Annotated in this window: 58 protein-coding genes and 1 tRNA gene (1 of these 59 only partly in view); 38 read left to right on the forward strand and 21 right to left on the reverse strand. The window is 49.2% G+C overall.

The annotated features are described in order from the left end of the window. Window positions 1–225: 225 nt before the first annotated feature. Window positions 226–966: a TerC family protein gene (locus CWE22_RS10110; RefSeq protein ID WP_169931370.1), complete on the reverse strand. Its 741-nt coding sequence runs from the start codon at window positions 964–966 to the stop codon at window positions 226–228. A gap of 154 nt (window positions 967–1,120) precedes the next feature. Between CWE22_RS10110 and CWE22_RS10115 the strand changes: the two genes are divergently transcribed. From CWE22_RS10115 to tgt, 7 genes are all read left to right on the forward strand, one after another. After that, entirely contained in the window at window positions 1,121–1,801 is a 681-nt protein-coding gene (locus CWE22_RS10115) for a TIGR00153 family protein (protein ID WP_169931371.1), read from the forward strand. Window positions 1,802–1,814: 13 nt separating this feature from the next. Beyond that, window positions 1,815–3,086 (forward strand): inorganic phosphate transporter, encoded by a 1,272-nt coding sequence (locus tag CWE22_RS10120; RefSeq protein WP_169931372.1) that lies wholly within the window; start codon window positions 1,815–1,817, stop codon window positions 3,084–3,086. 141 nt (window positions 3,087–3,227) lie between these two features. After that, window positions 3,228–3,770: an RNA polymerase sigma factor gene (locus CWE22_RS10125; protein WP_169931373.1), complete on the forward strand. Its 543-nt coding sequence runs from the start codon at window positions 3,228–3,230 to the stop codon at window positions 3,768–3,770. Next, entirely contained in the window at window positions 3,767–4,354 is a 588-nt protein-coding gene (locus CWE22_RS10130; protein WP_169931374.1) for a hypothetical protein, read from the forward strand. Before CWE22_RS10125 ends, CWE22_RS10130 begins: the two co-directional genes overlap by 4 nt. 5 nt (window positions 4,355–4,359) lie before the next feature. Continuing rightward, window positions 4,360–5,385: a hypothetical protein gene (locus CWE22_RS10135; protein WP_169931375.1), complete on the forward strand. Its 1,026-nt coding sequence runs from the start codon at window positions 4,360–4,362 to the stop codon at window positions 5,383–5,385. Between the two features lie 116 nt (window positions 5,386–5,501). Continuing rightward, on the forward strand, window positions 5,502–6,557 hold the full coding sequence (gene queA / locus CWE22_RS10140) for a tRNA preQ1(34) S-adenosylmethionine ribosyltransferase-isomerase QueA (protein ID WP_169931520.1): 1,056 nt from the start codon (window positions 5,502–5,504) through the stop codon (window positions 6,555–6,557). Window positions 6,558–6,608: 51 nt separating this feature from the next. Next, window positions 6,609–7,724 (forward strand): tRNA guanosine(34) transglycosylase Tgt, encoded by a 1,116-nt coding sequence (gene tgt / locus CWE22_RS10145; RefSeq protein ID WP_169931376.1) that lies wholly within the window; start codon window positions 6,609–6,611, stop codon window positions 7,722–7,724. On the opposite strand, the gene CWE22_RS10150 is transcribed toward tgt, so the two are convergent. After that, window positions 7,717–8,346: a MarC family protein gene (locus CWE22_RS10150; protein ID WP_169931377.1), complete on the reverse strand. Its 630-nt coding sequence runs from the start codon at window positions 8,344–8,346 to the stop codon at window positions 7,717–7,719. The two genes, tgt and CWE22_RS10150, sit on opposite strands and share 8 nt — an antisense overlap. Window positions 8,347–8,602: 256 nt before the next feature. Between CWE22_RS10150 and rpsU the strand changes: the two genes are divergently transcribed. From rpsU to CWE22_RS10215, 14 genes are all read left to right on the forward strand, one after another. Next, entirely contained in the window at window positions 8,603–8,818 is a 216-nt protein-coding gene (gene rpsU / locus CWE22_RS10155; RefSeq protein WP_034733010.1) for a 30S ribosomal protein S21, read from the forward strand. 157 nt (window positions 8,819–8,975) lie between these two features. Next, window positions 8,976–10,721, forward strand: a complete 1,746-nt coding sequence (gene dnaG / locus CWE22_RS10160) for a DNA primase (protein WP_169931378.1) — start codon at window positions 8,976–8,978, stop codon at window positions 10,719–10,721. Between the two features lie 186 nt (window positions 10,722–10,907). Then, a complete protein-coding gene (locus CWE22_RS10165) occupies window positions 10,908–11,294 on the forward strand; it encodes a DUF3192 domain-containing protein (protein ID WP_169931379.1) in 387 nt (128 codons plus the stop codon). 140 nt (window positions 11,295–11,434) lie between these two features. Further along, entirely contained in the window at window positions 11,435–13,273 is a 1,839-nt protein-coding gene (gene rpoD, locus CWE22_RS10170; RefSeq protein ID WP_169931380.1) for an RNA polymerase sigma factor RpoD, read from the forward strand. Window positions 13,274–13,439: 166 nt separating this feature from the next. Further along, window positions 13,440–14,207 (forward strand): amidohydrolase family protein, encoded by a 768-nt coding sequence (locus tag CWE22_RS10175; protein WP_169931381.1) that lies wholly within the window; start codon window positions 13,440–13,442, stop codon window positions 14,205–14,207. A gap of 86 nt (window positions 14,208–14,293) precedes the next feature. Beyond that, window positions 14,294–14,369: transfer RNA gene (locus tag CWE22_RS10180), tRNA-Ile, on the forward strand. A 106-nt stretch (window positions 14,370–14,475) separates the two neighbouring features. Beyond that, window positions 14,476–15,429, forward strand: a complete 954-nt coding sequence (locus CWE22_RS10185) for a sensor domain-containing diguanylate cyclase (RefSeq protein WP_169931382.1) — start codon at window positions 14,476–14,478, stop codon at window positions 15,427–15,429. 222 nt (window positions 15,430–15,651) lie between these two features. After that, window positions 15,652–17,127 carry a S10 family peptidase gene (locus CWE22_RS10190; RefSeq protein ID WP_211618693.1) on the forward strand — a complete coding sequence of 492 codons (1,476 nt, stop codon included), beginning with the start codon at window positions 15,652–15,654 and terminating at the stop codon, window positions 17,125–17,127. A gap of 107 nt (window positions 17,128–17,234) precedes the next feature. Beyond that, window positions 17,235–19,310 (forward strand): S8 family peptidase, encoded by a 2,076-nt coding sequence (locus CWE22_RS10195; protein WP_169931383.1) that lies wholly within the window; start codon window positions 17,235–17,237, stop codon window positions 19,308–19,310. 141 nt (window positions 19,311–19,451) lie between these two features. After that, window positions 19,452–19,823: a VOC family protein gene (locus tag CWE22_RS10200; RefSeq protein WP_169931384.1), complete on the forward strand. Its 372-nt coding sequence runs from the start codon at window positions 19,452–19,454 to the stop codon at window positions 19,821–19,823. A 29-nt stretch (window positions 19,824–19,852) separates the two neighbouring features. After that, complete coding sequence (locus CWE22_RS10205) at window positions 19,853–20,356, forward strand: rod shape-determining protein (RefSeq protein WP_169931385.1); 504 nt, start codon at window positions 19,853–19,855, stop codon at window positions 20,354–20,356. Between the two features lie 10 nt (window positions 20,357–20,366). Further along, the gene (locus tag CWE22_RS12170) at window positions 20,367–20,489 is read left to right on the forward strand and encodes a hypothetical protein (RefSeq protein WP_275069068.1); all 123 of its coding nucleotides are present in this window, start codon (window positions 20,367–20,369) and stop codon (window positions 20,487–20,489) included. 50 nt (window positions 20,490–20,539) lie between these two features. Beyond that, window positions 20,540–20,917, forward strand: coding sequence for a hypothetical protein (locus CWE22_RS10210; protein WP_169931386.1), 378 nt, complete (start codon window positions 20,540–20,542; stop codon window positions 20,915–20,917). Between the two features lies 1 nt (window position 20,918). Next, window positions 20,919–21,095, forward strand: a complete 177-nt coding sequence (locus CWE22_RS10215; protein WP_169931387.1) for a hypothetical protein — start codon at window positions 20,919–20,921, stop codon at window positions 21,093–21,095. Between the two features lie 15 nt (window positions 21,096–21,110). On the opposite strand, the gene CWE22_RS10220 is transcribed toward CWE22_RS10215, so the two are convergent. After that, complete coding sequence (locus CWE22_RS10220) at window positions 21,111–21,428, reverse strand: CcdB family protein (RefSeq protein ID WP_169931388.1); 318 nt, start codon at window positions 21,426–21,428, stop codon at window positions 21,111–21,113. Beyond that, a complete protein-coding gene (locus CWE22_RS10225) occupies window positions 21,428–21,673 on the reverse strand; it encodes a type II toxin-antitoxin system CcdA family antitoxin (RefSeq protein ID WP_169931389.1) in 246 nt (81 codons plus the stop codon). The genes CWE22_RS10220 and CWE22_RS10225 overlap by 1 nt, the downstream gene beginning before the upstream one ends. 142 nt (window positions 21,674–21,815) lie before the next feature. Here CWE22_RS10225 and CWE22_RS10230 point away from each other — a divergent pair, with 142 nt between their 5' ends. The 3 genes from CWE22_RS10230 (at window position 21,816) to CWE22_RS10240 (ending at window position 23,366) form a co-directional block, all read left to right on the forward strand. Continuing rightward, window positions 21,816–22,163, forward strand: a complete 348-nt coding sequence (locus CWE22_RS10230) for a VOC family protein (protein WP_169931390.1) — start codon at window positions 21,816–21,818, stop codon at window positions 22,161–22,163. Window positions 22,164–22,205: 42 nt separating this feature from the next. Next, window positions 22,206–22,406 carry a hypothetical protein gene (locus tag CWE22_RS10235; RefSeq protein WP_244596053.1) on the forward strand — a complete coding sequence of 67 codons (201 nt, stop codon included), beginning with the start codon at window positions 22,206–22,208 and terminating at the stop codon, window positions 22,404–22,406. 123 nt (window positions 22,407–22,529) lie between these two features. Further along, the gene (locus CWE22_RS10240; protein ID WP_169931392.1) at window positions 22,530–23,366 is read left to right on the forward strand and encodes a glycosyltransferase family 2 protein; all 837 of its coding nucleotides are present in this window, start codon (window positions 22,530–22,532) and stop codon (window positions 23,364–23,366) included. Window positions 23,367–23,399: 33 nt separating this feature from the next. On the opposite strand, the gene CWE22_RS10245 is transcribed toward CWE22_RS10240, so the two are convergent. Both CWE22_RS10245 and CWE22_RS10250 read right to left on the reverse strand, forming a co-directional pair. Next, window positions 23,400–25,586: an OsmC domain/YcaO domain-containing protein gene (locus CWE22_RS10245; RefSeq protein ID WP_169931393.1), complete on the reverse strand. Its 2,187-nt coding sequence runs from the start codon at window positions 25,584–25,586 to the stop codon at window positions 23,400–23,402. An 81-nt stretch (window positions 25,587–25,667) separates the two neighbouring features. Continuing rightward, entirely contained in the window at window positions 25,668–26,228 is a 561-nt protein-coding gene (locus tag CWE22_RS10250; RefSeq protein WP_169931394.1) for a DUF3750 domain-containing protein, read from the reverse strand. Window positions 26,229–26,346: 118 nt separating this feature from the next. Between CWE22_RS10250 and CWE22_RS10255 the strand changes: the two genes are divergently transcribed. The 3 genes from CWE22_RS10255 to CWE22_RS10265 all read left to right on the forward strand — a co-directional run bounded on the left by CWE22_RS10255 (window position 26,347) and on the right by CWE22_RS10265 (window position 29,567). Then, window positions 26,347–26,643: a YciI-like protein gene (locus tag CWE22_RS10255; protein ID WP_169931395.1), complete on the forward strand. Its 297-nt coding sequence runs from the start codon at window positions 26,347–26,349 to the stop codon at window positions 26,641–26,643. 92 nt (window positions 26,644–26,735) lie between these two features. Beyond that, complete coding sequence (locus tag CWE22_RS10260; RefSeq protein WP_169931396.1) at window positions 26,736–28,106, forward strand: diguanylate cyclase domain-containing protein; 1,371 nt, start codon at window positions 26,736–26,738, stop codon at window positions 28,104–28,106. A gap of 114 nt (window positions 28,107–28,220) precedes the next feature. After that, a complete protein-coding gene (locus CWE22_RS10265; protein WP_169931397.1) occupies window positions 28,221–29,567 on the forward strand; it encodes a sodium-dependent transporter in 1,347 nt (448 codons plus the stop codon). Between the two features lie 74 nt (window positions 29,568–29,641). Here the strand turns inward: CWE22_RS10265 and CWE22_RS10270 are convergent, their stop codons facing one another. The 3 genes from CWE22_RS10270 to CWE22_RS10280 form a co-directional block, all read right to left on the reverse strand. Beyond that, entirely contained in the window at window positions 29,642–30,547 is a 906-nt protein-coding gene (locus CWE22_RS10270; protein ID WP_211618695.1) for a tetratricopeptide repeat protein, read from the reverse strand. Between the two features lie 137 nt (window positions 30,548–30,684). Continuing rightward, window positions 30,685–31,935, reverse strand: a complete 1,251-nt coding sequence (kynU, locus tag CWE22_RS10275; protein WP_211618697.1) for a kynureninase — start codon at window positions 31,933–31,935, stop codon at window positions 30,685–30,687. Then, entirely contained in the window at window positions 31,928–32,797 is an 870-nt protein-coding gene (locus CWE22_RS10280; RefSeq protein WP_169931399.1) for an alpha/beta hydrolase family protein, read from the reverse strand. Before CWE22_RS10280 ends, kynU begins: the two co-directional genes overlap by 8 nt. Window positions 32,798–32,962: 165 nt before the next feature. Between CWE22_RS10280 and CWE22_RS10285 the strand changes: the two genes are divergently transcribed. Continuing rightward, window positions 32,963–34,258 (forward strand): NAD(P)/FAD-dependent oxidoreductase, encoded by a 1,296-nt coding sequence (locus CWE22_RS10285; protein ID WP_169931400.1) that lies wholly within the window; start codon window positions 32,963–32,965, stop codon window positions 34,256–34,258. On the opposite strand, the gene CWE22_RS10290 is transcribed toward CWE22_RS10285, so the two are convergent. Both CWE22_RS10290 and CWE22_RS10295 read right to left on the reverse strand, forming a co-directional pair. Then, window positions 34,255–34,899, reverse strand: coding sequence for a response regulator (locus tag CWE22_RS10290; RefSeq protein WP_169931401.1), 645 nt, complete (start codon window positions 34,897–34,899; stop codon window positions 34,255–34,257). The genes CWE22_RS10285 and CWE22_RS10290 overlap by 4 nt on opposite strands. Continuing rightward, window positions 34,896–36,038: a sensor histidine kinase gene (locus tag CWE22_RS10295; RefSeq protein WP_169931402.1), complete on the reverse strand. Its 1,143-nt coding sequence runs from the start codon at window positions 36,036–36,038 to the stop codon at window positions 34,896–34,898. Before CWE22_RS10295 ends, CWE22_RS10290 begins: the two co-directional genes overlap by 4 nt. 136 nt (window positions 36,039–36,174) lie before the next feature. Here CWE22_RS10295 and CWE22_RS10300 point away from each other — a divergent pair, with 136 nt between their 5' ends. Next, window positions 36,175–36,927 carry a hypothetical protein gene (locus tag CWE22_RS10300; protein WP_169931403.1) on the forward strand — a complete coding sequence of 251 codons (753 nt, stop codon included), beginning with the start codon at window positions 36,175–36,177 and terminating at the stop codon, window positions 36,925–36,927. Window positions 36,928–37,004: 77 nt separating this feature from the next. Continuing rightward, window positions 37,005–37,211: a hypothetical protein gene (locus CWE22_RS10305; RefSeq protein WP_169931404.1), complete on the forward strand. Its 207-nt coding sequence runs from the start codon at window positions 37,005–37,007 to the stop codon at window positions 37,209–37,211. Between the two features lie 30 nt (window positions 37,212–37,241). Here the strand turns inward: CWE22_RS10305 and CWE22_RS10310 are convergent, their stop codons facing one another. Then, window positions 37,242–37,739 carry an Mpo1 family 2-hydroxy fatty acid dioxygenase gene (locus CWE22_RS10310; RefSeq protein ID WP_169931405.1) on the reverse strand — a complete coding sequence of 166 codons (498 nt, stop codon included), beginning with the start codon at window positions 37,737–37,739 and terminating at the stop codon, window positions 37,242–37,244. Between the two features lie 66 nt (window positions 37,740–37,805). On the opposite strand from CWE22_RS10310, the gene CWE22_RS10315 reads away from it, so the two are divergent. Next, a complete protein-coding gene (locus tag CWE22_RS10315; protein ID WP_169931406.1) occupies window positions 37,806–38,849 on the forward strand; it encodes an AI-2E family transporter in 1,044 nt (347 codons plus the stop codon). A gap of 11 nt (window positions 38,850–38,860) precedes the next feature. On the opposite strand, the gene cfa is transcribed toward CWE22_RS10315, so the two are convergent. The 3 genes from cfa to CWE22_RS10330 all read right to left on the reverse strand — a co-directional run bounded on the left by cfa (window position 38,861) and on the right by CWE22_RS10330 (window position 41,609). Next, window positions 38,861–40,006 (reverse strand): cyclopropane fatty acyl phospholipid synthase, encoded by a 1,146-nt coding sequence (cfa, locus tag CWE22_RS10320; RefSeq protein ID WP_169931407.1) that lies wholly within the window; start codon window positions 40,004–40,006, stop codon window positions 38,861–38,863. An 80-nt stretch (window positions 40,007–40,086) separates the two neighbouring features. Continuing rightward, window positions 40,087–41,259, reverse strand: coding sequence for an ammonium transporter family protein (locus tag CWE22_RS10325; RefSeq protein ID WP_169931408.1), 1,173 nt, complete (start codon window positions 41,257–41,259; stop codon window positions 40,087–40,089). An 11-nt stretch (window positions 41,260–41,270) separates the two neighbouring features. Next, on the reverse strand, window positions 41,271–41,609 hold the full coding sequence (locus CWE22_RS10330; protein ID WP_169931409.1) for a P-II family nitrogen regulator: 339 nt from the start codon (window positions 41,607–41,609) through the stop codon (window positions 41,271–41,273). 259 nt (window positions 41,610–41,868) lie between these two features. Between CWE22_RS10330 and rcsF the strand changes: the two genes are divergently transcribed. The 3 genes from rcsF to glpQ are packed head-to-tail and all read left to right on the forward strand — an operon-like array spanning window position 41,869 to window position 44,367. Further along, window positions 41,869–42,243: an Rcs stress response system protein RcsF gene (rcsF, locus tag CWE22_RS10335; protein WP_169931410.1), complete on the forward strand. Its 375-nt coding sequence runs from the start codon at window positions 41,869–41,871 to the stop codon at window positions 42,241–42,243. A 26-nt stretch (window positions 42,244–42,269) separates the two neighbouring features. Beyond that, window positions 42,270–43,313 carry a cysteine synthase A gene (locus tag CWE22_RS10340; RefSeq protein WP_169931411.1) on the forward strand — a complete coding sequence of 348 codons (1,044 nt, stop codon included), beginning with the start codon at window positions 42,270–42,272 and terminating at the stop codon, window positions 43,311–43,313. Beyond that, on the forward strand, window positions 43,306–44,367 hold the full coding sequence (gene glpQ, locus CWE22_RS10345; RefSeq protein ID WP_169931412.1) for a glycerophosphodiester phosphodiesterase: 1,062 nt from the start codon (window positions 43,306–43,308) through the stop codon (window positions 44,365–44,367). The genes CWE22_RS10340 and glpQ overlap by 8 nt, the downstream gene beginning before the upstream one ends. Here glpQ and CWE22_RS10350 read toward each other — a convergent pair. Together CWE22_RS10350 and CWE22_RS10355 are read right to left on the reverse strand one after the other, a co-directional pair. After that, complete coding sequence (locus tag CWE22_RS10350; RefSeq protein WP_169931413.1) at window positions 44,276–44,767, reverse strand: GNAT family N-acetyltransferase; 492 nt, start codon at window positions 44,765–44,767, stop codon at window positions 44,276–44,278. The two genes, glpQ and CWE22_RS10350, sit on opposite strands and share 92 nt — an antisense overlap. Continuing rightward, complete coding sequence (locus CWE22_RS10355) at window positions 44,757–46,223, reverse strand: RimK family protein (protein WP_169931414.1); 1,467 nt, start codon at window positions 46,221–46,223, stop codon at window positions 44,757–44,759. The genes CWE22_RS10350 and CWE22_RS10355 overlap by 11 nt, the downstream gene beginning before the upstream one ends. Window positions 46,224–46,381: 158 nt before the next feature. Here CWE22_RS10355 and CWE22_RS10360 point away from each other — a divergent pair, with 158 nt between their 5' ends. Together CWE22_RS10360 and CWE22_RS10365 are read left to right on the forward strand one after the other, a co-directional pair. Then, window positions 46,382–46,888 (forward strand): TIGR03546 family protein, encoded by a 507-nt coding sequence (locus CWE22_RS10360; RefSeq protein WP_169931415.1) that lies wholly within the window; start codon window positions 46,382–46,384, stop codon window positions 46,886–46,888. A 5-nt stretch (window positions 46,889–46,893) separates the two neighbouring features. After that, complete coding sequence (locus tag CWE22_RS10365; RefSeq protein WP_244596054.1) at window positions 46,894–48,666, forward strand: TIGR03545 family protein; 1,773 nt, start codon at window positions 46,894–46,896, stop codon at window positions 48,664–48,666. Window positions 48,667–48,822: 156 nt separating this feature from the next. Here CWE22_RS10365 and CWE22_RS10370 read toward each other — a convergent pair whose 3' ends face one another. The 3 genes from CWE22_RS10370 to CWE22_RS10380 are packed head-to-tail and all read right to left on the reverse strand — an operon-like array spanning window position 48,823 to window position 52,972. Next, a complete protein-coding gene (locus CWE22_RS10370) occupies window positions 48,823–49,992 on the reverse strand; it encodes an E22 family MetX-like putative esterase (protein WP_244596062.1) in 1,170 nt (389 codons plus the stop codon). 2 nt (window positions 49,993–49,994) lie between these two features. Beyond that, complete coding sequence (locus CWE22_RS10375) at window positions 49,995–51,665, reverse strand: long-chain fatty acid--CoA ligase (RefSeq protein ID WP_244596055.1); 1,671 nt, start codon at window positions 51,663–51,665, stop codon at window positions 49,995–49,997. Between the two features lie 11 nt (window positions 51,666–51,676). Beyond that, entirely contained in the window at window positions 51,677–52,972 is a 1,296-nt protein-coding gene (locus CWE22_RS10380; RefSeq protein WP_169931417.1) for a GntP family permease, read from the reverse strand. Between the two features lie 230 nt (window positions 52,973–53,202). Between CWE22_RS10380 and CWE22_RS10385 the strand changes: the two genes are divergently transcribed. Both CWE22_RS10385 and CWE22_RS10390 read left to right on the forward strand, forming a co-directional pair. Beyond that, a complete protein-coding gene (locus CWE22_RS10385) occupies window positions 53,203–55,473 on the forward strand; it encodes a TonB-dependent receptor (RefSeq protein ID WP_169931418.1) in 2,271 nt (756 codons plus the stop codon). 104 nt (window positions 55,474–55,577) lie between these two features. Then, window positions 55,578–56,246 carry a response regulator gene (locus CWE22_RS10390; RefSeq protein WP_169931419.1) on the forward strand — a complete coding sequence of 223 codons (669 nt, stop codon included), beginning with the start codon at window positions 55,578–55,580 and terminating at the stop codon, window positions 56,244–56,246. On the opposite strand, the gene CWE22_RS10395 is transcribed toward CWE22_RS10390, so the two are convergent. After that, window positions 56,235–56,604, reverse strand: the end of a protein-coding gene (locus CWE22_RS10395) for a hybrid sensor histidine kinase/response regulator (protein WP_169931420.1). It continues 3,008 nt past the right edge of the window; the window shows 370 of its 3,378 coding nt (coding positions 3,009–3,378); its start codon lies beyond the right edge, outside the window; it ends in the stop codon at window positions 56,235–56,237. The genes CWE22_RS10390 and CWE22_RS10395 overlap by 12 nt on opposite strands.

Genomic DNA, 56,604 nt, shown 5'->3' on the forward strand with positions numbered 1-56,604 from the left:
ACGGCGGTGAGGCAACCGGAACGCTCACGGTCAATGTCGATGCGATTGAAGTCATTCGTGTGGATGGAAAATCCAGTGGGGGTCAGTTGAGTATCTGGCTCGCCCTGATGGCTCTGGGTGGCGCGCTTTGGCGTCGTCGCCCACGGGCTCAACTGAAACGCGCTGCATAAGCTAACGACCCAATAAAAAGGCGACCCGAAGGTCGCCTTTTTTATTACTTTAGCCCTATTCTTCGATGCGCTTTTTCAATTGCACGGGTTCACGATTCTTACGAATGCGAATGTTCAGCAGTTCGACTAACAGCGAGAATGCCATCGCAAAGTACACGTAACCTTTTGGAACGTGGAAGCCGAGACCTTCGCCCATGAGCGTGAAACCAATCAATATCAAGAAGCTCAAAGCCAGCATTTTAATGGTTGGGTGCGCGTCAACAAAATCGCCAATGGCTTTAGCTGCCAACATCATAACCAACACGGCAACCACAACGGCGATAATCATGACGGCAACATAATCAACGAGGCCGACTGCTGTAATCACTGAATCGAGTGAGAAGACAATATCAACTACGGCAATTTGCGTGATGATTGCAGCAAAAGTAGCTGCTTTCCCACCGCTTTTCTGTTCATGCGTGCCCTCAAGGGCATGATGTATCTCTAGTGTGCTCTTACCAAGCAGAAACAAACCACCGAAAAATAGAATGAGGTCACGCCCCGAGAAGCCCATGTCGAAAACATGGAAGAGCGGTTCGGTCAGCCCCATGACCCATACAATCGAGAGCAATAGCGCGATACGCATACCCATTGCCAACATTAAGCCTATCTGTCGCGCTTTCTGCCGTTGCGACTCCGGTAGGCGTCCCACCAAAATTGAAATAAAGATGATGTTGTCGATACCTAGAACAATTTCTAGAGCGGTGAGCGTCGCCAGCGCAATCCAAGCTTCCGGCAATAAAATCCATTCAAACATAAAGTTCCACTTACATTGGTTTACGATTGAATTACAATACGAGGGTTATTGTGACTAAACAAGTAGCAATAAAAAATTGCGTTCACAGCTATCTTTGCTAGTATGCGCAACCCATATAAAACGTTTATTTCCGCAGCAACAAAGGCGAACTTTTATGTCTGCAAATTCGTTTCTTGGTATGTTTGCCAAGTCGCCGATCAAACCAATGATCGAGCACATTGAACAGGTTCATGACTGTGCAATGGCCCTCAAACCTTTCTTCCAAGCCGTCTATAAAGGTGACTGGAAAGAAGCTGAAACCCATCGCAAAGAAATCGTCCGCAAAGAGAAAGCTGCTGACGACCTCAAGCGTGAAATTCGACTCAATCTTCCTGGCGGCTTATTCATGCCAGTTGAGCGTACTGACTTACTCGAGTTGGTATCGCAGCAAGATCGCATCGCCAACAAAGCCAAAGATATCTCAGGATTGATCACCGGTCGGGAAATGCAAATTCCTGCGGATATGGTGGAAGGTTTTGATGCATATCTGCAGCGTTGTCTCGATGCAACTGACAAAGCGAAAGAAACCATCAGTGAATTTGATGACTTGCTGGAAGCCGGTTTCCGTGGTCGTGAGCGCAAGATTGTCGACAACATGATCTCTGAACTCGATGGCATCGAACAAGACACCGATGTGTTGCAGATTCAATTGCGGCGCCAGTTGCGTGCACACGAGCAAAACATGAATCCACTCGACGCTATGTTTCTCTACCAAATTCTGGATTGGGTAGGTGACTTAGCTGACCTCGCAGAGCGCGTAGGTGCGCGTTTCGAGCTGATGCTCGCCCGCGTCTAACAGGAGACTCACGATGGATATTATTTCTACGTATAACCTCACGCTGATTCTGCTGGCTGCGGCATTTGCTTTCTTTATGGCATGGGGGATTGGTGCCAACGATGTTGCCAATGCCATGGGTACATCGGTCGGCTCGAAAGCATTGACGATCAAGCAAGCCATCATCATCGCAATGATTTTTGAGTTTGCTGGAGCGTATCTCGCTGGCGGCGAGGTCACCTCGACTATCCGTAAAGGTATTATCGACTCTGCTTACTTTGTTGATACACCGGAAATTCTAGTCTTCGGGATGATAGCATCCTTGTTAGCAGCTGGTTTTTGGCTATTGATCGCCTCATGGCTAGGCTGGCCAGTATCTACCACACACTCGATTATTGGTGCGATTGTAGGTTTTGCTGCCGTCGGTGTGAGCGCTGACTCAGTAAATTGGAGTAGCGTAGCCGGTATTATCGGCAGTTGGGTTATTACACCGCTGATTGCGGGTTTATTGGCGTACTTCGTTTTCCTCAGTGCACAAAAATTGATTTTCGACCAAGACAACCCGTTTGCTATGGCGAAACGTTATGTGCCGGTCTATATGGTTCTGACAGGTTTTGTTATCGCCCTGGTGACACTGACCAAAGGCCTCAAGCACGTTGGTCTTGAGTTCTCGATGTTCCAGAGCTTCTTGATAGCGCTGGTCGTCGGTGTTGTCGTTGGCATTATTGGTCGGTTTGCGATATCAAGAATTAAGTTTGACCCGACCGCAGACAAAGATATGCACTACACCAACGTCGAAAAGGTGTTCGCGATTTTGATGGTCGTTACCGCTTGTGCCATGGCATTTGCGCATGGTTCAAATGACGTCGCAAACGCTATCGGTCCGCTCGCTGCAGTCGTCAGCATTGTTGAAAGTGGCGGTGAAATTCAAAGCAAAGCGAAATTGGCGTGGTGGGTATTACCGGTTGGTGCTTTCGGTATTGTGCTGGGTCTGGCGATGTTGGGACGTCGAGTTATCGCTACCATCGGTAAAGGCATCACGCATTTAACCCCAAGTCGTGGTTTCGCGGCAGAATTAGCTGCCGCCAGTACGGTGGTGATTGCATCAGGTACCGGTTTGCCGATTTCAACGACGCAAACGTTAGTTGGCGCCGTATTGGGTGTCGGCATGGCGCGTGGTATCGCAGCATTGAACCTGGGTGTGGTTCGCAACATCGTCGTATCGTGGGTGGTCACACTACCAGCCGGTGCGATTATGTCGATCATCTTCTTCTATATTCTCAAGGCCTCTTTCGGAGTTGCATAAAAGCCGGTGAATAGTGAAAAGTGACAAAAAAAAGAGACTTCGGTCTCTTTTTTTTTTGCCTGCGAAAAACTTTTTTTGATGCGGTTTCGACTACAGTATGGAAGCTAGCGGATACGCCGCTGTGATAAAGGGAATCATTCTGTGTTTGCACCGTCTGATCAGCGCCTCGTCAAACGAGCGCTCGAAAATAATAAACAAGCATGGCTCGAACTCGTGAAGCGCTACGAAGGATTAGTCTACAACTATGCCTTGCGCATGGTGAGCAATCGCGACGACGCACTGGATTTGATGCAGGAAGTGTTTCTGTCGGTCTTCCGCAACTTGGCTGCTTGGCGTGGTGAAAGTTCGTTTAAGAATTGGATGATGACGATTGCGCATCATCGTTGCATCGAGCACTACCGTCGCCGGAAATCGTTTGAAGCCGACTATGACTTTGAGCAGGAAGCCTCGACCGCTGATTGGGACAGCCCTGAAGCCGTCTACTCAGGGCAACAGCAAGGCCAGCGTCTGGTTCGAGCGATGCAAGAGTTACCGATTGAACAACGTGTCGTTGTTGAATTGAAGTTTTTTCAGCATTTGAGTTTGCAAGAAATTGCTCAGCAAACTGAAGCGCCTTTAAACACCGTGAAGTCACGTTTATATGGCGCAGTGAGTAAGTTACAGGAATTGGTGGAGGTCGTATGAGTAAGCACCAGAATTTTGAGCAGTGGCTGCAACGCACAGCCGATGACTTGGTGAATGAGCCAGTGCCAGAGTGGCCGCGTGAGCGCACGTTTCGAACCACTGCAGTCAACACATTACGATGGTGGCAGAAGCCATGGTTGCCCATGACCTCATTAGCTGCATCGGCATTTGCCATGGTGTTGGTGATCGGCCAAGTGCAGATCCATAACACCGCCGACGGTTTCTCGGTCAGCTTTGGTGGTGGCGTTGATGAAGCTAAGTTAACTGCGATGGTAGAGCAACGGCTTAATGAATACGGTGCAGCGCAGCAACTAACGCTGGCCAACTACGCGAGCAACTTGCGCGAAGACTTTCGTGAAGATTTCCGCAGTGAGCTTGGTGCTGCCAATCAGCAACTTGTGAGCTACGTGTTGGCAACCAATCGGCAGGAACGCCAAGACGATATGGAAGATTTAATTCGTTACGTTAATGCACAGCGCGAAGATGATCAGGTCTTTTTCGCCAACCAGTTACAACAATTTTCAGAAGATTGGCTGCAACAAACCAGCTATCCGATGAGCCCTATGAATAGTACTCAGGAGTAATACTTATGCGTCAATTAATGATCGCTTCAGCAGTAGCTTTAGCCGTGGGCACGGTCGCGATGACCGCTCAAGCCAACTCGGAACAACGCGCAGAATTGCGCAAGCAATTAGAAATCATGAATAGCATTTTTGAAACTTCACTCAAGCAAGAAAATTCAGGTGAGCGTCGTTTTAGTTTTGGCCGCAAACTGGAGTACAGCTACTTGGCTGGGCAGGGTGTGGTCTATCGCACTCGAGTGGGTAATGGCGGATTCCAAATGTTTTTTAGCAGTGATGGGGCACCGCATCCGCCGTCTCCTCCTTCGGTTGCAACGGTGCCATTGGTTCCGCAAGTTGAAATTATTCGTGACGATACCGATAGTGACGAGATGGTGCGGATGTACTCCAGTGATTCGTTCGAGTCATTGGAAGCACTGGAAGAGCTGGAGGCTCTCGGCGATGAAATGGAACTGATCATCGAATCACAAGAAATTGTGATTGATGGTGACTCGGTCTGGACGAGCAGCGGTGAAGCGGACGAATCGCGCGAGAAAGTGCGTGAAATTACCCGCAACATTCGCGAATCAGGACGCGAACTTCGCGATGTCAGCCGCAAAATCCGTGATCTCGAATTTTCACGCCGCTCAGCCAATGGCGACGGACTCGTGAAAATCGAAAGTGAGCTGGAAAAAGCGCGCAAAGATATGCGGGAACTCGAGACCGAAGTGCAGCGGGAGACAGAAAAGCTCCAGGCAATCAATGCCGAACGGCAGCAGAAAATTATGGTTCGTCGTGCGGAACGCGAACAACAGCGTGCCGAGCGTATTGCACAGTTTGAGCAAACCATGGCGCAAACCTTGTGTGACTATGGACGGACGCTGCGGTCGTTACCGAACGGCGAGAACATTACCTTTATCCTCGAGGGTGCAGGTGACAAAGAGCAAGGTGGTGAGGACAAAATCTTCATTTTCTCGAAGCGTAATGTCACCGAATGTTCGGGTTCTGACGGTGCCAGTGATCTACTTTCAGAGGCAGTCACGTATTCCTTTTAACTGGTCATAAGATCGGTTGTCATCTCTTCAGACGCATCCTTGTGATGCGTCTTTTTTTTGCGCAACAAAACAGGTAAAGTACGCCTCCCGCAAGCCACATGAATGAACCGCCAGCAATGAACGTTTCAGATTTTACATTCGAATTGCCAGACGAACTAATTGCCCGTTATCCGCAACCTGAACGCAGTGCCAGTCGCATGTTGTGTCTCGATGGTCCTACGGGTTCTATCACGCATAGCCAATTCACCGCTATTGTGGACCAACTCCATGCGGGTGATGTGCTGGTATTCAATGATACGCGGGTTATTCCAGCTCGATTGCTGGGGCATAAGCTCAGTCAAGAAGAGGGCGCTGGCGGTAAAGTCGAAGTGTTGGTCGAGCGCATTATGGACTCGCATCGGGTGTTGGCGCATTTGCGCAGTAACCGAGCGCCAAAAGTTGGGCAGCGTATGTTGCTTGAGAACGCTGTCGAAGTAGAAATGATCGGCCGCAAAGACGCTTTGTTTGAACTGAAATTTCTCACTTCACAGCCGGTGCTTGAAGTCTTGGAAAAGTATGGGCATATGCCATTGCCGCCATACATTGACCGTCCCGATGAAGACAGTGACCGTGAGCGCTATCAGACCGTCTATAACAAGAAACCGGGCGCGGTGGCAGCCCCTACCGCGGGTTTGCACTTCGATGATCAGATTTTGCAGCAGCTTCGCGACAAAGGTATCGAGTTTGCCTATGTAACTCTGCACGTTGGCGCGGGCACGTTTCAGCCAGTGCGTGTCGATGTCATTGAAGAACATGTAATGCATAGCGAATATGCTGAAGTTCCAGCGGAGACGGTGGCAGCTATTCAAGCGGCTAAAGCACGTGGGAATCGTGTTGTGGCAGTCGGCACGACATCAGTGCGTTCGTTAGAAAGTGCTGCTCAGGCAGCAGGTTCAGACTTGATCGCACCATTTTTCGATGACACTTCAATATTTATTTACCCTGGTTACGACTTCAAGGTGATTGATGCAATGATCACCAATTTTCATTTACCCGAGTCGACATTAATCATGTTGGTATCGGCGTTTGCAGGTCGTGATGCCGTATTAGCGGCCTATGCCGAGGCGGTACAAGAGCGTTATCGCTTTTTCAGTTATGGCGATGCCATGTTTGTGACGAAGCAGAACGGCTAGGGTATACTTGCGCCTCTCGGACTGTTTTTCCGTGTTTAACTCGGTGATGAAATGAAATTTGAACTCTTAAAGACCAGCGGCAAAGCACGCCGCGGCCGCATGACTTTTGATCGTGGTGTGGTTGAAACACCTGCCTTTATGCCAGTCGGTACCGCCGGTACTGTAAAAGGGATGAGCCCTGAAGAAGTGGCGGCTACCGGCGCACAGATTTGCCTCGGTAACACTTTCCATTTGATGTTGCGTCCTGGTACCTCAATTATTAAGCAGCACGGTGACCTGCACGACTTTATGAATTGGGACAAACCCATCCTCACAGATTCGGGTGGTTTCCAAGTATTCAGCCTGGGTGAACTGCGCAAAATCACCGAAGAAGGCGCGACCTTTCGCTCGCCAATCAACGGTGAAAAAATTCTTCTAACTCCAGAGAAATCGATGGAAGTGCAACGTGATCTGGGTGCTGACATTGTCATGATTTTTGACGAATGTACGCCACACCCAGCAACCGAGGAGCAGGCGCGTACGTCGATGGAGTTGTCATTGCGTTGGGCACAACGCTCGAAGCAAGCACACGGCGACAACCCCTCCGCATTGTTCGGTATTATTCAGGGCGGCATGTACGAAGAGCTGCGCAGCGAGTCATTGAAGGGTCTTACCGAGATTGGCTTTGACGGTTACGCCATAGGTGGTTTGAGTGTAGGTGAGCCGAAAGAGGATATGATGCGGGTGCTGGATCATATCGCCCCGGAAATGCCAGCGGATAAGCCGCGCTACCTCATGGGTGTGGGCAAGCCGGAAGACCTGGTTGAAGCAGTCCGTCGTGGCGTCGATATGTTTGACTGCGTAATGCCAACGCGAAATGCTCGCAATGGTCATTTATTCGTTAGCACTGGCGTGGTGAAAATTCGTAATGCCGTACATCGCACTGATACTGGACCCTTGGATCCCGAGTGTGATTGCTACACCTGTAAAAATTACTCGCGCGCTTATTTGCATCATCTGGATCGCTCCAATGAAATGCTCGGTGGTCGGTTAAACACGATTCACAACTTGCACTACTATCAGAAGGTGATGCGTGACTTGCGTGAGGCGATTGCAGACGATCGCCTCGAAGCGCACGTCGCTGAATTCTACGCGAAACGTGAGATGGACGTTCCCGCGCTTAAATAGCGCGGGCGATATCGACGACGTATGGCTTGATGCCGGCGAAGAAGAACTCGACGGCAATGAGCATCACAATCAGACCCATCAAGCGCATCAGGATCTTGGAGCCACTGCGGCCTAGTTTTGCGAGCAATTGACGACCGCTTGCTAAGACAATGGCGGTGAGCACGCAGACCACAAAAATGGCGACGTACATGCTAATGGAGCTGCCAGGACCGGTGCTGGCTTGATTCGTCAAGATAACCATAGTGATGGCACCAGGGCCTGCAATCATCGGTATCCCGAGCGGTGTAACGGCCACATCAGAGCCAAAGTCACCGTCGGTTTCGCCGTCGACACGTTTCGGTACGGTGCGGCCACGTAGCATTTCGTAGCCCATCACGAAGAATAGAATGCCACCGGCAACGCGGAGTCCGTTGACGGAGATACTAAAGAAGCTGAAGATTGCTTCACCGAGCAATGCAAAGACACACAACGCGATAAAGGCGGTAATTGATGCCCGCATCGCCACCCAGCGTGCAGCTTTTGGCGTCATTGCCTCAGTCAACGCGATATAAATAGGAATCGCCGCGATCGGGTTGATCATGGTGAACATAGAAGTGAACTGAAATAGAAATGTCTCGAGCATTGTGGACTCCGCCAATAAAGCGCTGCGCTAGGGTAACGAGCTCAGCTACTGTAACGGGATATTGTAACGAGAATGTAGGGCAAAGCAATGCATTCACGCGAGTTGCAGAGATTGCCCGAAAGCAAAGAAAAACATGATCTCTGGCTTTACAAGAGGATCTGAACTCGCTACAATTCAGCACCATTTTTAATTGTCGTGGTTAAAAATTAACCAATTCGATAACCAACAACAGAATTTTCATTGAGGTGAGATTTTAATGCCAGTTGTTAAAGTAAAAGAAAACGAGCCGTTTGACGTAGCACTGCGTCGTTTCAAGCGCTCTTGCGAGAAAGCAGGTGTACTGTCTGAAGTTCGTCGTCGTGAATTCTACGAAAAGCCAACTTCAGAGCGTAAGCGTAAGAAAGCCGCTGCTGTTAAACGTCATGCGAAGAAGCTGTCGCGTGAGAACGCGCGCCGCACTCGTCTTTACTAAGACCGCGCTTGATTCTTGCCTGATCGTGTAAACGATTAGAAAAGCCGAATGGGGAAACTCATTCGGCTTTTTCATTGCGTGTTTGCAAGGCTTGCGTTTCACAGTAGAATCGATCGCTCAATTCAAGAGCTGTTCCGTTTCAATCAAAAGGACTTTCATGGCTGGTCTCATTCCCAAAAGCTTCATTCACGATCTATTGGATCGCGCGGATGTTGTGGAAGTGGTCGATAGCCGTGTACCTCTGAAGAAAGCTGGGCGTAACTACCAAGCCTGCTGCCCATTTCATAACGAGAAGTCGCCAAGTTTCACCGTTGCACCTGACAAACAGTTTTACCACTGCTTTGGTTGTGGTGAGCACGGCAACGCCATTGACTTCCTTATGAAGTTTGATGGCCTCGAATTCCCCGAAGCGATTGAAGAGCTGGCGCGGATGATGGGGCTGGAAGTGCCGCGTGAACAAGTGGTGAATCCACAAGCCGAAGCACGCAAACGCGCTCAAGCTGCTGATGACTATCAACAAATGGAATTGGCGGCGAAGTATTTTGCGCATCAACTGCGCAAACATCCTAACTCCGCGCGCGTCATCGATTATTTGAAAGGCCGTGGTCTCAGTGGCGATATCGTCAAGAGCTTCCAGATAGGCTATGCACCGGCTGAATGGGATGGCTTGCTCAAAGCACTCGCCAAATCACAAAACGATAAGCAACAATTAGCGGAATTAAAGCTGCTGAATAACAACGATAGCGGCCGTTTCTATGACTTCTTCCGTGACCGTATTATGTTTCCGATTCGCGACCGGCGTGGTCGTGTGGTTGGTTTTGGCGGTCGTATTCTGGAAGGCGATGGTCCGAAGTACCTGAACTCACCTGAAACTCGCGTATTCCATAAAGGCCGCGAACTTTACGGTTTTTATGAAGCACGCCAAGCACATAAGAATCAGCTTGAGCAAGTCGTCATTGTCGAAGGCTATATGGATGTGGTCGCGCTGGCGCAGGCGGGTATTTCGTATGCGGTAGCGTCACTAGGCACTGCAACCACGACCGAGCAGCTGCAGATGCTGTTCCGAGCTACTAAGCAAGTGATCTGTTGCTACGACGGTGACCGAGCGGGTCGCGACGCCGCCTGGCGCGCACTGGAGAATGCATTACCTTTGCTGACCGATGGTCTCGCAATGACCTTCTTGTTTCTGCCGGATGGCGAAGATCCGGACACCTTGGTGCGCAAGGAAGGCAAAGATGCGTTTGAACAGCGCTTAGGGCAGGCACAGAGCTTCACCGACTATTTCTTTGAGCATCTGAGTGCCCAGTATGACCTGAGCACCGACAGTGGCCGTGGTGCGCTGCTGAGCGATGCACGCCCGCTGATCGAAAAAGTGGCGAGCGAGTTCTACCAAGAATTGCTGACCGAGCGTTTGGCTAAGCTGTTGCGTCGCGATGTGTCGCAAATTAAGAGCCATGTAAAAACGCAAAAGGCGGCCAGTAACAAACCTTCCGAGGCGCTGAAGATGACGCCGATGCGCCGTGCCATAGGCTTACTGGTGCAACATCCATCTATTGGTAAAGAGATCCCTATTCATGATGAGTTGAAGGGACTCAAGGTTCCCGGTATTGAGCTGCTGCTGGCGCTCCATAAACAAACCCATGAACAACCGCGCACCAGTGCACAATTGCTGGAACTCTGGCGCGATTCCAAAGAAGAGAAGGCATTACGCCAGCTAGCGAGCTGGCAGCACCAACTCGATGATGAAGATGTCGAGAAAGAGTTCTACGGTATCTTTTGCTACTTCATTGATGAGTTTGTGAAACAACGGGCTGATGAATTGATTGAGAAGGAACGCCAAAGTCCGCTGACCAAGGTAGAAAAACAAGAATATCTCACCTTGTTGAAATACCTTAAAAAATAGCTAATTTCGCTAATCCGTTGGTGAATTTCGCACTGACGTTTCCTCACGCTTTCTTGCAAACCGTTACATTTAAAGGCTTTCTCTAGTTGGCATCATGCTTGCATACTGTATCTGTCAGAAGTCGACGATACTTCGATCCGAATCATTACTAAATATCGATATGCATAATACCTATGGAGAGTACAGATGCGTAAAACTCAAGTAGCAGGATTAGCCGCAGCATTGGTTGCTGCTTTAACTTTACAAGGTTGTATTGTGGTTGCTGACGGCGACGGCAGTTATAGCTATTCATCCGACGATTGGCAGAAGCAAGAGCGTGAAAATCGTAAAGTCATTGCGAGTCTCGACGAAGGCGCCACAATCAACTACATAGAAAACCGCTTGGGCACGCCGAACTTCTCTGAGTTGTGGACTGTCGATGGCGACAAGTATCGCGTTCTATACTATCGCACCCATCGTGTCGACTCAGACGGCGAAACATCGAAAGATGAATGCACGCCATTAGTCTTTGTGAACGGCAGTTTAGTGGGTACTGGTGAGCTAGCTGTGAGCCGAATTCCTGCTAAGAATTGATTAAATTCTGGCTGAAAACTACAGAATCTGCTATCATTTCCGGTCTTATATTTATCTCCCTTTCGAATATCGATACCGGGGATTAAGACCGGTTTTGCTTATTTAATTTTTGCTCGTTAAATAATAGGTGGTAGATCTGTATGCAGCAGAGTCGTCAATCACAACTCAGACTTCTTATTGCCAAAGGAAAAGAGCAGGGGTACCTGACCTTTTCCGAAGTGAATGACCATTTACCTTCTGAGATTGTAGATTCTGATCAAATTGAAGACATCATCAGCATGATCAACGACATGGGCATTAAGGTGTTTGAAAACGCACCGGATGCCGATGAGCTGATGATGAGTGAAGACACCGCCGATGAAGACGCAGCTGAAGCCGCGGCGCAAGCATTAGCGAGTGTTGATGGTGAGTTAGGCCGCACCACTGACCCAGTGCGCATGTACATGCGTGAAATGGGAACTGTTGAGCTATTGACCCGTGAGGGCGAGATCGATATCGCAAAGCGTATCGAAGAAGGCATCAACCAAGTTCAGTGTTCGGTAGCAGAATATCCAGAAGCAATTAACTTCCTGCTCGAGCAGTGGGATACCTGTGAAGCTGAAGAAATGCGTCTGACCGACATCATTTCAGGCTTCATCGATCCTAATGAAGTAGACACTGCGCCAGTGAGCGCTACGCACATCGGTTCTGAACTTTCCAAAGAAGAATTGGAAGACGAGGACGATGACGACAGCGATGACGACGATGACGATGATGCGAACGAGGGTGGTATTGACCCAGAGTTTGCCCGTCAGAAATTTGGCGAATTGCGTGACCAGTACGAGAAAACTCGTACTGCCATTAGCAAGCACGGTCGCGATCACGCCAAAGCACGTGTTGAAATTGAAGCGCTGAGCGACTTGTTTAAGCAGTTCCGTCTGGTTCCGAAACAGTTCGACCGACTGGTCAAAGACATGCGCGACATGATGCATCGTGTGCGTGTGCAAGAACGTTTGATCATGAAAATGTCAGTCGAGCAAGCGGGTATGCCGAAGCGTAATTTCATGAAGGCTTTTGCTGGTAATGAAAACAGTACGGCTTGGTTGGACGCGCAAATTGGCGCTGGTGAAAGCTACTCGGATGCTTTGAAAGAGCTGAAAACTGAGCTTGAGCGTTGCATTCACAAGCTTGCGGAAGTCGAGATCGAAACCGGTCTGACCATCGCAAAAGTGAAAGATATCAACCGTCGCATGTCAATTGGCGAAGCGAAGGCGCGTCGTGCCAAGAAGGAAATGGTCGAAGCGAACTTGCGTTTGGTTATCTCAATTGCGAAGAAGTACACCAACCGTGGCTTACAGTTCTTGGATTTGATTCAAGAAGGTAACATCGGCTTGATGAAAGCGGTCGACAAGTTCGAATACCGTCGTGGTTATAAGTTCTCAACTTATGCGACCTGGTGGATTCGGCAGGCAATCACGCGTTCAATCGCGGACCAAGCACGTACCATTCGTATTCCAGTGCACATGATCGAAACGATCAACAAGCTGAATCGTATCTCGCGGCAGATGCTGCAAGAGATGGGTCGTGAGCCGTCGCCAGAAGAATTGGCTGAGCGCATGGTCATGCCAGAAGATAAAATCCGTAAGGTGCTGAAAATTGCCAAAGAGCCAATCTCTATGGAGACGCCGATTGGTGATGATGAAGATTCGCATCTGGGTGACTTTATTGAAGACACCACGCTTGATTTGCCGGTGGACTCAGCAACTTCAGAAAGCTTACGCAATGCGGTACGTGAAGTCCTCGGTGGCCTCACGCAGCGCGAAGCGAAAGTGCTGCGCATGCGCTTTGGTATTGATATGAATACCGACCATACGTTGGAAGAAGTCGGCAAGCAGTTTGACGTAACTCGTGAACGGATTCGTCAGATTGAAGCGAAGGCGCTGCGTAAGCTTCGTCATCCAAGCCGTTCTGAACAATTGAAGTCATTCCTCGACGAATAGTCGCAAACCAGCGTATTCGTTGAACGAATGCGCTGAATGCGAGTCAGAAAAAGCTCCCCATGGCGACATGTTGGAGCTTTTTTCATACCGCGTATAAACGGGCTCGATGTGAAATTTGTGCCTAAATGCGTTAAAGTAGTGCTAATTTCGCTGAAAAGGATGATTTATGATCAACTCCCCAAAGCGTATTGTGGATGCGCACTTTCACATTTACAACAGCGCTTATCCTTTGATTGAGAATCAAGGCTTCTTACCGCCGCCATTCTCAGTTGAAGATTATCAACATCGGACCAAAGAACTGAATATTGTTGGTGGTGCGGTGGCGTCAGGCTCGGTACAGGGCTTTGACCAAAGCTATTTCAAGCCGACGCTGGATCAGCTCGGTGAGAACTTTGTGGGTGTCACCAATTTACCGAGTTCTGTTTCAGACAAACGTATTCTTGAATTGCATGAGCAGGGTGTGCGTGCCGTACGCGTGAATCTGAAGCGCGGCGTAGTAAGTGGCCTGGATAACATGGTCGACTATGGCAAGCGCATTTGGGATTTAGTCGGCTGGCATCTCGAGCTTTATGTTGATAGCCGTGAGCTGGATGACGTGGTACCGAAATTGTTAAAGCTACCGAAAGCATCTGTGGATCATCTCGGTATGGCACGCTCAGGGTTGTCACAAGTGCTGCGACTCGCAGAAGCAGGCGTTAAAATTAAGGCAAGCGGGTTCGGTCGCACTGAAGTGAACGTGGCGCAAGCCGTGAAGAAGCTCTACGACGTGAATCCAGACTGCTTGATGTTTGGTACTGACTTACCGTCTGCACGTGCCGAACGGCCCTTCAACCTCGGTGACATTGACACCGTATACGAAGCTCTGCCGAACGAAGCAGCCATCGATAAAGTATTCGCGACCAACGCAGCCGAATTTTACGGCATTAAACTCTAACTTTTCGCGGCTAAGGTCATGACAAGCGGGCGCAATTTTCATATACTTGCGCCCGCTTTTCGTTTTCTACGCAGCAATCTCCAAATGGCCCCTTAGCTCAGTGGTTAGAGCACCCGACTCATAATCGGTTGGTCCCCAGTTCAAATCTGGGAGGGGCCACCATCTCGCAAGCCCTCCATGTTAAGTCGACACTGCACTAATTAAAATTAGTGTCTGAGCAGATAATCGCCCATACTCATGTTTACCGGATAAACATAGAGTTCAAATTATGCAAAAACCAGCGATCCCAGAAAACGAAGCAGAACGCCTTCACGCACTAAAAACTCTTTGTATTTTAGATACGGGACATGAGGAGCGGTTTGATCGAGTGACACGTATGGCCAAGCGACTGTTTGGCGTTGACATAGCGTTAGTTAGCTTGATTGATGAGAATCGGCAGTGGTTCAAGTCAAATCAAGGAATGGATATTAACGAAACACCACGCGATATATCGTTCTGTGCTCATGCAATTAATGAGGATGGTTTGTTTATCATACCCAATGCCGTTGATGATGAGCGTTTTTGCGATAACCCTTTAGTAACGTCGGGACCCAAAATTCGTTTTTATGCTGGTTACCCCTTAAAGTTACGGGTGGGATTAAAAATCGGCACGCTGTGCTTGATTGATTCGACTCCTCGAGAAATGAGTGACGAGGATCGACAACTTCTCGCGGATCTTGGCGCAATGATTGAGCAGGAAGTGAAATCCATTCAGTTGGCAACTTTAGATGAGTTGACTTTGATATCGAATAGGCGCGGTTTCTTAACACTTGCTGCTTATTCTATTGGCATGTGCAGACGCCATGAGGTTCCTTTTACCTTTGTCGTTTTTGATCTGAACAAATTTAAACAAATAAATGATAAGTATGGACACCATGAAGGTGATTACGTATTGAAAACTTTCGCGCGGCTCATGCTTGAGACGTTCCGAGAATCGGATGTTGTTGGTAGATTCGGAGGCGACGAGTTTACTTTAATGTTGTCCAATGCGGCTGGAGATCAAGTCGCGACAATACTTGCTCAGTTTGCTCAAGCCGTTCAGGAAGAAAACGACTCGAATCAGAAACCTTTTAAAATAGAATACAGTGCCGGTATCGCTAGTTTTGCTCCAGACAATGACTTAACAATAGAGAACATGATTAAGGTAGCTGATGCAGCGATGTACGAGCATAAAAGGAGATGAGTGATCGTTTCGAATCAGAGATGTTGCGCTCAGCTTTTCTGGCGGGGTTAGGGCATATTCGTTTATAAGATGCTTAAGGATCGGAAGTAGAGAACGTCGCATTGCCTTTTCTATTTGTGCTAATCTCAAACAATCGCCCAAATAGGACATAACGCAGTGAAACCAATAACTTCTTACCTCGTTTGTTTAGCGCTTCTTTTCTCGCTCTCGCAATCAAGCAGTGTGTCAGCGCAAGAAGCTGATCATGCGGCTGAACAAGAGCAGACAGAGCAACCGGTGCCAGAGCCAACGCGCTTTAGCTCGCAGCACAAAGGCACGTTCAACGGTGAGCGACTCAATTACACGGTGGACGCGGGTGAAACCTATCTGCGCAATGCTGAAGGCGAGCCGACCGCGGCGATTTTTTCGTTTGATTACGTGGTGGATAGCAAGCAACAGCGTCCAGTAACCTTTATTTGGAATGGTGGGCCTGGGTCGTCGTCCACTTGGTTGCACATGGGCGCTTATGGGCCGAAGCGCATTGTTGTGCCAAGTGATGCCGAACACCCAGGAGTAGCGCCTTATACGATAAAAGACGCACCTGAAACGATTCTTGATGTGACCGATATGGTGTTTGTCGATCCTGTCGGAACTGGCTTCTCACGAGCAATCGGCAAAGGCAAAAAGGAAGACTTTTGGGGTCTGACTGAAGACGCAAACTCGATGGCTGCGTTGATTGCTGCATGGCTTACAGAAAATAATCGTTGGAATTCACCACTATTCTTATTAGGTGAGAGCTTTGGCACCACGCGAGCTGCAGCAGTGGCGAAGGTTTTGCGCGAAGACTATGTGATCAACGTCAACGGTATTGTGTTCGTTTCACAAGCACTCGATTACCAGGGTTCGACGCCTTATGTCGACGACAACATCATTTCTTATATTACCTATATTCCAACCATGGCGGCGACTGCGTGGTATCACGGTAAAGTAGAGCAATCCGATGATTTTGAGACCTTTATTCAGGAGAGCCGCGAGTTCGCAACACAAGAACTTCTCCCAGCCCTGTTTCAAGGCAATTTACTGAGTGATGATAGACGTGCTGAGTTAGTTAGCGAGCTGCAGCGTTTTACCGGTTTAAGTAAGGAATATATCGAGCGTGTCGATTTGCGCATCAACGCATTTCGTTTTGCCAAGGAACTCAAGCGTGAAGAGGGTATTGCAGTCGGTCTGCTCGATAGTCGTTACACGCTAGATGAGCGCGATGACGTCGCGCCACGCCCAGGCGAAGATGCGGCAGGTGCAATCTCACCAGCGTACAAAGCGTCACTAATGCACTACATGCGCAACGATTTAGGTGTAGATTGGAACCGTCCATACTTAAATCCTGCTGATCCTGAACTGTCTGGCAAGTGGCGCTGGAGTCCTCGTCCGAAAGGTAGCTCGTGGGAACCTCATTATGTGAATACGGCCCCTGACCTAGCGGCGGTACTGCGTAGTAATCCGTCATTGAAAGTCATGGTGGGTTCGGGCTATTACGACTTAATCACGCCATTTTTCGATGCCGAGTATACGCTTAACCGCCATGGCATAGCTGCGGATGACATCATCTATCACTACTATCACGGTGGTCACATGATGTACGTCCACGAACCCGCACGCAAAGCCCTACTCGAAGACACCCGTGACTTCATCAAGGTGCAGAGTCAAAGAGTTGATTAAATAGCCGCATCAATGCACAGCTAAATATAGGGGAGATCCCTTATATATCACTGTTGATTTAGATGTAACTCTGTAGAGGTCAACTATGATCTTTACGGAGAACAATAATGAAAAAAACTCTTCTAACACTTGGAATTATGGCCTCAGGCCTGCTCGGTGCGACCTCAGTTCAAGCCGACGCAGTCCTAGGACCGAAGCTCACGCAAGACATACAGAATCTTGTCGGCCCATACAATGTGATTGTGTCATTTGATCAACAAAGCGATATTGACCGAATACTACCGAACTTAGGGATTCGCTATGTTGGGCTGCAGACCATGCCTATGGCCGGCGCTACGGTGACTAAGCTGCAATTGCAGGCACTCATAGAGAATCCAGCCGTGAGCAGTATCTACGCAAATACTCCATTGGAGTACAGTAATTATACGTCTGGTGAGATCACCGGTGGTCATTATGTGCATGACTTCTATGACGTGACTGGCCGCGGCGTCACAGTAGCTGTTCTCGACTCTGGCGTTGATGCGACGCATCCAGATCTAGAATTTCAGACCAAAACGGTCGAGAACGTAAAGATTGTTGGCGACCTCGATTTGCTTGGTGGACGTAACGCGTTTATTGAGGGAGTTCCAAACAGCGATACTTCTTCAGGACATGGTACTCACGTTGCAGGTACTGTTGCAGGAACCGGCATGGTGTCTGTTAACGACGAACGTCGAGCATACTACCATGATGGTATTGCCCCAGGCGCTAACATTGTTGGCCTCGGTGCCGGCGAAGGTATTTCTATCCTGTATGCGTTGTTAGGATTCGATTATGCCATTGCGAATCAAGACCGCCTTAGTATTGATATCATAACTAATAGTTGGGGTGGCGGTGATGGTGCAGAATTTGATCCGAATAATCCCATTAACAAAGCGTCTTACGAAGCTTATAGCCGGGGTATGGTGGTAAGTTTTGCGGCCTCTAACTCAGGCCCTGCTGAAGACACACTGAACCAGTACGCGGTGGCACCTTGGGTTATTAACGTCGCCGCAGGTACCAGTGAAAAACTGCTCGCCGACTTCTCCAGTCGAGGCGTAGCGGGTCACCCGTTCAAGCTGCCGGATATTACGGCGCCTGGAGAAGGTATTACTTCTACTCGCGCTCCGAATACAGCAATTGGAGCGATGGGACCTGTAATCGATTCAAATCATCCTGAATATTATGCGTATTACCACACTATTAGCGGTACTTCGATGGCAACTCCCTTTGTAGCTGGCGTGGCTGCACTACTGTTGGAAGTTAACCCAGACCTCTCACCTGACCAAATCGAACAAATCCTGAAAGACACCGCTGAGCCGATGGATTATGCGCCACACGAAGTCGGTGCAGGTTATATCGATGTCAGAGCTGCGGTCGATCTTGCGAAAGTAACGACCGGCGAGCGCCTCGCCTTCTTGGCTGGCGATACCTTGTGGTCAAGTCAGGGTGCTTGGAATCAAGCCGATGATAGTGCTCAGCAATTCGTTTATGTGGGAAATTGGCAGAGTAAATACGATGATTCCGCGTTTGAACAAACGGTTACGATGGCTAGAAATAGCAACGCCTCTATTTTTGCGAAGGTACGTGGCGAGCGAGTGCGTCTTCACTTTTTAGCCACGAGCGATGAGCCAACATCTATTGAACTGATTGCAGATGGTCGTTCGTTGGGGACCAAAACTGTCTATGCTGCTGACGCATCAGCTGCATCGCCAAAAGATGTTGCCGTAGCTTTTGATAACCTGGGTGAAGGTATCCATGATTTGGAAGTTCGCATTCTGAATAAACGTGTCAAGTTTGACCGCATGGATGTCGATGGTGCTCTACTAGCTCCAGATGTTAGCTTTATGACCAGTCAGCAAATCGACTCGGGTACCATGGGTGTTTCGGCTGAAAACCTAGAAGTGCAGGAATTCCCTCTGGAAATCAATCCAAATGACGTCAGTATCACTTCAACGTTGACGTGGACTGGCGTGGCGGACCTTGATTTCTTCCTGGTAAATCCAGACGGTGTGGAAGTCGCTTCTAGTGCGTCATTAGAAAATCCAGAGGTAATCCAGTTCTTTACGGATACAGCGGGAACTTACACGCTGCGAGTTACTGGTTATATTAGTCTGGCAACGCCATTCACTATCACGACCGACATCACATCTGAAGTGCAATAACTTTAGCGCGATGCATTGAGTGTGTGCATCGCTTTATAGTCCCAACCGAAAAGGCGCCATCGGCGCCTTTTACTTTTGCGTCTTCCTGAGAAGCATGCTAATTAAAGTCTTAGCAACAGTTGCAATTCAGTGGAGAAGACCATGAAACTTGGATGCTTTTCAGTCAGCTTATCGGTTAAGGATTTGCAGAAGTCGCGGGAGTTCTACGAAAAGTTGGGATTTACCGTGTATGCCGGTGAGGAGTCGCATCGGTTTTTGATTATGAAGAATGGCGATACCAACATTGGTTTATTTGAAGGCATGTTCGACAAGAACATTCTGACCTTTAACCCCGGTTGGGACCAAGATGCATCACCGTTGGATTCGTTTACGGATGTAAGAGAATTGCATGAGCAACTCAAGGCCAAAGGTCTTGAAATTCTGCATCCATCACTTGACTCAGACAACGGTCCAGCAAGCTTCTCGGTCATAGATCCAGACGGCAATCCAATCCTTTTCGACCAACACGTATAGCGCAGTTACTGGCACGGAGGCCACAATCCATGTTCGAATATGTAAGAGGACTGTTTTCTGACGACCTAGTGGTTGAGCTGAGCGAAAATCGAATAACGTTTCGCAAAATAGGCGCCTCTGAATTTATCGAAATTGAGCCTTGGATAGCGCTCCAAACACTAAATGGGAAAGTGAGCATCAAGTCCATTGGGGCTGAGGCTAAATCACTAGCATGCGAATCCATTCAGCTTACGAACCCATTTTCTCACCCACGCTGTCTAATCGCTAATTTCGGTCTTGCTGAAAAAATACTCCAGCATGGACTTTTCAAGTTTCACAATTCAAAGTTTAGACCTGCTCCTAGAGTAGTAATGCATCAGCTAGAAAAACTAGAGGGTGGATTAACTGACATAGAAGAACGCGTATTACGCGAACTCGCGCTGGGAATGGGAGCAAGAGAAGTGTTGATTCATACGGGAGAGCGGCTCAACGTACACAAGCAGACTTTTGACACACTCATGGATATAGTTCATGAATATAAGTCAAAAAAGTGAGAGAGGTGCAATGAGCGCGCATCAAGAACAAGTTCGTGGGTTTGCTAAGTACAATCGTGAGTTCACCTCTCTCAGACAAGAACTCTGCGTCGCAGGCGTCACCGATTACTACGCGTATGTCAGCAGTTCATAGATACGCTGATTTATTCTAGCTAGAGGGAAATAGTACATGGAGACGTATCAATGTCTGTAAAGCCTTATCGAATTATTGCTGGAGTGCTGACTATGACCCTTATCGGTTGTGCATCTGCGCCTAAAACTACCTATCAACCGCCTTGCTTCGATACAGTGGATGAGGCGAGAACATTAGGGAGTGCGATCTTCCATGATGGCTTCAACGAACGAGTCAATTATTGGCTGAATGTTGAGAGGCAGACTCCGAAATTTAGATTTGGCCTGGCGTACGATGGCTTTGATGAGACTCAATATTGCCCAAATGGTGGCTATCCAATAGTCATTATCTATGATGATGAGTTCGGTCATCACAAAGAAGAACGCGTGATGAAAACGGCACAAATGGTGTTGAAAAACATGATTCGTCAATCAGAAAAGGAATCTTAAAATGAAAGGGTTTACCCACGGTTTGGTACTGGCACTGTTCTTAGTCGCAGCGATTGTGTGTTATGCGATTGGCCTTCCCTCTGGAGCTGCTGGTTTTGTTCTCGCCGGCATCGCATTTGAAGGCCTGTTCTGGTTTGGGATCTTAGGTCGCAAACGGAACTCTAAAGCACAGCCGTAATAACGCGCCGCGAAGTCAGAAGCCGGATAGTACAAAATCAACTGCGGCCATGATATCAGCGCGATAGCTGCTTAGGTTGAATGTCTTCGCACCAAGCTGATTACGATCGATTCCGGCAATATCTTGCGTCATTACCGTGAAACTCTCATTTTCGATTGAAACTATTGGGTTTAATCGTGTTAGACGCATTGAAGCGACCGAATGAGTCGGTGAAAGCGGTATCACAATAGTTGTGCGTAATTCGCTCAGCAAGTCATTTTGAATATCAAGCAAATAAGGATACTGGCGCTGAGTTTGTGGATTGGGATTCTGATAAGCAAAAAATTGTCCCATTAGAACTTCCTGACGCTGTCACTGAAAGAGCCGTTACTTTCAATGAATTTATTGTAGGATGCCATCGCATCAGAATTTTCCCGTAACCATTGATCACGTTGTTCTGCGCGTAATTTCTCGACGAGGGCTTGTTCCAAAGTAGCCGATAAATTGATATTTAAAGCACGCGACTTTTCCAGCAGGTCACTATTAATGCTGACATTAGTTGGCTTTTTCAGGGCATTCATTGAGTATAGATGACTCATATAGCGCTCCTTCTACTTTATTTGCACATCAGGTATGCGCATAGTTTAGGCGCATGTCATAGACTTTGCAAATAATCACTCTTAGGTTTCGCCTTTTTCGATTTGAAAACTAAACTACAGCGTAACCAAAAGGGGATATTTCATGAGCAGTGAAAAAATTAACTACGTCGAGTTTCCAGCTACCGATATTGAGGGGACGAAAGCCTTCTTTACTAAGGCGTTTGGCTGGAACTTTGTTGACTACGGTCCCGATTATGCTTCGTTTCAAGATGCTGGTTTAGATGGCGGATTTTTTCGCTCAGAAAAGTCTGCTACAGTGGCATCTGGAAGCGCTTTGATTGTGCTCTACAGCAAAGAGTTAGAGGCATCGCAACAACGAGTTGAAGCTGCAGGTGGCACCATAGTGGTACCTATCTTCGACTTTCCCGGCGGGCGACGCTTCCATTTTAGTGACCCAAGTGGCAATGAATACGCTGTTTGGTCTGAGTAATTAGGGAAAATAACAACAACAAGGACGACTATGAATATTAATATGACTTACATCGGACTGGGCATGATCCTGTTCATGATCGTTACGATTATCGTGACGTATTTATTAGGTAAGCGGAAAACGCAAAATGCCGGTTGGGCGGCATTTGTTGGATTTCTGACTGCCTTTGTACCGCCTATAGCCCTGCTATACATGATCGTACTCGTCATGAAAAAGGATGTTGACGCCGAAAGTAAGGTGTAGCTGTAAACATTTGGTGAATTTGGTGGTCAGACGCAAGGTTGAGCGGTAGTATTTTTTATGAGTGTTGCCTCGGGTTTTAGACGATGCGACTGACACCTAATCACCAAAACACTAGTGAACAGCATGTTAACTGTAATTTTTTCGACCTATAACTCTCCAGGTTGGTTAGAAAAAACACTGTGGGGATTTCACTTCCAAACCTTTCAAGACTTTGAAATTATTGTCGCAGATGATGGCTCCACGCCGGAAACGCTAGCGCGCATTAAGCTGTTTGAGCAGCAAAGTGGCAGACAGGTTAAACATGTTTGGCAAGCGGACGAAGGCTTTCGAAAAACTCGCATATTAAATAAAGCACTGTTAGTCGCGGAAGGCGACTATGTTGTCTTCACGGACGGTGACTGTATTCCACGCAATGACTTCTTAGCAACGCATGTTCAATACCGCGAACCTGGGTACTTTTTGTCGGGTGGCTATTTCAAGCTCCCGCTATCTGCGAGTCGCGCCATAACTGTCGATGACATCAAAAATGGTAACGCTTTTGATGTTGAGTGGTTGGTTGAACGAGGCCTGAAGAAAACACATAAAGCACTGAAGCTCACTGCATTTGGTACGAAATCCAAACTACTGAATAGACTCACACCTACGCGAGCATCTTGGAACGGTCATAACGCGTCGGGTTGGTTGGAGGATATTATTGCAGTGAATGGTTTTGATGAGCGCATGCGCTACGGCGGTGAGGATCGAGAACTTGGCGAGCGCTTGCTCAACAAAGGCATAAAAAGTAAGCAGATCCGATATTCGGCCGTGTGTGTTCACCTCGAGCATGATCGTAGTTATGTTGAGCAAGAAGTTCGGCTGATAAACGCTAAAATCATCAAAAATACCAAGAAAAATCAAATCGTCGCGACGAGCTATGGACTCGACCGACACACCTCGTTTGACTCAGCAGAGGCGGTATAGTGCAATGAGGCTCGTCACTATGATTTTCAGTGGCTAAGTTGTCGCTCGACTCGCACGCGCCGAATGTAATTTTTGGTAACTTTCAATCAAACGCAAATGCTTCTCGAGCCCTTCAAGCTGCATATTGGTTGCTTCTAAACCAGCAAAGCGAACACTGCCTGCAACCGAGCCAATCACTTGCTCCATCACTTCAGCACCGAACATACGCGTCAGATTGTGTCGGTAATTATCCAGTTCCAACGAATCATCCAACTCAATTTCGAGCACTGCTTGCATCGCGCGATAGAATAATTGCCTTGCAACGGTGTTGTCGTTGTACTGAAGGAATTCTTCAACCCCTTCCAAAGCCTCTTCGTGCTGTCCAAGTGCCAAATAAATCAGCGTTTTCAGCTCGAGAATTGTCAGTTGTCCCCACACCGTATTCTCATCGAATTCGATGCCAATCAGAGTAATAATATCCATGTACGGGTCGAGCTGACTTTCTTCGAGGCGCTCTACTAAGCCACGCAATTCGTCATCACTCAAGCGATGCAAATTAAGAATATCTTCGCGATACTGAAGCGCGACATTGGTGTTGTCCCATACCAGATCTTCAATAGGGTAGACCTCAGAGAAACCCGGGACCAAAATCCGACATACCGGAGCACCTAGATCGTTGTGCACAGCGATATAAACTTCTTTACCGAGGTCTGCCAAGATGCCAAACAAGGTATCCGCCTCCTCTTGGTTGGTTCCGGCAAAGTCCCAATCGACGAAGCTGTAGTCACTGTGCGCACTAAAGAAACGCCATGAGACGACACCGGATGAATCAATAAAGTGCTCCACAAAGTTGTTCGGCTCCGTTAATTCCATGGAATTAAAGGTTGGAGGCGGCAAGTCGTCTAGACCTTCAAAGCTGCGGCCCTGCAGTAACTCAGTGAGGCTGCGTTCAATAGCAACCGCCATGCTTGGATGCGCTCCGAACGAAGCAAACACGCCACCGGTGCGCGGATTCATCAGCGTCACGCAAGCAACGGGGAATTGGCCACCCAGTGATGCGTCTTTCACCAAAACTGGAAAACCTTGTGCTTCCAGCGCTTCAATACCTTCTACTAAGTGCGGATAGCGTGCGAGAACCTCGGCAGGTACATCCGGAAGTGCCAATTCTTGTTCGAGGATCTGCTTTTTCACCGCCCGCTCAAAAATCTCCGATAAGCACTGTACTTGCGCTTCAGGCAAGGTATTGCCAGCACTCATGCCGTTACTTAAGTACAAGTTCTCAATCAAATTCGACGGGAAATAAACGGTCTCGCCATCCGAGTGACGCACAAACGGCAACGCACAAATACCGCGATCAATTCGACCAGAATTGGTATCTACTAAATGGGAACCACACAACTCAGCATCAGGGTTATAGATTTCTAAGCAGTAGTCATCTAACAAACCGTCAGGCAAAGAATCGTCGACGGTGAGAGCGAACCACTTTTCATTGGGGTAATGCACAAACTCGCTCTTGGCGATGGCTTCACCGAAATACTGGTCGTTGTAGAAGAAATTACAACTCAGACGCTCAATAAACTCACCCAAAGCCGAGGCCAGAGCGGCTTCTTTGGTGGCGCCTTTGCCGTTGGTAAAGCACATAGGGGATGCGGCATCACGAATATGCAACGACCACACATGCGGTACAATATTGCGCCAAGAAGCGATTTCAATCTTCATGCCCAAGTTCGCCAAAATAGCGGTCATGTTGGCGATGGTATCTTCGAGTGGTAAGTCTTTACCTTCAATATAGGTACGCGAGCCGCCAGTCGGGCTGCCCATCAACAAGGCTTGTGCATCTTCGTCGAGGTTTTCTACCACTTCAATTTGGAACTCAGGACCCGTTTGAACCACCTTTTTCACAGTGCAACGTTCAATGGAGCGCAAAATTCCTTCGCGGTCCTTGTCAGAAATATCTTCTGGCAGTTCTACCTGAATTTTGAAAATTTGGTTGTAGCGATTTTCGGGATCCACAATGTTATTTTGCGATAACCGAATGTTGTCGGTCGGGATATCACGAGCCACACAATAGACTTTGACAAAATAGGCGGCACACAGCGCTGATGATGCGAGGAAGTAGTCAAATGGACTCGGCGCCGAACCGTCGCCTTTGTAGCGAATCGGTTGGTCCGTAATGACTGTGAAGTCATCGAACTTAGCTTCGAGTCGAAGGTTGTCGAGAAAATTGACTTTGATTTCCATGAATAGCGTACCAGCGTTGGTGGGTGTGACATCATTACGTTGTGGTCGCTATTATCGCTTTTTTGCGCCAAATAGTCTTGCCTAATTGACTGTACCCTCCTCATTGTCCGCGTCATTGTCAGCATAGCCACTGCCAATCGCGCTAAACGGTAGCTCTAGTTCCAATTCTGGAATTTGCAGCGCAATCCAAGCAGGGAAGGTGTTGCTATTCGGACCGGGTACGGCGGTATATTCATTAGCCCAAGGATATCGTTCGGCAGCAGCTTCAATTTCAGGAATCAGCGCTGCTGCGCGTTCACCGTGTAGCGAATAAATTTTTTCGGGCTCAGCACCATACCAGAATCGATCTGGAGTAGCGGTTTGATAGACGCGCAACGCAGGCTGGCCGTTTTCTACTCGCCAACCGACCACTTCATAGACCGTATATTCAGACGCGTTTTCAGGTTTGACAGCAATCCACGTATGCACGGCAAACCAACCCCGCCAGCCGAACGCATCGGCTGCGTACGCTTCAATCACTGCATCGGTTGTCACAGCAGGATTGGCCGCAATACCGGCAGGATCACGCGACGCGGAGCGCCAATCATTGCTTGAGCAACCAATCAACCACAAAGCCACAAAGCCGACTAAAATACGTTTCACAAATCACCTTTGATTCATTCAGATTCTATTACTAGCTATTAACGCAGGAAATTTTAAAAAGATCGCTTACAATCGACTCCTTACACTATTTTTAAGATAGTCAACCGTGGAGCCCGCTATGCATTTTGTCTTGGTATATGAAGTTGCAGAAGATTATTTAGAACGCCGTGGTCAGTACCGCGAGGAACACTTGAAATTAGGTTGGCAGGCAGCCGATCGCGGTGAGTTAGTACTTGGCGGTGCCGTTGGGGATCCTATTGATCGCGCTCATTTGGTCTTCAATGTCGATTCCGCCGCTGTGGTCGAAGCGTTCGCAAAAGCAGACCCTTACGTCAGGAATGGCTTGATCAAACGCTATCAGATTATGCCGTGGCATACCGTTATTGGTGAATTAGCGACGCAACCAACCCGTTAATAGAAATGTTGAGGAAGTGACGATACGGAATAGCTATAAGTCTGCTTTTTGCGTTATGCTTCAAAAACTATGCGAAAAATCATAATCAACTTATGTACATAGCCGAATTCGTAGAAACCAAGAAATCATACTGGGGCGGCGCCTTGTTTGGGGTTCTTATCTACTGCGCCGTCATGGTCTTCGTGGTTGAAGAGCTCTCAGGAAGCATCATCGCTGATGCGGAGAGACTGGAACGTAATGACGTTGAGGACGAGGCTGAAGCGATAAAGGCGCGTCTTGAACTCTTCATCTTTTCTGATATCTACACGGCCAATAGCATTGCGACGCTGTTATCCGTCGATCAAGACTTTGTAACCAAACGTTTTGACGAATTAGCGGCAAATGCTATTCGGCGCGGCCATTTTATTCGCAATATCGGTTTAGCGCCGAACAATGTCATTGAGCGCGTGTACCCTTTAGCGAGCAATGAACGCGCAGTCGGGTTGAACTTTAATGACTACCCTGATCAATTGCGTACCGTAGAACAAGCGAGACAACAGCAATCTGTGTTTTTGGCTGGTCCCTTAGAATTGGTCCAAGGTGGGATGGGGATTGTCGCGCGATTTCCTATCTTCGTGGATTTCCCGATCAACGAACAATATTGGGGCACTGTAAGCGTTGTTATCAATGCTATACCGCTGCTCAAGGCGAGTGAGCTTATCCAGTTCTCAAGTCAACATCAGGTTGCTCTGCGAGGTGTGGATGGACGGGGCGAAGACGGCGCCGTTTTTTGGGGAGATCAGGAGGTTTTTACCGAGCCAGACTTTACCCAACGCATAGAATTACCCAGCGGTACCTGGCAAATGGCGGTAAAAGTGGGCTCGGATCTCACCGTCAATTGGTGGCAAAAGCAGTCTATTACCCGTGCTGTCGGCTATACAATCGGCATCTTTATCCTTCTCCTCATCATTGCATTGGTTCGCTCGTTTCGGATTGCTCGAGCCAACTCATACATTGATGCTTTGACGGGGCTTCCTAATCGTCGCTACGCAATACGTAGGTTAAACCGGATTGTTCATTCAATGGCTACAGGTAAAAGCTGCGCCGTGTTACTTATGGATTTGAACGGCTTTAAAGCGGTAAATGACCTACACGGACATGAAGCGGGAGATGAACTACTGCGAGGTGTAGCGCTAACGATGCGCGCTGCGTTGGATGATAAAAACTCGCTAGCGCGTCTGGGTGGAGACGAATATCTCGTAATCGTTCCTGATACCACCGCCAAAAAGGCAGGTCTCATTGCCAAATCCCTGTTGGATACGATTGAGCATTACTATTTGAACTACCAAGGGGTCGAGCTCCATGTTGGCTTAAGTATTGGACTCGCAATGTGCCCGAAAGACGCAACGACTGTGTCAGACCTCCTGAAAGTGGCGGATGAACGCATGTATGCTGACAAAAAGCGGCGAAAAACGACCATCTGACTGCAGTTTGTCGATAGAATTGGACTGACCTTCCGTTTAGGGATTGCATTTTGATGCTGAATTCCTCTACAGTGCTGCATCATTAAAAAATATAACAACAACGAGAGAAGTGTTATGACGGTTGCAACCGATACTCGAGGTGCCTGGGGCTCCAAGATTGGCTTCATCTTAGCGGCAGCAGGTTCTGCTGTTGGTCTTGGTGCAATTTGGAAGTTCCCTTACATCGCTGGTCAAAATGGTGGCGGTGTATTCCTACTGGTTTACTTGGCTTGTGTATTCACAGTTGGTGTCGTGATGATGCTATCTGAAATGATGATTGGTCGCCGCGCAAAGAAATCAGCGACCTCCGCATATCGTGCCTTGGGTGGCGGTAAGTGGCATTATGCTGGCTGGATATCGGTACTTTGCGTTTTCCTCATTCTTGGCTTCTATTCCGTGGTCGGTGGCTGGACCATTGCGTATATCTTTGAAGCGGTGCGCGGTGATGTTCTCACGACGGATGGCGCTGAACTCGAAGCGGCATTCGCTAGCTTCATTGGAGACCCGCTTGCTGCATTGATTTACACCTCAATTTTTGCGTTTATCACGGCATCGATTGTTATCGCCGGTGTGCAAAAAGGTATTGAGCGTATTTGTAAGATCTTGATGCCAACGTTGTTTGCTTTGCTGATTTTCTTGGTGATCCGCAGTCTGACGCTGCCGGGTGCAATTGATGGTTTAATCTATCTCGTGACGCCTGATTGGAGCAAACTATCGGTCCGAATGGTTCTCGACGCTTTGGGCTTAGCTGTGTTCTCACTATCAGTGGGTGCCGGTTTAATGATTGCGTACGGCTCGTATCTCTCAAAAGAAGAGAAAGTGGTTAACGCGGGTTTGTGGATAGCATTCTTGGCTATTTTGGCCTCGGTGTTGGCAGGTTTGATGATACTTCCTGCGGTATTCGCGTTTGGTGTTGACCCTGCGGCGGGTCCAGGTCTGACATTTATCACCATGCCAGCCTTGTTCGCGCAAATGACCGGCGGTCAGTACCTTGCGATTCTTTTCTTCTGCTTGCTGTTATTTGCAGCAATTACATCAGCGATTTCGATTCTCGAACCGGCTGTCGCGTTCTTGATTGATGAATATGATGTGCCGCGCAAAAAGGCTACGCTTATTGTTGCCATCAGTAACTATGTGATCTTGAGTGTGCCGGCGGCGCTATCGTTTGGTACTTTAGCTGGCGACTTGATGATTTTTGGTAAGACGCCGTTTGATTTGATGGACTTCATTGCTTCCAACGTATTGATGCCAATTGGCGGTATGTTAGCCGCGGTGTTTGTAGGCTGGCGCGTATGGCCGGAAATCAAAACGGTGTTGGTGAAAGAAATGCCGGAGTGGTGTACTTACGTGTTCCGTTTTGTAGCGGGTGTGTTGTCACCTGTTCTTATCGGAGCGGTGGCCTACTTCCTGATTTTCGGCTAGACAGTTCTGTCGATACAAAAAAACCGCACGTGGTCACACAGTGCGGTTTTTTTATGCAGATTACCGAAGGCTTGTTAGTTACCGCCACTCAGTAATTCATTCAGTGAACTTGCTCGCCCATCCGGTCGAGTAACCGCACAAGCACTGCCTGAATCTGCGCAGCTTTTGCCACGGATGCGCGAGCCAATCGAGCGACTATCGTACATGCCAGAAGTCTCTAACCTGTCGACTAAGCCCTGAATTTGCGTTTGGTACAAGCTGGCATCAGCAGTGACTTGAATGCGTTCCACATTCTCAGCAGCACTCATCCGCGCTCGCAAGCGCTCGTCAACCTCAACCGAGTCAGCATCAATACTGCGAGAGACCTCGCGGAGGTATTGTTTGGCTGGACTAAAGCCAGCAATTGTCAGTCGACTGTACAAGTCACCAGCACCAACTAAGTCTTGTTCGATCACCGTGCCTGTTTGTTTTAACCGAGCTAAGGCAAACATAGCACTCACCAGATTTTGCTCGGCGGCCGCTTCAATCAGCGAGAGCGCTTCGTTGGTGGCTGCTTCGTTACCGGATTCCAGTAATAACACTGCCTTCTTGTATTGTGCCGGGGCATAGTCGAGCTTAACGGCTTCATCTAAAAGGTCATTCGCTTCGGTAGTATCTTGCTCGACCACGGTACCCGTACGATACCAATCAGACAGCAAATACATGGCCAACGCACTGCGATAACGAACGCCCTGGCGAGCAAAGTCGTAAGCCAGTTCCTGATCTTTTTCGAGTCCGTCACCACTTGCATAAGCCATTGCGACTACTGCCGCAGCGTCACCGCTGCCGTTACGCGCAAGCTTCACCAGTCGGCGCATCTCACCTTGGCAATCGCCGCTTGGACACACTTCAATATGGCTGGTACTGGATGCTTCAGTTGCGACTGCTGGGGTCACGCTGAGCGCGGCGGCAACGAATAGTGCGGGGATGGATAAACGCATGACAAACTCCTCGATGAATGACGCGCATACTATCAATGCAGGACAATACGAGGTCAATGAGGGATTTGTTCAAAAGTGCAACCAAATGCTAATGACATCGACAAATCATTAACATTTGGAGCGGAGAGTATTACCGGTTAGGTCACAGCGTTACGCTGCTGCCAGCGCGGATCCAAGTGATCTTCGGTGGCAATAACGTCACGAATTATTTGTACCGCCAACCAAATTTCATGGTAGCTGGTGTAAAGCGGAGTAAAGCCAAATCGAATGTAGTTAGGTGCTCTGAAATCCGCAATAACACCGCGTTCAATAAGCGCTTGGCACAAGCCATAAGCATGCTCAAACGCATAAGCCAGTTGACTGCCGCGCTGAGCTTCTTGCTCGGGTGCAATACACTGCAGCATTTGAGTCAGGCCGGCATCGTGCAAAAGGTCATGGAAGAGTCGAGCCAGCCGTAATGATTTATCACGAACATCTTTCAGATCGACGTGATCAAATGCGGTCAACGCACCTTCGACTGCAACCATGGCGGTGACGGGTGGAGTACCCGCTAAGAACTGCCGAATGCCGGCAGCGGGTTGATAGTCGTTGCTAAATTCGAAAGGCTTAGCGTGTCCCATCCAGCCCCGCAGAGGCTGCTGCATGGTCGCATGATGGCGTTCGGCGGCATAGACGAATGCAGGTGCTCCAGGTCCACCATTGAGATATTTATAGGTACAACCCACTGCAAAATCTACTTGCCACTCGTCCAAGCATACTGGCATCGCACCCGCGCTGTGCGCTAAGTCAACGATGACCAAAATATTGTTTTCGTGTGCAAGTCGAGTCAGCTCGGCAATTGGCAAGCGACGCCCGGTACGGAAATTGACTTCAGTCACCATCAGAATGGACACATCATCAGTCAAGGTTGAATTGAGTTCTTTCTCTTCGACTAACTGCAACTCGCAATTACCTTTGCCGAGAAGATCTTGCAGGCCTTGAACCATATACAAATCGGTCGGGAAATTATCAACGGTTGAGATCACTTTATGGCGACGTTGACCGCGCGCGGTTTGCACTGACAATGCAGCAACCAGCGCTTTGGTTAAATTCACTGAAATCGAGTCGCAGCAGACTACTTGTCCGGTTGCTGCGCCAATCAGTTGACCAATTCGGTCACCGACTCGAAGCGGCAAATCGATCCATTGATGGGCATTCCAGCTGGTGATGAGATCTTGCCCCCATTCTTGCGTAACGGTTTGTTGGACGCGTTCTTGGGCGGCATGAGTGAGTAGTCCGAGGGAGTTGCCATCAAGGTAAATAGTCCCGTCAGGAATCACAAAGCGTTCGCGCACGTGCGCTAAAACATCTTCTGAATCGAGCTTGCGCGCGGCCGCTTCATTAATCATGGAATACCTCATCAAGCAGACTGACAAACTCAGCAAAGGCCGGTGTACCCGGGTGCACAAAGTCGAAGTGTCCAGCGTCGGGGACTTTAATTTTCCGCACTTTCGGTAAAGCGTCGGCTTGCGCGACCGGTACAATCGAATCGGCATCACTGTAGAGCAAAACCGTATTATCTACCACTTCATGTTTGGACGGGCTAGCCACCATATATTCCACCGGCAGTTCGTCGGGTTTACCTCCCATAAAGGCTGCGGCTGCTTGTTCACAGCCACTCTCTCCAGCACCATAGGCGGCCATATCCGTGATGGCGGCTAAACCAATGACTGCGCGCAAGTCGAGCTCAGTCTCTTGAGCGGCGAGCAATGCCAAGTGGCCGCCAGCGGAATGCCCAGCGAGTGCCACCTTAGAACGATCTAACTCAGCGGGAGCTGCAGAATTTAAGGCTTTTAAGCCAGCTTGAATGTCCAGCATTGAATAAGGCCAGCCACCACCGGTCTCGCCGGTTCGACGATATTCAATCGACCAGACGGCATACCCTTCTTGGGTTAATGCTGTCGCGAGGGCATGGGTGTGCTTGCTGTCATAAGATGAGAGCCAGCAGCCGCCGTGGACAAATGCCACAACTGGAACCGGTGATTCGGGCGTCGCTTCGCGTGGTAGCCACAGTTCGGCAAACTGAAAGGGAGACTCACCATAAGCGAACGTATCTAGGGGCGATCCTGTGGCTAGTTCGGTGACCGCGGTGTAGGAGACTTGCGGCTCTGTTGCGGGATATTCCTGAGCGCTTGCAGGTTGCGCCAAAGCTCCGCCAGCAAACGCGACAAAAGCGGAAAAAATTGCTGAAATGGTTGAGTCTGTGCGCATGTGTACTACCTCTGAATCAATGCTTTGGTGTAGTGCATCTGAATGCTGAAAAATCAGGGAAAAACCATACAAGTTATCCCCTGTAAAGACAATAAAATCTTCGGAAAATCCATCTGAAGAGGCGTACAATAGTGGCACTTATTCGAGTATCTGCAAGGATTTCGCATGACTCATCAGCATATTGTTGTGGTTGGGGGTGGCGCTGGCGGTCTAGAGTTAGTTACGCGCCTCGGTAAACACTATCGAAAGGACTCTCAGGTTCGGGTGACTCTAGTCGATAGAAACCTAACTCATGTCTGGAAACCCTTGTTGCATGAGGTCGCTGCTGGTGCTTTAGATGCTGATCTTGATGGTGTTGATTATCGGGTACAAGCGGCAGTAGCAGGGTTTCATTTTCAGCCTGGCGAACTCACGGCTGTCGACCGTGCGCAACAGCGTATTACCTTAGCACCCATCTGCAATGACCAAGGCGAAGCGGTCGTTGCGAGTCGGACCATCGAGTACACTAAGCTCGTGCTGGCGGTAGGTTCAGTCACCAATGACTTTGGTACCGAAGGCGCTGCTGAGCATTGCTATTTCCTCGATAGCGTCAAACAGGCGACTCGCTTCCATCACACCCTGATGAATACCTTTCTCTCGTTGCAGTCACAGCGATACCCACAGCCCCTGCAAGTCGCGATTGTGGGCGGTGGTGCCACCGGTGTTGAGCTCGCCGCTGAATTGCACAAATCTGCGGAATTGATCCGTGCTTATGGATTTGAAGATTTTGAGCTCACACAATTGCAAATCACCTTGATTGAAGCCGGACCGAGAATTTTGCCCGCGTTACCAGAGCGCCTCGCTTTGGCGGCGCAGCATGAACTCGAGCAATTAGGCGTGAAGGTATTAGTCGATACCGCGGTCACTCGAGTCACGGCGCAAGCTTTTGAGACTAAATCTGGAACCAGTATCACCGCGCCCCTCAAAATCTGGGCAGCCGGTGTTAAAGCGCCAAACTTCCTCAGTGCTATTGAGGGACTTGAATTCAATCGCGCCAATCAAGTGGTCGTGCGGGAAACGCTGCAAGCTAGCACTGACGACAATTTGTATGTAATTGGCGATTGTGCGGCATTTACTCAGCCGGATGGGAGTCGTGTACCGCCGCGGGCGCAATCGGCGCATCAAATGGCAACCGTCTGTGGTCGCAATATCATTCGTCAGTTAAGTGGTAAGAAGCTACAACCTTTTGTTTACCGCGATCGCGGCTCGTTGGTGTCACTGAGCAGCTACTCTGCAGTCGGCAGTCTGATGGGGAATTTAACGCGTGGTGCCATGATGGTCGAAGGCTGGCTGGCCCGCATCATGTACAAGTCACTGTATCGCATGCATCAAGTTGCCGTGCATGGCTACTTTAAAACATTTCTTTTTATGCTCGTGCAAGGCATCAACCGTCGCCTGCGACCAAAACTGAAACTTCATTAAATCAAGCCGGATTCGATGGCTTTGATAACGGCTCGGGTACGGTCGCGTACCCCGAGCTTGGCTAAAATCGTTGAGACTTGATTCTTCACCGTGCCTTCAGATTTGAACAGGGCTTCCGCGATTTCACGATTGCTACAGCCCGCGGCGAGCAAGCGTAAGATTTCAATTTCTTTGCTACTTAGCGGCTCCACTAGCGGTTCGTCCTGATGTTGCCCTCGCAGACCTTGCAAGCCGGATAGAATTCGTTCTGTAACAGTTGGATGGATCAAAGTTTCGCCGTTCGCAACGGCTAAAATGCCGTTGATCAGAATATCAAGCGAAACATCTTTCAGTAAGTAGCCTTTGGCGCCTGCTTCAAGCGCTTTGAGAATGAGTTGGTGGTCATCAAAGGTGGTCAGCATGATCACCGGACATTTGAATCCCTGTTGTTTCATTGCTTCAACCGTAGCAATGCCGTCACGACCCGGCATGCGGATATCCATCAATACGACATCAGGCTGGCAGGTTGCCATTGCCGTCAGTGCCGCATCACCACTCGCTGCTTCGCCGATAACTTGCACCCGGTCATCCAACTGCAACAAACTAATAATACCTTGCCGAACCAGGTTCTGGTCATCTACCACCAACACGCTAACGGTCATGAGTCGATCCTCGCTTGCGCTTGAATGCGAACAAAGCCGCCTTGAGTATTAATCTGACAATTGCCTCCAAGAGCATGCCAACGCTCGCACATACCGGTTAAGCCGTTCCCGTGAGTAAGGGTGGCGTCGGCTTTGCCATTATCAGCGATATCTAACAACACTAAACCTTGGTCTTGTTGCAGGGTGATAGTCATCTGCGTGGCGTAACTGTGCTTCAGCGTATTCGTTATGGCTTCTTGAGCTGTTCGCAGCACCGCCTCAGCAAGGCGTAGGTCGGTGACTTGAATGGGCTCATCACAAACCACGTGCACTTGTACTGGAGTGACCGTGGTCGCGAGCTGTTGCAGTGACTCACAGAGCTTTAAATGGCCAGAGTCACGCATTTCCGAGACGGCCTCGCGAACATCGGCAAGTAGCAACTTCGCGATAGCATGACAGCGCTCAACCTGCTCACGCGCTTCGCCAGTGGTTTTGTGGCTGGCAATTTGCAGATTGATAGTCAGTGCGGTCAAGTGATGGCCGAGTAGGTCATGAATATTGCGAGAAATCCGCAGCCGTTCATCTTGTTTGCTTGCAGCCGCCAGTAACGCCTGGGTTGACCGTAACTCACGGTTAACGGCTTCAACTTCAGTGCGCGCTTTACGTTCGGTTAGTTGGGCCTGCATGGTCATCATGGCGAATAAATTAAAGGTCCAGAACAGTACAGCAGTCAGCAAACTACCAGACGCGTCCCAGTAGTAGCCGTAAATCAACCATAGTGGAATCGTCCACACAACCGATAGAGCGACAGCCCGATTAAAGGGCATGAAATAAGGAATTTGCGCGGACCAAATAACCGCGTAAATCGCGACGTAGTTAAAGGGCACAAGAAAATAACAGGCAATAATAATGCCGTACTGACCAAGCACGGCCCACACGCGTTGACGCACAGTTCGGGTTGGATGGTCATCGGTAGTGGCATATTCAAACAACCCAAAAAACAGCAGCATCAGCGCAGCGGTGCCGACCACATGCAACCAACCAAACCCTTTGATGGCAAGCAACCAACAGGCGCTCGCGCTCACCAACAGCCAAGTAATAAGAGCCGCAAAGCGATCGAGTCCGAAGTATTGATGAAACTTTTGAAGCCATGTTTTCATGTCAGCAGTATTGCATGTTGGAGTTCCGAGGCAATAGGCCAAAAGTCATTTTTCACGTTGTGACTTGTGGCACTGCACGAAGCCCTCACGCACGCCTAAAGTGGATCCTAGCTAATTAGGGCTGAGGAGGCTCACTATGGTCATGTTACATCAATCACTTTTTTGGCTGCACATTGTCTTTGGCACCATGGCACTGATTTTGTTTTGGGTTCCAGTATTGACTCGAAAAGGTGGACTTAACCACGTTCGCTTTGGTCGCTATTATTCATGGGTTATGTATACCGTGTCTTACTCGGCCATTATTATGGCGCTGATGGTTCTGGTGAACCCCGAGGCCGTAAAGCCGGGTATGCTCACCAATGCGACAAATCCCGAGCAAGTACTGTTGTTCGTGCGCAACTTTTGGGCGTTGTTACTCTTCCTGGGTGTGTTGGTATTGACGGGTATTTGGTATGGCAATCTTGTGATGCAGTGTAAGGCTGACCGTGAGCCTTTGCGTACCTGGTATCATTTGGCACTGCACCTCAGTCTTTTTATCGGCAGTCTTTGGTTGCTGTACATCTACTTCTTCAATCAAGGCATCATTCTCCATCTGATATTTGGTGGCTTGGGCGCGGTGAGCGTAGTGCAAACCTTTCGCTATATATTTGCTGAAGAGGTGACTCTGGCTGCAGTGTGGAAAGAGCATATGGGAGCGATGGTTGGAACCGGGATCGGTGCTTATACAGCCTTCCTGACTTTCGGTACGCGTCGCATATTCAGTGAAATGGGTGATTGGCAATGGTTGTTCTGGATCATCCCTGGAATCGTTGGTGCAACGGCAATTACGCTGCTTTCGAAACAATATGAAACGAAATTTAAGGGTAAAATGGCGCCAAAATCACGATAAAATGCGCCAGCCGCGTAAACTTTTCTGACGTTGAACTATACTTAAAGACAGGCAAACCAGTGCGTAAGGAGGTTACCATGCGTCTAATCATTGCCTGTCTTGCTGCTGTAGTCGTGGTGGGGTGCTCACAAACCCCAACTGCGAGCATGAAACAACGCGTCGTTGATGAAAATTACGTAGCTATGGTGGAAAATGCTGCGCAGAGCAATTCATCACGCGTGGAAGTGATCTGGATTAACCCACCTACTCAAGTTGTGGCTCAAACCGACAACATGAAGCCCTAGGGTTAATCCATTAAAGACAGGGATGTCTTTCTATTCCTGTTGAAACCGAGCTTCAATAGCTTGGTGGAGTTGCTTTTTCCCACCCAGCATAAATATCACTTCAGCAACAACAAATAATGGACCAATGGCTAAACCCATAATGTCGTCTACGAATGCGGGTTTTTTTCCTTCAAAGTAGTGGCCAATAAATTGAAACACCCAGCCCACTACAAACATTCCAATCCCTGCCGTTAGCCAGGCCGCGGTGCCGAGTTCGGCGATGCTGGCGCCAAACCAGACTGCTAAACCGAGCAATACTGTCATCAAAATGCCCAAAGCGACATCTAAATAAAGATAAAATAAAGCAGCGGCAATGCTCACAAGAATGGCCGGTGATAAGGCTATGTCCGCAATCATAAAGCTGGGCCGAGCAAGCAGTGTTTCTATACCTAACACTATTAATGGAATGCCAAATAAATGCGTGATGATATTGCGTTGATCTCTATGATACGCGGCGTATCCAGCCAGATGATCTGTTATTGTTTTCATTGTTGCTCACCTCTCATGAAGCTGTCAGTATAAAAACATTATCACAACGTACAGGGATTGCTAGCTATGCGTGAACAATTGGAACGCCGCGCATTTTTACTTTTACTCGCCGCCGTCACCATTGCTTTTGGATTTATATTAGAGCCGTTCTGGGGAGCTATTTTTTGGGCTTGCGCCGTTGCTGTTATTTTTGCTCCGTTACAAGCACTGCTGATGCGAAAGATTGGCGATAAGCCGAATACGGTGGCACTACTCACCTTAATGATTTGCATGACTATTGTCGTCATTCCAGTCATCTTTCTGTCGGTTGCATTTGTGCAGGAGGGGGTGCAATTTTATCAGCGTTTGAATTCTGGCGAGATCGATCCGAAGCAAATTCTGACCCAACTCCGTGATGCATTCCCGCTATTTGATCGTGCGCTTATTGAGCTAGGAATCGATACCGAGGGGCTGCGTGACCGCATTGCGAGTGCGGCCCTAGAGGTCAGCCGTTTCTTGGCTCGTGAGACTTTCACTATTGGTCAGAGTACCTTTAGCTTTTTGATTAGCCTCGCGTTAATGATGTATTTGGCGTTTTTCCTGCTCCGCGATGGCTCAAAGTTAGTCAAACTAATGATTCGTGCGTTGCCACTCGGGGATGAACGCGAACATGCACTCTTCCAAAAATTTGCTGAGGTGACCCGCGCCACGGTAAAGGGGAACCTCGTGGTTGCTTTGGTACAGGGTGCCTTGGGTGGATTTATCTTCTGGATCCTCGATATTCCAGGACCGCTGTTATGGGGCGTCGTGATGGCATTCTTGTCGTTGATCCCTGCCGTTGGCGCGGCGATTATCTGGTTTCCTGTTGGTCTTTATTTATACGCCACAGGCGATTGGATCAGTGCGACAGTGTTGATGGCCTATGGGGCAATAGTGATTGGATTAGCGGACAACGTATTACGTCCTATATTGGTCGGACGTGACACCAAGTTACCCGACTATGTCGTGTTATTTTCAACCATCGGCGGTATTGCGCTATTCGGTATTAATGGCTTTGTCATTGGTCCGCTGGTGGCCGCATTGTTTATGGCGACGTGGCAGATTTTCATGACCGAGTTCAATGCCGAGTAAGCACTGCTAGATTAGAGCGCCTGTGCATCAGCAGCATCGCTGCTGAGCACGGGACGCTGATAGCCGCCACTGACGCCATGATGGCTAAATACCCATTGCCAAACCTGCAAGTCTCGCGCTCGAAACGCCCCAGCGCAGCTTAATAAGTAATAGCGCCACATGCGCACAAAAGTGTCCCCCTTATCGGCTCGTATTTCATCCTCATGCTGAGCGAAATTGTGATACCACGCCATTAATGTCGGGTCATAATCGGCGCCAAAATTGTGAATATCCTCAGCGCAAAAGAGGTCGCGTGAGGCCTCGTCAATATGCGCCAAGCAGGGCAACTCGCCGTTGGGAAAGATATACTTGGTAATCCATGGGTCGGTGCCTTTGCGGTCCCTATTACGGCCGATCGTGTGCATTAAAAAGAGTCCGTTGGGCGCCAAGCAGCGCTTCGCAGCTTGCATATAGGTTCGATAATTGCGTTGCCCCACATGCTCGAACATACCCAGACTGACTATGGCATCAAATGATTCATTCAACTCCCGATAATCTTGCAGGCGAAACTCAATGGGGAGTCCTTGGCAGCGCTGGCGCCCGAGCTCAGTTTGCTCCTTTGATACGGTAATGCCGACACATTCAACGCCGTAACGCTCGGCGGCGTACTGCATAAACGATCCCCAACCGCAGCCGATATCGAGAACACGCATACCGGGTTGTAGCTGTAGTTTTTGGCAAACCAATTCAAGTTTATGTTCTTGTGCTTGTTCCAGTGAATGCGCGTGATGCCAATAGCCGCAGGTGTAAACCATTCTTGAGTCAAGCATGGCTTGGTAAAGTGGGTTGCCGATATCGTAGTGTCGTTGTCCGACTTCAAAAGCACGGCTTTTGCTTTGCAGATTAAAGAGGCGACTCTTGAGGTGATGCCAGAGCAATCGTGACGGGCGAATTTGTTCATGTAACTTGGCTCTGATGAGCCGATGAAACAATTCATCCAGTTGGGTGCAATCCCAAGCACCCGCCATGTAGCTTTCGCCAAGTCCTAAATTCCCGCGGGCGAGAATATCGGTAAACATCGACTCATCATGCACCTGAAGGTCCCAGGGGCGAGATCCGTTGATGGCGATATCTGCTTGTTCCAAGAGTTCGGTAACGAACGTTCTGGAGTTAGTCATGAATCCCTCCGACACAGAACACCTTCCGACTCATTGTAGTCGAAATCAGTGATATTTCCTGTGTCGGAGAGCGGTGTCCGTTAACGCGACTTCGCCGAGACGAACTCGGGATATGCCTCGACGCCACATTCGCTGATGTCGGCACCGTCATACTCAGCTTCTGCACTGACACGAATGCCAATGGTCATGCGTAGTACCCACCAGACAACTAAACTTGAGGCGAACACCCAACCAAAAATCACGCCAATGCCATAGAGTTGAGCCGTCAATGTGGCTTCTGGGTGCGTGAATGTGACCAATAACAAGCCATAGATACCGCAAACACCATGCACCGAAATGGCACCCACCGGATCATCGATACGAATACGGTCGACTGCAATAATAGAGACAACCACCAGCAAACCAGCGCCGACACCAATCAAGGTTGCGACCAGGTGAGTGGGGGCCGCAGGCTCTGCGGTAATGGCGACGAGTCCAGCGAGCGCGCCGTTAAGAATCATCGTCAAATCAGCCTTCCGCCAAATCAAGAAGGTGAGTACATAGGCAGCAATCGCTCCTGCGGCAGCTGCCATATTGGTATTGACGAAGATAGTCGCAACCGCGTTGGCATTATCAATGCTCGACAGTGCAAGTTGTGAGCCACCATTGAAGCCGAACCAGCCCAGCCACAATATCAACGTACCCAGGGCGGCCAAGGGCATGTTGGCGCCAGGAATAGCGTAGATACGGCCGCTGTGTCCATATTTCCCTCTGCGCGGACCAAGCAGTAGCACACCGGCCAGCGCTGCTGCTGCGCCAGCCATATGGACAATGCCCGAGCCGGCAAAATCGATGAAGCCTGCCTGTGAGAGGAAACCGCCGCCCCAAGTCCAACTGCCTTCAATGGGGTAAATCACTGCAGTCATGACCACCGTGAACAGCAGAAAGCTGGTCAATTTCATCCGTTCTGCCACGGCGCCGGAGACAATGGACATAGCCGTTGCGACAAACACAACCTGAAAGAAAAAGTTTGCGGCGGGTGCGTAGCTCTCGGTAGTTACGGGACCATACATCCACTCATAACCGACCAGTAAATAGCAAACGCACGCAAGCGCATATAACAGAATATTCTTAACCAATATTTCCGTCGTATTTTTGCTGCGCACGAGCCCAGCTTCAAGCATGCTAAATCCAGCAGCCATCCACATCACAAGCGCTGCGCTAATGAGCAGATAAAACGTGTCTAGCGCGTAGGCAATAGATTCAATAGTCATGATGCTCTCCTTTAAATGGCTTCCGCGTCAATTTCGCCAGTTCGAATGCGAACGACTTGAGTGAGTGGCATCACGAAAATTTTTCCGTCGCCTGTATTACCCGTGTGACTGGACTCCTGAATGGTCTCGACTACGCTCTCCAGTTGTTCTTCTGTGACCGCAATATCGATGCGAATTTTCGGCAGAAAATCGATTCGATATTCGGCTCCACGATACAACTCGGTGTGACCTTTCTGGCGTCCGAATCCGCGCACTTCGGTAATCGTCATACCGTTGCAGCCAATTGCCGCGAGTGCTTCGCGCACATCGCTCAACTTGGCAGGTTTGATGATGGCTATAACTAGATGCATGGCATGTCCTTTTATAATGTTGTTAGTGAGGTACCGCTTATCGCAGTCTGAACATTGCAAAGTCGATGCCAACTCGAGATCTGCGTTACTTGTGGGTTTTGGGCGCGAAATAGACAGGAAGTTGCACCATTTTGGTGCGATGTTGATTAGATTTGCGTCAACATGAAGCGCATCCCACTCCGGAATGGCAACAAACTGGACAAGTGAAGGGGGAACTCGTAATGTTTTGACTCTTGATGTTGACGAAAGAGGTGTTGTGATGAGCGTAACTCGAATAACCTCAAATCTTATTCTTATCATGTTGCTCGTTGGGTGTCAGACAGCACCAACCCAGCGCTATAGCGATGCCCAACTTGCGCAATTGGATACCGTGAGCTTTATTCGCCCTTATGAGTTGTCTCGCAATGATGTGAGCTTTTCACCGTTGGGTGAAGTAACTGGGGAAAGTTGTCAAACGAGTTTGATGCAAGCGCCGGCTACCGAAGAAGATGCGTTGTTAGCCCTCAAATTAGCAGCAGCGGAGCGTGGCGCGAATGTGCTCGTTTTGCGACAATGCGAGGCAGTAGAAATTGATGGCTGTAGCTCGGCTTGGATGTGTATCGGTGATGCGCATCAAATGCAGCCGCTCCAGTAATAACTCGTCAGAACAAGGAATAATCCATGCAAGTAGCACAGCGTCCGGCTGATCTGATTGGCCAAACGGATCTGCTCCGACTGCGGTCGTTATCTGAACTGACAGGTTGCGACATCTACGTCAAACTTGAATCACAAAATCCCGGCGGTTCGATAAAAGATCGTGCCGCCTTGCAAATGATCAAAGATGGTTTTGATCGCGGCGAATTGAAGCCGGGCATGACCGTGGTCGAAGGGACTGCCGGGAATACGGGTATTGGTTTAGCTCTCGTAGCGCGGTCTTTCGGCTTGAACATGTTAGCGGTGATGCCGAACGATCAAACCAAAGAAAAAGAACGCATGATAACGCTACACGGTGCTGAGCTGAAAACAGTGCCGCCAGTGCCATTTCGAGATGAAAACCACTTTTATCACACCGCGCGGCGGCTGGCTGAAAGTCGTGATGATTGTTGGTGGGCCAATCAGTTTGAAAATACCAGTAACGCCCGCGCGCACTACCTCAATACCGGTCCTGAAATTTGGCAGCAAACGCAGGGTAAGATCGATATATTAGTCTCCGTTGCTGGCACCGGTGGGACGATTGCGGGCAACTCGATGTATCTCAAGGAACAGAACCCAGATATTCAAGTGTGGCTTACCGACCCCGACGGCTCTGGTATTTATAGTTACTTAAAAACCGGTGAGTATGTCTCCAAAGGTGGTTCCATGACCGAAGGGATCGGAATTATGCGATTGGTCGCGAATTTCCGCCAAGCGCAAATTGATGCCGCGGTGAATTTACCTGATCAAGATTTGCTGACCATCTCGCGGTATGTCCGCGACCATGATGGGTTAGTGTTGGGCAGTAGCTCTGCATTGAACGTTGCTGGCGCCCTGTGCGCAGCAGCCTTGCATGGCCCCGGCAAAACCATTGTCACTTTTGCCTGTGACTTGGGTGAACGTTCCGCCAGTAAGCTCTATAACCCTGAGTATTTGCAGCAGCGCGATTTAAGTTTGGACTTAGAGCCAATGGAATCGATGCTCGCTCGTTATGCTCAGAAACACACTGAGGTGTGGTATCGCCATGGCTAAATGGGTTGTCATTGGTTACACACTGCTGCTCATGCTGACGGAAGTTGCAGCCGCTCAGCAGTTGCAACCGTTGATGATTGCCCATCGTGGTGCATCAGGGTATGCCCCTGAACATACCGCGACCGCAGTTACGCTCGCGCATGGCATGAATGCCGATTATATCGAACAGGATGTTGTACTCAGCCGTGATCATGTGCCCGTTGTGTTACATGATCTGAAGCTCGATGCGGTCTCCAATGTCGCCACCGTATTCCCAGATCGTAAACGCCCCGATGGGAGCTATTACGTGTTGGATTTCACATTTGCCGAGTTACAGCAATTAACGGTGAAAGAGCGCTTTGACCCAACTACTCAGCAGCGTGTGTATCCACAGCGATTTCCGCATAGCTATGCGAGTCATCGTATTATGAGTTTGGCACAGCAGTTGGAACTCATTCGTGGCTTAAACGTCAGCCGCAACAAGAATATTGGCGTCTATATCGAAACGAAGGCGAGTCGCTGGCATCGGCAACAGAACTATGATGTGGTCGCGGCGGTGGTCAAAGTCTTGAACAAATACGGTTATCTCGAACCGGTACCGCCAACGCCAATATACTTGCAAAGCTTTGAGCCGGAAGATCTGCGCCGACTGCAACGTGAGTTTTATGTGGAGTTGCCGCTGGTTCAGCTGGTCGCCGAGAATAGCTGGAACGAGAGCCCGACCGATTATGCTCCCATGCGCACGGCAGCTGGTCTTGAATCGTTATCGACACATATCGATGGCGTTGGCGTATGGCTAGGACATTTGGTGAAAGGCGTAACCGAAGAGGGAGTGATTGAACTCACTGATCTGATTCAAGATGCGCATTCTGCAGACCTCAAAATACACGTCTATACCTTGCGCCGCGATGCACTTCCTAAAGGAGTGACGGATTATCAGTTGCTCTTAGATACCCTAGCAGCTGCTGGAGTCGACGGGCTATTTAGTGATTTCCCGGACTTGCGTCCGTCCATGACAAGCGCATCCGATACCCATCTGTCCCGTCATCGTAGTATTCCGGCAGCAGATCAGTAACCGCGAAGTCGAGTTTTTCATAGAGCGCGATTGCTCCAGCATTATCGACTTTAACTTCGAGTGATAAAGCACGCGCACCATGTTCGCGAGCCATGTTAATGGCTGCTTCCAATAACGCTCGGCCGAGTCCAGTTCCACGTGCTTCAGGCGCTGTGGCAATCGAATAGAGACGCCACACCTGACTATTACGACGGGTCAGCAGCAGGGTATAACCCACTAATTCCTGCGTAGGAACCAAGCGCGCTATGGTGAAATGTCCTGAAGAACCGCGAATGAGTCGCTGAAAACTACGGCGACCCATGCGGCTATAATCAAAGCAGCGGGCTTCAAGTGCGACCAGGTCATCCACATCGGCAAGGGTTGCCGATTGGATGACCCAAGTAGACGGATTACTTTTCATCGAGACGACGGAAGAAATCTCGCATGATGATGTGATAAAGCTCATCACCCAGCAATTGGTCCTCAACCCCTGAGTCAATCGACGGATTGTCGTTGATCTCGATAATCACTGGGCCTTTGTCGGTAACCTTCATGTCTACACCGTACAAACCATCGCCAATTAAGCGAGTAGCCTGCAAAGCTGTTTTGACGACCTCTTTCGGTACCTGATGCACACCAACCGTTTCAAAACCACCCGACTTCGTGCGACCGCCGGTAGGGCTGCCGTGGTTGTAAATTTGCCAATGATTCCGTGCCATAAAATACTTACAGGCATAAATCGGGCGATTGTTCAGGATACCAATGCGCCAGTCGTAATCAGTACGCACAAACTCTTGTGCGAGCAAAATAGTCGATTTGGCAAACAGCTCTTTGGCGACGCGACGGAATTCTTCGACGTTCTCGGCTTTTTCGACACCAATGGAAAATGAGCCATCTGGAATCTTCAACACGACTGGATAACCTAGGCGTTCGCCTATGGCTTCGTAATCGATGTCTTGCTGACTTAACAATAGCTCGGTGCGTGGCGTCGGAATACCGTGCTTGTCGAGCAGCTCTTTCAAGAACACTTTATTCGCGCACTGTAGAATAGAGTTTGGTGCGTCAATCACCACCATCCCATTGGCTTCGGCTTTCTTCGCGAAGTGATAGGTGTAGTGGTTGATTCGCGTTGTTTCGCGAATAAACAGTGCGTCAAATTCGAGCAATCGGTTGTAGTCATCGGCGGTGATTAGCTCAGCATCAATATCCGCTTCCTTCGCAGCTTTGATAAAGCGTTGTAGCGCTTTTTTGTCGCTCGTCGGAATCGGCTCCTCAGGGTCGTGCAGTATCGCGAGATCATAACGATATTCTTTTGGCGCACGCGCTTTCCGCCACACGCGCTTGCTAAAGCTATCGAGGGCGTTGCCAAAGAAAGTTTGCTGGGCATCGTCAAGCTCTGACAGTTTCTCTGCTTGTAGCTTGCTGATAAACCAACGACCTTGATAGCTAAACTCAACCGACAAAAGAGGGGTTGGATAGCGGTCAAAAATTTGTCGGGCAAAATTCGCCAACAACGGATTCTCAGTCTGCCCAAAGCAAATCAAGATGTGTAATGGCTGAGATTGATCCGAGCTATTCAATACCTTGAGCAATTGTTTGTCGGTATTCGCGAGTAACAATTGATAGTGCGAAAAGTTCGCCAAATCATTGATGGTCGATACCGATGGCAAGACGCGCTGTCCGCGTGCCTCTGCGAGCAAACTGACATAATAGCCAGTCGATAAATAGCTCAAATCACCACAAAGATTGAGCAGTTGCGTTCGTGTTTTAGACGACTGCTGCTGCAGAAATTCGCTGGCGGTGATAATAGATTGGCTCGGATAATAAGGTTGCCAATCGGTAATGTCTTCCAAAATGATGAGCGCAGAGTTTTGCATAGTTGCTCCGTGTGAGTGTGCGGCGCATTTGTAAGGCTATTCAGCCTAAAACACAAGCAAATAATAGTCTAATTTCACGTAAATTTTTCGTTCATTGTCGGAATGTACGCTATTCTTTGAAGTCATAGAAAGCAGTAACTTGATAGGAGTCAAATGGAATGCTGACTTTGCTTGCTCGTTTCCTCAAAGCATTAAATTCCGAAACCGGCGCTTGGGCACTCGCGTTTGCGTTTGTGCTCGGGATGATCATGGGCTTCACACCGCTTTTTCGAGTCCATAACCTTGCCATTTTGCTCATCGCATTATTGTTTCGCATCAATCTCTCTGGCTTTTTGGTCAGTTGGATGATTTGCTCAGGTATTGCTTACCTGCTGGACCCTTGGTTCCACTCGATTGGTAGTGCCGTGTTGCAAGCAGAGTCATGGCAACCGGTCTGGCAAGCAATGTACGAATCAGCCTGGTGGCGCGTACTGCAATATCACCACTCTATCACTATGGGCAGTATTATTGTGAGTCTGTGCTTCGCACCCTTTCTCGCTATTATTAGCTACTTCTTGGTTACCCAATACCGATTGCGTATTCAACGATGGTTCTTGAAGTTACGACTTGTGCAAGCGCTGCGCGCGAACAAGTTTTGGGCTATCTACTCAGATTTGCGGGGGTAACTGATATGACTACCAATATTCGTCAAAGCGCTATTCGCTGGCCAGGACTCGCAGCTTTCTTGATTATTGTGGGGCTGTTAGTTGCCTTCAGTTGGTTGTTACTAGATACCATTATTAAGTGGTCTCTTGAGCGTTCTCTGGGCACGTTAAATGGTGCCGAGGTCAATATTGAGCGTGTTGAGCATACTTGGGTACCGCTGGGCGTTCGAATCGAACGCATTCAAGTAACCGACCCGCTCACACCGACCATGAATCGTGTCGTGATTGGCGCTGTAGAGGGGACGATGAACGTCGAGCAACTCCTGCTCGGCCGCTTACATTTTGAAAATGTAGTGAGCACCGGTATTCGCGTGCAACAGCCTCGCGAGAGCGAAGGTGAGGTCTATCAAGTTCCCAATCGTGAGGATATTGAAGGGTGGGCGAAGCAGGGCTTAGCCGCATTAAATTTAGAAGTACCCAGCACGGATAAAATACTCGAGCGGATGGAGCTCAAAACTCCTGCTGCAATAAGCGCTGCGGAAGAGGCTTTTGCAACGCAGAAAGAACGAGTCAACGAGGCGCGTTCGCAACTTCCGAGCGAGGAAAAGATAAAAGCGTATGAGGCTAAGGTCAAAGCTCTGACTGAATCTGACATCAAAACGCCACAAGAATTGGTCGCCAAGCGCGAGGAGTTTGCGGCACTGAAGGAAGAGTTCGAAAAAGATAAGAAGGCGTTGCTGAGCTTTAAGGAAACAGTCACCGACGCTGTTGAACAACTCCAAACGCAGTTTGCGGCAGTCAAAGATGCACCGGCTCAAGATATGGCGCGCGTGCGGGAATTGATGCAACTCAATAGTGCTGGGCTAACCGAAATTACGGCACTGCTATTTGGTGATCAGGCACGCGTGTGGAGTAACTATATGTTGCTTGCTTACGAGCAACTGGCGCCAATGTTGGCTCGCTCAGCCGATGCTGCTGCTATCAAACCACAGCGCGGTGAAGGCGTTTGGTTTTCCTTTACCGGCGCCAATGCACCGCCTGATTTCCTGATCAAGCTTGCGGACACTGAGTTTGCGTTTGGTGAAACCATTTTGGATGTGCAGTGGAACAACATCACCCATCAACATGAACAGTTGGGGCAACCGACAACATTCCGGGCGCGCGCTGACAACACACAGTTGTGGAGTTCGTTCAACTTGAATGGTGAGCTGGCGCTGGGCGCTGAAGGTGTTGATGCGCGGCAACAGTGGCAGCTCAAAGGTGTGAAGCTCGACAATTTGGCATTGAGCGAAAGCGCAGAGTTTGCAGCCAATATCGTCGCTGCTTTGCTGGATAGCGAAGGTTCTGTTGCGCTGCGCGACAGTGCCCTAGATGGCAATGCAACGATACGGCTAGCCGATATGCAAGTGACAGCTAATGCCGAAAATCGTTGGGCTCAAGTGGTCGCTTCAGCGTTACAAAGCCTCACTCGCTTGGATATACAGACATCGATTGCGGGCAGTATGACTCAACCGACGTTTAACTTACGCTCTGACCTAGACCGTCAACTAGGCAGCGCATTGAAGTCGGCTGCATTGCAAGAAGTCGAGCCAGAATTGGCGAGCTTACGGGCGAAACTGCAAGAGCAAACGGGTGGCTTCTTGGGTGAAAACGAGGAAGAACTGAGCGAGTTGGTGGGGCTACTCACAACGGCTGAAAATCGCGAAGCGCGGTTGCAAGAACTGCTCGAAGCGAAAATTCAAAACAAACTTGAAGATCAAGTCAAAGACCGCCTCAAGGGACTCCTCAACGGCGGTTAAATAAAAAAGCGAATAGCATGACGCTATTCGCTTTTTGGCTACTTGCTCTAGTTATTAGCTACTCGTTATTCGTTATTCGCTATTCGCTATTCGCTATTCGTTATTCGTTATTCGCTTTTCGCTAGTAACTAGTAACTAGTAACTAGTAACTTGTAGCTAGTCACTTTCTATGAACGCCTTCAGTGTTTCCGCTTTCGTTGGGATGCTGAAGATACCATCCAGATGTCCCCAGATACCCTGAATTTCTTCATACTGCGGTGCTTTGCCTTGTTCTTCCAGAATCGCGACGGTTTGCTTCGCGAGATAGGGTTGCAGCAGCAAGTCATTGGTGGCCGGCAAAAACAGCGTTTTCGCGGTGATGTTACTCAAGCCTTTGGCCAGACTTTCATCGTGACCTGCAACGAACAGCTGGTTGGCGCGAACTAAGTACAACAAGTGATTGGCATCGGCCAGTGGTGCGCGACCCGCCGCTGCGCCAAACAAGTAGCTGACGGCTGGAAGGTCGGTCATGACGCTATCCAATCCAGCATCTGGCAGCACATCTTGCTTGGGTGCTTGCATGTTCATGATGGTTGGATGCATCGCTTGCTGAGTGATCATAGCTAGCGTGCTAGTGACGCCAGTCAGCGGGGCTTCACCGCTGTAGTAATCACCTTGGTTCCAATTTGGGTCCGCTTTAATTGGCCGCGCCCAGTGCTCCAGTGCCATGATAGTCCATGCGTCCATGGCTCCGGTGCCAATCACCGACACCATACGTTCAACCGAATCCGGATATGCAGCAGCCCATTCGATAGCTTGGAGCGAGCCCATCGAAGCACCGACCACCGCGTGCAATTTCTCAATGCCTAGACTCTCAAGCAACGCCTTTTGCACGTTCACAAAGTCGCGAATCGTGACCACTGGGAAGTCAAGGCCATAAGGCTTACCAGTTGCCGGGTTGATAGACTTAGGACCTGTAGTGATAACATTTGGATCGCCTGGGAAGGCGTTAACGAGTGTATCTGAGCTCACCACATAGTACTTGTTGGTATCGATGGCTTTACCCGGACCGATAATACTGTCCCAGTAGCCTGGTAGCGGATCAGTCTCAGCATATTTACCTGCCGCGTGACTGTTACCCGAGAAAAAGTGGGTGATTAGAATCACGTTATCTTTGGTTTCATTGAGCTCGCCATAAGCTTCCCAACCAACCGTCACTTCTGGAATTGTCTCGCCGCCAACCGTCACATAATCAGCCATAGTGAAAGCTTGCTTCTTGACGATGAGCTCGGCGTGAGCTGAGTTCATACTTAATAGCAGCACCGCCGCAATCCAATAAATACGCATTTTCATGAGTGTTGCTCCAGTAGGTAATTCGCATACTGCTTGCGCAGTTCATTCTTGATTAACTTGCCAGTGCCCGTATGGGGGAGTTCGTCGACAACAATGACGTCGTCGGGCATCCACCATTTGGCAATTTTGTCCTGCAGGAATTCTAGGACTATCTCTTTACTCACTGTCATGCGCGGATTTGCTACCACGAATAACAATGGACGTTCATCCCACTTCTCGTGTTTGACACCAATCACGCAGCTTTCGTTAACCGCAGGGTGTTGGCTACAGATATTTTCGATTTCGAGTGAACTAATCCATTCGCCGCCACTTTTGATGACGTCCTTTTTGCGATCGACCACTTTCATGTAACCATCGGCATCAATCACCGCAATGTCACCGGTAGCGAGCCAACCATCGGCAAAAGTGTCGGCATCATCGCGTCGATAGTAGCTGCTCGCAATCCATGGGCCACGCACTCGCAATTCTCCACTGGTGACACCGTCATGCGGTAAGGCTTGACCATTAGCGTCGACAATTTGCATATCGACTCCGAAACAGGCTCGCCCTGCTGTGGTTTGAATGGCGTATCGCTCGGCTGCAGGCCGCTCCAGCAAGCTGGGTTCAGGCGGCGCTGAACAGGCTAGCGGACCCGTTTCGGTCATGCCCCAAATAGGTTGCCAATACACGTTGTAGAGTGTGTCGTAGGTTTGCACTAATCCGAGTGGTGACGCAGCTCCACCGACACAGACACGCTCGAGTGATTCCATAGTTTCACCCGAAGTGCGCAAGTAATTATGCAAAGTCAGCCAAATAGTCGGAACACCTAATCCAACTGTCACCTGTTCCTGTGTGATGAGCTCAAACATCGCAGGTCCATTCATACCCGCGCCGGGCAACACCAACTTACAGCCCGATAAAGGTGCGGCATAAGGGGCTCCCCAAGCACCTGCATGATACATAGCGACCATAGGCATTAACACGGTGTCTTGGCGAAGGTCGAGCAGTTCGCTGCTGACCGTAGCTTGGGCGTGAAGCACCATGGCTCGGTGAGAACTCAACACACCTTTTGGATTGCCCGTTGTTCCTGAGGTATAACAAAGCAGCGCACCACTGTCTTCGTGAATGGTCGGCCAAGCAAAGGTATCAGGCTGATCCCGCAGTAGCGCCTCGTAGCAATAAACAGGTAGTGGGAGACTTTCGGCTTGTGCCGGCAAGTGCTCTTCATCGCACAGAAAGATAATGCCTTTTACGGTAGTGAGCTGATCGGAAAATTCACTGACTAAGTCAGCGAAACCGATGTCCACAAAGAGCCACGTATCTGCGGCATCTTCAATGATCCACTGAATTTGGTCGGCAAAGAGACGCGGATTCACCGTATGCAGGATGGCACCGGAACCACTGACAGCATAGTAAAGCTCCAAATGCCGATAGGTATTCCAAGCCAAGGTAGCGACTCGCTCGCCTTCTTGCATTCCCAGCGCCTGCAATGCGTGGGCAAGTTGATTCGTGCGTGCATAGCAGTCTTGATAGGTGTAGCGATGAATATCTCCTTCCAGCCGACGGCTCACCACTTGTTGGTGTGGATGCCGCCGCACCGCATGCCGGAGTAGATCAATAATCAATAATTGGCTCGATTGCATTGCCCCAGGTACAGTTGGGACAGACTGAGTCGTTGATTCAAACATAACGGGTTACCCTACCACCAAATGAATAAGCCGATTGCCATCGCAAGCCCAATAAAGGGTACGACAACAGTGACTGCTGCGACAGGCCAGTAAGCAGCCTGATGGGTTTCACGACAAATTGCGCGAATGGTGGTCACGACATAACCATTGTGTGGCAATGAATCGAGAGCACCAGATGAAATAGCCACAATTCGATGGAGTTGGTCCGGGTTTACGCCAGCATCGATGTAATGCGGTCCCAACACCGGTAGCGCAATGGCTTGACCGCCTGATGCGGAGCCGGTTAAACCTGCAATAACACTGACCGCAACGGCCGCGCCCACCAATTCATTACCTGGCAGGCTAGTCATAAAGGCAACCGCTTCACCAAACGCGGGGGTAATTTTGGCGATACTACCAAAACCAACAACAGCGGCTGTGTTGCCAATAGCAATCAGCGCCCCAGTGGAAGCCTCCGCAATAGCAGAAGACACGTTGATAAAGTAACGATAGTTGATGATAGCAATTGCCAGTACACCACCAGTGAGTGCGATGATCAGAGCATTTTGCTTGAGTTCGTCGTGGAATAAAAAGCTTAAGGTCAGCACCACCATTAACGGCACCAAACCACTGACAGGGTGAGGTAGCTTACGATCAGCTATTTCAGGGTCACCCTCACGCGTTTCGAATCGCTCACCGTTAGCGACGGCTTTGTTGATGAGCTTACGTAACCACCAATAGCCGAAAATTGCCATGAAGACGGCAACCACAAGGCTGACCTCCCATGCTGCATAAGGCGAGGTGCCCAAGTATTGAATAGGAATCCAGTTCTGAATTTCCGGTGAGCCAGCGGAGGTCATCGTGAACGTGACCGAGCCAAAGGCAAGTGCTGCGGGAATAAAGCGGCGCGGTAAGTCGGCGTCTTTAAATAATGAGAGGGCCATGGGATAGACCGAGAAGGCCACCACAAATACGCTGACACCACCGTAGGTTAAAATGGCACAAGCCAAAACCACTGCTAATACAGCCTGCTGCCGTCCAAGTTTGCCGATAATCCAGCGTGCCACCGAATCCGCTGCGCCCGTATCTTCCATGAACTTACCGAATAAAGAGCCGAGCAAAAACATAAAGAACCAAGCCGCGACGAAACTGGCGAAGCCATCCATATATGCGCTTACAAAATTTACATCGCCGGTGAATAGCGGAACGTTGCTGCACAAAGCTACAATGACCGCGCACAATGGAGCGCTGATGAATAGATTCATACCGCGCAGCGTCAGGACGATGAGCAGGGCAAGCCCGCCAACCAAGCCAATCATGCTTAACATGCACTACCTCGTTATCATTTTTATGTGTATCAGGTATGCCACGACCCGTACGACGTTGCTCACTATGCGCGAGGGCCGCACAATTTTACATAGTACTAACGTACAGAATACAACGTGAATACTTTGCGCTAGGGTAAGCATGCCATGACCATTAGGATGTGCCAAACGGCACTCAGAACAACATAACAACCCATATGAAAACAACAACTCGAATTCGGGAGAACGAGACCATGAGTCAGCCCAAGCACACACAAACATTTCGGCATTCGCTCGTAGCAATGGCTATTGCATCGGTGGTTGCGATGCCGGCAGTTGCGCAAGAAGCCAATGCTGATAACGCGCAAGCGAGCGACGATTACAAAGGTTTAGAGCGTATTGAAGTCACTGCGCGTCGCCGTACAGAGAGTATTCAGGAAGTTCCAGTTTCTGTTTCTTCGTTCAGTGCGGGTGACCTTGCTGAAATTGGTGCGGAAGACATTACCGAACTGCAACAACGCATTCCAAATACCACATTGCAAGTCAGCCGTGGTACTAACTCAACACTAACCGCGTACATTCGTGGTGTGGGCCAACAAGATCCACTGTGGGGTTTTGAGCCTGGCGTTGGTATTTATATTGATGATGTGTATATCGCCCGGCCACAAGGTGCGGTGCTCGAAGTTCTGGACTTAGAGCGTATCGAAGTATTGCGAGGCCCGCAGGGCACACTTTACGGCAAAAACACCATCGGTGGTGCTCTGAAGTATGTCACCAAAGAACTGACCGGCTATGATGAATTTAGCGTGCAAGGTACGGTGGGTACCTATGGACAGAAAGACCTGAAAGTATCTGGTCAGACGGCTTTATCTGACAGTTTCTTTGTAGGTGGCGCATTAGCGACACTGAACCGTGATGGTTTTGGTGAGTTCGTAAATACGGGTGATGAGAACTACAACAAAGAGTTAATGACCGGTCGGGTGAGCGCGAAATGGTTGGTTTCTGACGACGTCAGCGCCAAGTTCATGTACGACAAAACCAAAGACGACTCGAACTCGAAGGGTGGCTATCGTCTAACCTCATCGCAGTTGACTGGACAAGAACCGTATCAAAGCGTGTATGACTCCAACACTGCAATGCCAGTCGACAACCTTGTCGAAACGGAAGGCTATTCACTGACCATCGATTGGGACATCAACGAGAATTGGGCATTTAAATCGGTAACCGCCGCTCGCGAAGGTTACACCATGACCAATATCGATTTCGATTCTACAGGTGCTGGCGCGTTATTAGTTCCTGCAGACTACGAAGATGAACAAACCACCCAAGAGTTCCAGTTAAGTTACGCGAAAGACCGCACCACATTTGTGGGTGGTGTCTATTACTACGACGGCGAAGCGTGCGGTATTTTCGGTACGGTGTTGCCACAATTATTGGGCGTTGGCCTAACCATTGATAATGGCGGTTGTGTTGATACCAAGAGCACGGCTTTGTACGGTCAAATTAACTATGACATGACCGATAATTTCTCGTTCACGGTCGGTGGTCGTTATACCGAAGATGAGAAGTCAGCGAACGTACTGCGCCAGACTTTCTTGGGCGTGAAATTCCTTGATCGTTCAGGTTCAGCAACTTTGTTGTCGACCAACTCTGACTTTAGTGCTGAAGAAAAGTGGACTCATTTCTCGCCACACGCCAGCATGCGTTACCGTATCACCGATGACACTATGGTCTACGGTAGTTATAGCAACGGCTTTAAGTCGGGTGGTGTAGACATGCGTGCAGACGCCACGTTGAACCCCGATGCTGTGATTCCATACGACCCAGAGATTGTTGATACTTATGAAGCGGGTATTAAAACTGAATTCTGGGATGACCGCATTCGCTTAAATGCAGCTTGGTTCTTGTCGAACTACTCCGATATGCAGGTCACTGTGCAACGTGCAGTGCCAGCAGGCGTAGCTTCACAAGTATTGAACGCTGCTGAAGCAACGGTTTACGGATTTGAAATTGAAGCTGTGGCCGCTGTTACCGACAGCCTGAACGTCACCGCCATGATGGGTAACGTGAACGCAGCATTTGATTCTGTTCGGTTCTTCGACCCTGTCGCACAGGAAACAACGGACGTTTCTGACATTTGGTCCTTTGCGAATACGCCAGAATTGGTTGCAAACTTAGGGTTCAACCAGAGCCTTGAGAATGAGTATGGTCAATGGGTTTGGTCAGGCAACATGGCTTATCGCAGCGAAACTCAAATCTTTGAAGTGCCATCGATGTTGGATATGGGCGGCTATAGCCTCTTCAATACCAGCTTGATGTGGTACTCCAATGACGGCAACTGGTCTGCTGGCTTGCATGTGAAAAACATCGGCAACAAAGTATATCGGTTAGCTGGTTATAACTTCGCAGCACCTCGTGACGCGAACGGTAATCGCACTGGCCCAGGTTTGGGTGGTGAAGATACTATCGTTGGTTACTACGGCGACCCGCGTACTGTCTCCCTGACTGTGGGGTATCGTTTCTAACCCCGCACAGTTGTTGCCGGGGCATTTTGCTCCGGCAATGACTGACTTTTACATTCGGACACGCTAGCATGGGGTATCCTTTTTCCAACGATCAAACCAATAACATGGCCCGTGCAATTATTGCCGACGATCATCCTTTATTCCGAGCTGCCCTCCGTCAAGCTTTGACGGAAACATTGGCAACCGACATTAAAGAGGCAGCAACCTTTCATCAATTGTTGTCCATGTTACAAGCCGAACCTCAAATTGAACTTATCTTGCTGGATTTATCCATGCCAGGGAATCGAGGTTTGACGGGACTGACGTCGTTACGCAGCCGCTATCCAGATATTCTGGTGGTGATTGTATCTGCCAATGAACATCCACAAGTCATCCGGCAAGCAATGGCGTATGGCGCCAGTGCCTACATTCCAAAGTCTATGCCACTGAATGAGCTGCAACATGCCGTCGAAACCGTATTAGCCGGTGACACTTGGTTACCTGAACACTTGGTCGGTGAATTAGCGTTAGCAGAAAACGACCCGTCGGTTGAATTTGCACGCCGTTTGGAGCAGTTAACGCCGCAACAATTCCGTGTGCTGGAGTGTTTAGCGGATGGTCTGTTGAATAAGCAAATTGCTTATGAATTAAACGTGCAAGAGACGACGATTAAACAACATGTCTCTGCCATTCTGCGGAAATTAAATGTCATCAACCGCACGCAAGCGGGCGTGGTCTTCAAGCAAATGTTGAACGCCACCGACAGCAATACCGACAATCAATCACTTCAATAATTGCTTCAACAAGCGTTTCAATGCCACCGTCTTGATGGGTTTTGGAATAAAGGCTGCGCGTTCGGCAATGGCTTGCTCACGCACTTGTTCATCTGGATCCGCTGAGTTGATGATAGCGGGCAATGAAGGGTTGTTGAGCTGTGTGCGAATCGCCTGCAGCACTTGAATCCCAGTTTCGCCATGGTCGAGGTGATAATCCAAAATCAAACCATCCGGCAAAGTGCTTGGCTCGTCCGGTAGCTCGAAAGCACCACCTGCCGTCAATACCCTGGCTCCCCAGCTGGTCAGCAATTGCTCCATAGCGACAAGAACGCGAGAATCATTGTCGACCACCCAGAGAGTTTTCCCGTGCAAGAAG

The organism is Pseudidiomarina aestuarii (assembly GCF_003987355.1).
GTDB lineage: Bacteria > Pseudomonadota > Gammaproteobacteria > Enterobacterales > Alteromonadaceae > Pseudidiomarina > Pseudidiomarina aestuarii.

Coding starts and splice junctions, on each gene's coding strand:
- CWE22_RS10230 (WP_169931390.1), top strand. CDS start 21,816: ATGAGCAGTGAAAAAATTAACTACGTCGAGTTTCCAGCTACCGATATT.
- CWE22_RS10165 (WP_169931379.1), top strand. CDS start 10,908: ATGCGTAAAACTCAAGTAGCAGGATTAGCCGCAGCATTGGTTGCTGCT.
- CWE22_RS10120 (WP_169931372.1), top strand. CDS start 1,815: ATGGATATTATTTCTACGTATAACCTCACGCTGATTCTGCTGGCTGCG.
- CWE22_RS10310 (WP_169931405.1), bottom strand. CDS start 37,739: ATGAAAACAATAACAGATCATCTGGCTGGATACGCCGCGTATCATAGA.
- CWE22_RS10240 (WP_169931392.1), top strand. CDS start 22,530: ATGTTAACTGTAATTTTTTCGACCTATAACTCTCCAGGTTGGTTAGAA.
- CWE22_RS10340 (WP_169931411.1), top strand. CDS start 42,270: ATGCAAGTAGCACAGCGTCCGGCTGATCTGATTGGCCAAACGGATCTG.
- CWE22_RS10325 (WP_169931408.1), bottom strand. CDS start 41,259: ATGACTATTGAATCTATTGCCTACGCGCTAGACACGTTTTATCTGCTC.
- CWE22_RS10365 (WP_244596054.1), top strand. CDS start 46,894: ATGACTACCAATATTCGTCAAAGCGCTATTCGCTGGCCAGGACTCGCA.
- CWE22_RS10130 (WP_169931374.1), top strand. CDS start 3,767: ATGAGTAAGCACCAGAATTTTGAGCAGTGGCTGCAACGCACAGCCGAT.
- CWE22_RS10280 (WP_169931399.1), bottom strand. CDS start 32,797: ATGCGCACAGACTCAACCATTTCAGCAATTTTTTCCGCTTTTGTCGCG.
- CWE22_RS10210 (WP_169931386.1), top strand. CDS start 20,540: ATGTCTGTAAAGCCTTATCGAATTATTGCTGGAGTGCTGACTATGACC.
- CWE22_RS10220 (WP_169931388.1), bottom strand. CDS start 21,428: ATGGGACAATTTTTTGCTTATCAGAATCCCAATCCACAAACTCAGCGC.
- rpoD (WP_169931380.1), top strand. CDS start 11,435: ATGCAGCAGAGTCGTCAATCACAACTCAGACTTCTTATTGCCAAAGGA.
- CWE22_RS10200 (WP_169931384.1), top strand. CDS start 19,452: ATGAAACTTGGATGCTTTTCAGTCAGCTTATCGGTTAAGGATTTGCAG.
- CWE22_RS10355 (WP_169931414.1), bottom strand. CDS start 46,223: ATGCAAAACTCTGCGCTCATCATTTTGGAAGACATTACCGATTGGCAA.
- CWE22_RS10330 (WP_169931409.1), bottom strand. CDS start 41,609: ATGCATCTAGTTATAGCCATCATCAAACCTGCCAAGTTGAGCGATGTG.
- CWE22_RS10185 (WP_169931382.1), top strand. CDS start 14,476: ATGCAAAAACCAGCGATCCCAGAAAACGAAGCAGAACGCCTTCACGCA.
- CWE22_RS10245 (WP_169931393.1), bottom strand. CDS start 25,586: ATGGAAATCAAAGTCAATTTTCTCGACAACCTTCGACTCGAAGCTAAG.
- CWE22_RS10290 (WP_169931401.1), bottom strand. CDS start 34,899: ATGACCGTTAGCGTGTTGGTGGTAGATGACCAGAACCTGGTTCGGCAA.
- CWE22_RS10215 (WP_169931387.1), top strand. CDS start 20,919: ATGAAAGGGTTTACCCACGGTTTGGTACTGGCACTGTTCTTAGTCGCA.
- CWE22_RS10390 (WP_169931419.1), top strand. CDS start 55,578: ATGGCCCGTGCAATTATTGCCGACGATCATCCTTTATTCCGAGCTGCC.
- CWE22_RS10270 (WP_211618695.1), bottom strand. CDS start 30,547: ATGCGTTTATCCATCCCCGCACTATTCGTTGCCGCCGCGCTCAGCGTG.
- CWE22_RS10235 (WP_244596053.1), top strand. CDS start 22,206: ATGACTTACATCGGACTGGGCATGATCCTGTTCATGATCGTTACGATT.
- CWE22_RS10175 (WP_169931381.1), top strand. CDS start 13,440: ATGATCAACTCCCCAAAGCGTATTGTGGATGCGCACTTTCACATTTAC.
- rpsU (WP_034733010.1), top strand. CDS start 8,603: ATGCCAGTTGTTAAAGTAAAAGAAAACGAGCCGTTTGACGTAGCACTG.
- glpQ (WP_169931412.1), top strand. CDS start 43,306: ATGGCTAAATGGGTTGTCATTGGTTACACACTGCTGCTCATGCTGACG.
- CWE22_RS10285 (WP_169931400.1), top strand. CDS start 32,963: ATGACTCATCAGCATATTGTTGTGGTTGGGGGTGGCGCTGGCGGTCTA.
- CWE22_RS10260 (WP_169931396.1), top strand. CDS start 26,736: ATGTACATAGCCGAATTCGTAGAAACCAAGAAATCATACTGGGGCGGC.
- CWE22_RS10375 (WP_244596055.1), bottom strand. CDS start 51,665: ATGTTTGAATCAACGACTCAGTCTGTCCCAACTGTACCTGGGGCAATG.
- tgt (WP_169931376.1), top strand. CDS start 6,609: ATGAAATTTGAACTCTTAAAGACCAGCGGCAAAGCACGCCGCGGCCGC.
- CWE22_RS10115 (WP_169931371.1), top strand. CDS start 1,121: ATGTCTGCAAATTCGTTTCTTGGTATGTTTGCCAAGTCGCCGATCAAA.
- CWE22_RS10385 (WP_169931418.1), top strand. CDS start 53,203: ATGAGTCAGCCCAAGCACACACAAACATTTCGGCATTCGCTCGTAGCA.
- CWE22_RS10135 (WP_169931375.1), top strand. CDS start 4,360: ATGCGTCAATTAATGATCGCTTCAGCAGTAGCTTTAGCCGTGGGCACG.
- CWE22_RS10205 (WP_169931385.1), top strand. CDS start 19,853: ATGTTCGAATATGTAAGAGGACTGTTTTCTGACGACCTAGTGGTTGAG.
- CWE22_RS10305 (WP_169931404.1), top strand. CDS start 37,005: ATGCGTCTAATCATTGCCTGTCTTGCTGCTGTAGTCGTGGTGGGGTGC.
- CWE22_RS10315 (WP_169931406.1), top strand. CDS start 37,806: ATGCGTGAACAATTGGAACGCCGCGCATTTTTACTTTTACTCGCCGCC.
- kynU (WP_211618697.1), bottom strand. CDS start 31,935: ATGATTAATGAAGCGGCCGCGCGCAAGCTCGATTCAGAAGATGTTTTA.
- rcsF (WP_169931410.1), top strand. CDS start 41,869: ATGAGCGTAACTCGAATAACCTCAAATCTTATTCTTATCATGTTGCTC.
- CWE22_RS12170 (WP_275069068.1), top strand. CDS start 20,367: ATGAGCGCGCATCAAGAACAAGTTCGTGGGTTTGCTAAGTACAATCGT.
- CWE22_RS10300 (WP_169931403.1), top strand. CDS start 36,175: ATGGTCATGTTACATCAATCACTTTTTTGGCTGCACATTGTCTTTGGC.
- CWE22_RS10195 (WP_169931383.1), top strand. CDS start 17,235: ATGAAAAAAACTCTTCTAACACTTGGAATTATGGCCTCAGGCCTGCTC.
- CWE22_RS10380 (WP_169931417.1), bottom strand. CDS start 52,972: ATGTTAAGCATGATTGGCTTGGTTGGCGGGCTTGCCCTGCTCATCGTC.
- CWE22_RS10360 (WP_169931415.1), top strand. CDS start 46,382: ATGCTGACTTTGCTTGCTCGTTTCCTCAAAGCATTAAATTCCGAAACC.
- CWE22_RS10110 (WP_169931370.1), bottom strand. CDS start 966: ATGTTTGAATGGATTTTATTGCCGGAAGCTTGGATTGCGCTGGCGACG.
- CWE22_RS10225 (WP_169931389.1), bottom strand. CDS start 21,673: ATGAGTCATCTATACTCAATGAATGCCCTGAAAAAGCCAACTAATGTC.
- CWE22_RS10255 (WP_169931395.1), top strand. CDS start 26,347: ATGCATTTTGTCTTGGTATATGAAGTTGCAGAAGATTATTTAGAACGC.
- queA (WP_169931520.1), top strand. CDS start 5,502: ATGAACGTTTCAGATTTTACATTCGAATTGCCAGACGAACTAATTGCC.
- cfa (WP_169931407.1), bottom strand. CDS start 40,006: ATGACTAACTCCAGAACGTTCGTTACCGAACTCTTGGAACAAGCAGAT.
- CWE22_RS10295 (WP_169931402.1), bottom strand. CDS start 36,038: ATGAAAACATGGCTTCAAAAGTTTCATCAATACTTCGGACTCGATCGC.
- CWE22_RS10350 (WP_169931413.1), bottom strand. CDS start 44,767: ATGAAAAGTAATCCGTCTACTTGGGTCATCCAATCGGCAACCCTTGCC.
- CWE22_RS10370 (WP_244596062.1), bottom strand. CDS start 49,992: ATGCGTATTTATTGGATTGCGGCGGTGCTGCTATTAAGTATGAACTCA.
- CWE22_RS10265 (WP_169931397.1), top strand. CDS start 28,221: ATGACGGTTGCAACCGATACTCGAGGTGCCTGGGGCTCCAAGATTGGC.
- dnaG (WP_169931378.1), top strand. CDS start 8,976: ATGGCTGGTCTCATTCCCAAAAGCTTCATTCACGATCTATTGGATCGC.
- CWE22_RS10150 (WP_169931377.1), bottom strand. CDS start 8,346: ATGCTCGAGACATTTCTATTTCAGTTCACTTCTATGTTCACCATGATC.